Origin of the sequence: Acinetobacter sp. YH12236 (assembly GCF_013417645.1) — a bacterium.
In the GTDB taxonomy this organism is placed as follows: Bacteria; Pseudomonadota; Gammaproteobacteria; order Pseudomonadales; family Moraxellaceae; genus Acinetobacter.
On record NZ_VPDM01000004.1, the window covers coordinates 1 to 57,671 of the forward strand.

A 57,671-nucleotide genomic window follows, 5' to 3' on the forward strand; every position below is an offset into this window, starting at 1 on the left:
CAGGCAGGAAAAATTAGACGCTATATCACTTCATTAATAGATTCAAAGATATATCCACTGCTAGCCTTAGCAAAGCTTTATGCTCAGCGCTGGGAAATAGAAATGTGTTACCGAGAAATCAAAAGTGGTTTACAGGAAAGTAAGCATTTGAGGAGCAAGCAACCTGATTTAATTTATCAAGAATTATGGGGTGTCTTCATTGCTTATAATATTCTAAGAAGACAAATGAAATATATGGCTCAACGTGCAAAAGTCAGTCCTTTGAGAATCAGCTTTCATATTGCATCTATCGGCATCCTTAATATATTAAGATTCGACTCTTTAGACTCCGCAGGAAATTTACCCAAACATCTAGAAAGTTTACTGGAGAAATCTAGGAGGTATGTTTTGCCTGAGAGGAGGGTTAGAAGTTGCCCAAGAGTTGTGAAAGGTAAACCACTGAAATACCCAAGAAAATGCCAGTCAATTTCTTAACTGACTGGCATTACCTCTACGGAGGGATTTTTTATGTTCTGAATTTAGCGCTTAAAACTTGGATTCCCCTTTAATGATTTAAAAAAGCGATAGCCAGAATAAAAAAATACCTTTAAGTTTTAAATCTGAAAAATAGATAATATTTTATATATTAATTTATAATAGCGATTATTAAGTTTAGAGAATTCTCCCATGAAAAAATCACTGATGATGAGTCTGAGTACAGTCATTCTGATGTCAATGAGCGCAGCCACAATGGCCGATACTGAGTCCAAAAAAGTGACTCGTAGCGATCGTATTAGTTTTCAGGCACCCATGAAAAAAGAAGCGCCAAAAGTAAAACGAATGCAGCGTACCGACCGCGCGGTATGGAATATGCCACAGATGGAACAGCCTTCTTTGCAGCAAAAACGTATGATTCGTAGTGATCGAATTGCCTTTACAACGGTTGAGCACCGCCAATAAAAACTTATTGGATTCAGACATTAAAAAGCCCATATTTTATGGGCTTTTATAGTTTCGGATTTGTTCAAATTTAGAAAATGGCCTCAAGACGTACCATCGCACCCAGATAATGGCTTCGGTCCAGTCGGTCATCATTCAGATAGTTCAGGTCGCCTTGCACAAAGAACCATTCACGTAAGAAAGGCTGTCTCCAGGACACATAAGGTCCCCAGCGATTTAAGCGTAAATCTTTATCATCCAGATAGCCGCCCGTATAGATGCCATAGTTAAAGCGGTTGCCCTGGAAAAATTGATGCTGTCTGAAGGTATAGTTGTCCCAGGTCAAATCGTCTTCCTGCTCATCTGCATAGGTTAAACTTAACTGATTGGAAAAAAAGGCCTCATTGGGACGAGCATGGATCAGTTCCAGGTTGGTCCGCAAATAATTTTCACTCTGCAATCCATAGCGATAAATCTGTTCGGCATGAAAAGAGAAGTCATTCTGCATCGCCCAGTCTTTACTGATTTTGGCCCGTACATAGATATCATCCCCAGAACGTACCCCCAGATCCAGATCGCTATCGAAAGGTAGGCCATTTGAAAATTCTGACCAGCGTAGTGCAAACGAGCTGTTGTTTTCACGGGTACGGCGAATATCCAGATTTTTATCCCGGGCATTGCCAGGATTTTCATTGGTAATTGCGACATTGCTATCCAGTTCGTTATCCAGGCTGTCATCACCAAAGACCAGACTTAACTTTTGTTCCAAGGTTGGAAGCTTGATTTTTCCTCGAATCCTCGGCTTGATTTCATAGTTTTCATATTTGTCCCAGCTATTATCCAGGATGATTCGCAAAGTCGCAGTTGCTGGCTCATCCGGGTTGGTCTGGCCAAACCAGTTATCAATCTTATGTGCGGTGCGGTCTGCCCATTCACGGATTCTTTTCTGCTTTTTGTCAGCCCAAGATTTATCTTCTGTTTCTTCGGTGGTGGGCACCATCGCTTCGTCTGACTGTTCAGGTAAAATCGTAGGCGTGGCATCGATCAAGCGTGGAATCTGATCTAAAATACCTGTACCTGTACCTGTACCTGTACCTGTACCTGTACCTGTACCTGTACCTGTACCTGTACCTGTACCTGTAGGCTGTTCTGTTTCTGCAGGTTCTGTAGGAGATGCTTCTGCCCAAACTGGGCTACTACTTAATCCCACGCCAAGTGATAGCAATAAGATTCGAGTAATTTGGTTTATTCGCATGAGTTGATTCTTGCTCTTATCGTATTTTATTTACTGCGCTAGTTTTCTAAAAAATAAGGAAAAAAAGCAAGGATAAACTACATAACTACATCAATTATTTAATGATTTGTGCCTGAATTGCCATATAAAGATCTAAAACCCGTACCGGCTGTGACAATCCTAAAACAATTTGATGAATTTTTTGCCAATTCAAATCCTTATCACGTTTGAGCATTAAATAAGGATAAGCGATTTCCTGATTGGACAATGCCAGGCGACGTTCTCCATGAATCACCCGAATTTTCTGATGTTCCTGTAGCAATAAAATTGGAGTAGAAAAATCAGCGGGCGCTTCCTCAAAATTGATAAATTTCTTTTGATGAATACACCGAGCCGGAATATAGGCATAGCTTTCCTCAGGCATCCAGACCGTTTCGGCTTGTTGCAGATATATTTCACTGAAAAGATCTATCTGATCAAGACAGGTACCTAAAGCTGCCCATGATATGGATTTTATCTCTATACAACGCCGTCCACGTTGCGTGCCCCAGTGCTGGATACAGGAATTGGCCTGCAAGAGGCTCGGTGCGCCCAAGAGCATCAGATATTTCAGACCTTGCCCTTGCTGATCGGTCTGCATGGAGAGATAAACAGGACGTGCCTGCCAGTGGTCTTCCTCAGCATAATATAGCGCCATTTCAAGATCAGCCGGTTGAGAAGCAGTTGGCTGTAATTCTAGGGCACAGAGGCGCCGTATAGTTGCTCCTGCATGTTCTAAGGGATGCAGCAGGGCAGAGAATTCACCTAGCTGTATAGATTCAGGAAAATTAATATTTTCCTCTATTATCAAAATAGAGGGTGAACTATCCGTATTGTCTATTTCTACAGACAGTTCAGCTGTTTTAACTTCTATTTCGTTAGTCGCTCTGTCTAAATCAGGTTTAATTGTTTTAGACAATTGAGGTGCAGTGATCTTGGTCTGGATCTGCAAACTGCCCTGATGATAACGCGCGATTTCTAGGGTAAGCGTATTGAATTCGGCATCCTGAACAGATAAAGCCGGAATATCCAGTTGGGGATCGAGAGGAAAATATGCGTCTTGTTGCTGTTGCTGCAAAAGCCAGTGATGGCAATTTGCTAATTCATCCCATTCACTATGTAAAAAATCAGTTTGCTCTACAGGACCCAGCCAGATTTGCCAGCCTTGTTGTGGCTGATGCAAAAAGGCCCAGCCTGTTTCTGAATGTGCAGTGAGTGCCTGTTGCAGCTGGACAGGATTCTTAAAATAACCGCGATAACAGTGATGAAACTCGGTGCTCGCCGCAAACTGATGTGCTGCCAGCTCAGGCTGGACACGGGATTTAAAACTTAAAATCTGATTTTTAAAAACAGGTTCATCACAGAGATGAAAAATATCCTGGAGCCGTTTTTTGGTTCGGGCGGCTTCATATAAACTGAGGGATTTATGTTCTAGTTGCTGCCCCAATTCATTTAATTCTTTAATTAACTTTGCTTTTTCTAAAGCATTCATTTTAGCTCTCTAGATATATTTGAGTGCTTTATCCAGTGACTTGGCCATGATCATATTGACCGCAAGTTCTACCAGTTTATATTCGGTAGAGTTGGGATCTGGATAACGCTCAGCCATTTCAATCAAAAAATCCACAGAAATTGCCTGCGGAGAAATTTTTCCCTGTATTAATGCTTGAAGCTGGTTCATAACAAGAAAGTCTGAAATCCATAAAAGATCAGGTTTTGATTATAAGCATTTGATTGACAAAATACTTGATTATTTTGAGTATTTTTTAAGCGAATTTGGTAGTTGTTTTTGAATAAAAAGTGAACGAAATCAAAATAAAATAAAAAATAATGAGATTCTTAATACTCGCTAAACAGAAGAACAAGTTAGATTTTTGGAGCCCTGAAATAAAAACAGGCTGAATAATTCAGCCTGCTGGGAGATTTCGCTTAAAGACTTAAGCCGCTTTTTCAGTTTCTGCATTTGCAGTATCTGTTGCTACAGTTTCAACTGGTGCTTTGCTCACAGGGAAATCTGGAAGATAAACCACTTGAGCCATTTGTGCTGAAGCTTGTAGAGAAAAAGCCATCACAGTTGCTGCGCATAAAAATTTAACAGTTTTCATAACATGACCTTTTGATATCTGGGTGTTCAAGAGCTTGAACAAGGAAAAAATTAGTCTTAAATCACGTGAAAAATAATATCAAATGGCAATTAATAAAAAATGATCAAATCGGCAAGAAAAGCAACTAAATTTAGATAAAATACTCTATAAAACAATATATTAGAATATTTGCTCTAGATGGTTTTGGATTGTTTTTTATACATTTTTTAGATGTTTTAGAAGCTTTTAAGCAAACATTTATTTGTTGATTATTTAAAACTAGAGATCCAGATTTAAATTTTTTTTAAAGCAGTAAGGGCAGATCAGTATTTGTTCATTCCCTGTAAGTTTTTGCTATTACTTGTTTGCTAGGAGCTGTAGAGAAATTTAAATCGACTAAGATGAATGCTTCTATCTTCACAGAGTGAGTGTTGAATCATGGCAATTGCAAAAGTGGTAGAAGTCAATTCAAGCAGTAGTAAAAGCTTTGAGGATGCAATTCAAAGTGGCATCGCAAAAGTCACAGAGACGATCAAAAATGTTCAAGGTGCCTGGATCAATGAACAGAAAGTCGTGATTAATGACAATAAAATTACCGAATATCGTGTCAATCTAAAGATCAGTTTTCTGGTTGAATAATTCACATCATTCATAAAAAAATCCCCATCTTGAATGGGGATTTTTTGATTTAGTTTTTACTCAGGCTTTGCCGGAACATCACAAGCATCTGTAGAACACTGATCAGCTGCTGGCTGTTGTTGTGGTTCCTCTAAAGCTTTTTCAAGAACTTGCAAGAAAACTTCCTTCGGCTGAGCACCCGCCAAAGCAATGCGTTGATCAAATACAAAGAACGGAACACCGGTAACTTTGAGCTGGTCATGCGCTACTTCCTGGTCAAACTTAACAAAATCCGCAAATTCATCCGAGTCGAGTAAATCATCTACTTCAACCGGGTTCAGGCCAATACGCGCCGCGACATCTTCCAGCGTTTCACGTTCACCAATTGGCAGGCCTTGCGTCATATAGCTGTAGAAAAAAGCTTCCTGAGCTTCATTGCCCAAGCCTTTGCTTTGTGCCAGGTGAATGATGCGATGCGCATTCAAGGTATTGCCAGAGTTGGCACCTTCCCAGTTAAATTCAATGCCTTCCTGTTTGGCCATGGCTGCGATATTGCGCTGCATGTCTTCAACTTCTGCCACTGAACGGCCATATTTTTGTGCCAAACGCTCAGAGTTGGAAACTTCCTGACGGGCTGGCGCTTCAGGATCTAGCTGAAAACTATGCCAATGGACTTCAAGTTCAATTCCGCTTTCCTTTGCAGCAGCTTCCAGCCGTTTTTTACCAATATAGCAAAAAGGGCAGACCACATCTGACCAAATATCTACGCGCATGTCATGTCTCTAATCTTTGTCTTGTTAGAAGTATGAGGGTGAAGAACTGGAATTTAAAGCCCTGCATCCAGACTAAGTGCAGTTTTTTAATCATTCAAAATATTTAAGAAGTTAAGCTGATCAGATTCTTATGGATAGATTTGTCTTTGTTTATTTATTATTTTTCCCATAAAAAAACGCCCCGTGGGGCGTTTTCTGAAGCGGTCAATTAAGCAGTTTTGACTGCAGCTTCTACTGCAAGCATATGACCATTTTCTTCAAAGTTAGAGTGCCAAGATAATGCTTCACGAAGCAGGTGAGGTGTATGGCCACCTTTTGCACATGCACGGTCGAAGTAGTCATTCAATGCATCTCGGTACATTGGGTGTGCACAGTTGTCGATGATCGCACGAGCACGTTCACGTGGCGCCAAACCACGAAGATCTGCCAGACCTTGTTCAGTCACTAAGATATCTACATCATGTTCAGCATGGTCAACGTGAGACGCAAATGGTACTACTGAAGAGATGTCGCCACCTTTCGCGATTGATTTAGTCACGAAGATTGCAAGGTGCGCATTACGAGCGAAGTCACCTGAACCACCGATACCGTTCATCATTTTGGTACCACAAACGTGAGTTGAGTTCACGTTACCGTAGATATCGAATTCAAGCGCAGTGTTGATGCCGATAATACCTAAACGGCGTACCAGTTCAGGATGGTTTGAAATTTCCTGTGGACGTAATACCAGTTTGTCTTTGTAGTGCTCAAGGTTGTTAAATACTTTTTCGCCATATTTAGCAGAAAGTGTAATAGAAGAACCTGAAGCAAACTTCATTTTACCGGCATCGATCAATTCAAACGTACAGTCTTGTAGTACTTCTGAGTACATGATCAAGTCTTCGAAGTTTGAATCTTTCAGACCCGTCAATACGGCGTTTGCAATGGAACCGATCCCTGCTTGAAGAGGGCCAAGGTTTTTCGGTAAACGCTCTTCAGCTACTTCTTTTTCAAAGAAAGCGATCAAGTGGTTAGCAATTGATTGAGTCTCATCATCTGGTGCAGTTACAGTTGATGGAGAGTCATGCAATTCATTGTTGAATACGATACCCACGATTTTTGAAGGATCAATATTGATTGCATGTGTACCGATACGCTCATCCACTTGAGTCAATGGAATTGCTTGACGTGTTGGACGGTAAGTCGGGATGTAGATGTCGTGCAAGCCTTCAAATGCAGGACTTAAATTCGTGTTGATTTCAACAATCACTTTCTCAGCAAAAATTGCAAAACTTGCAGAGTTACCTACAGAAGTTGTTGGAATGATGCCGCCATCTTCAGTGATCGCAACCGCTTCAATTACCGCCACATCAGGTTTTTTCAACTGCTGGTTACGCATCTGTTCAACGGTTTCAGACAAATGCTGATCGATGAACATCACTTCACCTTTGTTGATCGCTTTACGTAAAGTGCTATCTACCTGGAATGGTAAACGACGTGCCAATACGCCTGCTTCAGTGAGTTGCTTGTCCAAATCGTTACCGAGTGATGCACCTGTGATCAACGTGATTTTCAGTGGATTTGCTTTTGCGCGTTGTACCAAAGCTAAAGGAACCGCCTTCGCTTCACCAGCGCGAGTAAAGCCACTCATACCCACAGTCATACCATCTTCGATGAATTCAGCAGCTTGTTCAGGGCTGATGACTTTGTTGTGTAGGGAGGCTAAACGGATACGATCTAAAGACATTTCAACTCTCATAAATTCTTAAATAATGATACGGATTGTACCGATCAAAAAATGTATTTTGCATAGGTGTTAGGCTAAGGTCTAATTTTTTAGCTAAATGTAGGTATAATGAAAAATGATGTTTTTTAAATGATTGAATTATTAAAAATTAAAATGAATTATATAGAAATACTAAAAAATCGTTTGTTGCTTTTATGATCACTTACTAGAAGTGATCAGTGAGCGTTTGACGAATTTTATCTAAGGTGGTTGGGGCAGCGGGTGCCTCGGAATCTGCTGTTTTCAGGGGTAAGGCGATAATGGCTTCCAGACCGCCTTCAGGCCGATTCTGGATATGCAGCTCACCTGAGTGAATATCAACAATACGCTTGACAATTGCCAGACCCAGACCACTGCCTTGTACGGTACGCGCAGAATTTCCACGAACAAAGGGTTGCATCAGCGCTTCAATTTGGTCTTCCGGAATCCCTTCACCATGATCGGCCACACTGATCATCAGTTTATGGTCCTGCACATAGGCAGCCAGCTCGATCGGTTCCGCACCATAGCGTTTTGAGTTGTTGATCAGGTTACCAATCAGGCGTTTCAGCGACATGCTGCGTACCTCAACCAGCGGTATCTCTTGAGGTGTAAAGCGAATATTAAGTGGCTTAAACTGCTTGACCAGTTCCTGCAGCAGCACATTGACATTGGTTTCTTGCAGCTCTTCATCGGAACCATCCCGCATATAGGAAATGAACTGGTTCAGAATGGCATCCATATCCTCGACGTCATAAATCAGGCCTTCCTTGAGAAAGTCTTCATCCGGCATCATTTCTGCGCTAAGACGGATACGGGTCAACGGTGTACGCAGGTCATGTGAAATCCCCGCGAGCATGATTCGACGATCACGCTCGGTTTGATCCAAGGTATAAATCATCTGGTTAAACGCATGATTCACCTGACGGATTTCCAGCGGACCATGATTGGTATCCAGATAAGGGGCGGAACCATTTTTACTATAGCTGTTTGCTGCATTCTGCAAGCGGCGTAAAGGACGGTTTAGCTGACGCACCAGGGTCAGGATAATAATGCCGGCAATGAGTGGCGTACCCAACAGCCAGCCTAGAATCAGTTCAGGACTATAGTTGGCATAGGTTTTAAGAGGTTCACGTACCCAGTTGCCGTTCATTTCAGGGGTTTGAATCCAGATGCGTGGACTTGGCTTGAACTGGAAATAAACGGTTGCCTGTTCGATTCTTAATTCTTTGGCCAGTTTGGTTTCAATCTGGTTAGTAAAGAATTCAGCAATAACCTTGTCTTTTACATTGGGGTATTCAGCCGGATTGGTGACATATTCGATTCCGATCCGGTTTTTGAGCCAGGTATCAATATCGACTTCCTGTTCTTTATGATAAAGACGCAGGTCCGGATTGTTGAGAATTTCTAGCTCCATGGCCAGATAACGCGCGTGTTGCTGAATTTCAGGTAAATAAAGTGTGCGCCAGAAAAACCAGATTGACATGAACAGGCTGAAACAGACCACAAAGACCACCAGTACAGTGGTTCGCATTGCTGCAGAGCGCGGTTTGATTTTGTCCAGAAAGCGTTCCCAAGGGGTACGTTTTTTTTCTGAGTAGCTGACAAAATCGGTAAATTTTTGTGGGTCGATGGGGTCGAGTTTCACTGAGCAATCCTGTGCTATGACTTCAGCAAATTATTATGAGTTGATTAAAAGGCCTTATCACACCGGAGTCAAACCATCTGTAATTTAGATATAGGTTAAAACCTTCGGTTCGACCTACTTTTGTTTCGGCAAAAATAGGCAAAACCATTTTCATTCGCAAAACTCGTCAAATTGTGGCAAGTAATCAATTTATCGCAGAAACATTAGAGATGAATACCTCCTGCCTCAAACAGTTGCGAATGAATTTGTCACGTAATTCAAAACTAGATTTATAGACGGACGAATATTTTACTTTCTTCTAATAAGAAAATTATTCAGCACCATCTGGAACAAACACATAACCGACACCCCAAACGGTTTGAATATAACGCGCACGGGCAGGGTTTTCTTCAATCAAACGACGTAAGCGTGATACCTGAACGTCAATTGAACGTTCCATCGCACCCCATTCACGGCCACGTGCCAGATTCATCAGCTTGTCACGAGTTAAAGGTTCACGTGGATGTTGTACCAACGCTTTTAATACTGCAAATTCACCAGTGGTCAGGGTCACTACCTGGCCCTCACGAGTCAGGGTACGAGTCGACAGATCCAGTGACCATGGGCCAAAGGATACCACTTCCATTTGCTGGCTAGGAGCGCCTGGAACTTCACGGACTTGACGACGCAAAACTGCACGGATACGTGCCAGCAATTCATTTGGATTAAATGGTTTAGGCAGGTAATCATCTGCACCGGCTTCCAGACCTGCAATACGATCTGAATCGCTGCCACGTGCGGTGAGCATAATGATTGGAATATCAATATTCGACTGGCGTAGGCGACGACAGATGCTGAGGCCGTCTTCTACAGGCAACATAAAATCGAGCACAATCAGAGAAAACAGTTCCCGCTGTAATAGTCGATCCATCTGGGTAGCATCGTGCGCAGTTTTAACGACGAAGCCTTTATCTTCAAGGAAACGTTGTAACAGGGTACGCAGACGCACATCATCATCGACAACCAGGATGCGCTCGACCCGGTCGGTTTCGGTATGTACAGCATCGGGTTTTTCAGCAGGTACCACTAAACTCATGAGGTGCTCCTTTATTCTTTATTGTCGTCATAAACAAAAAATGAAATATGCTTTGAGTATACGATTCATTACTATTAATTGACTATGCTCTAAAGCATCAAATATTGCAGTTAAAATCAAGACATAGATACCAAATATATACATCTATATGCGAAAAAAATCGTCCCGGAACAAGAATAAAATGCAAAGTTCATGCAAACTTTAGTGGAAAAACTGGAAAACGATCGTATACGGTTATCTGAAGCTTATATAAATTAATAAAAACAATGGTGGATTTTATAGACCTGGTCTTTATAATCATGCCATTTAGTACTTATCCTTGTGGGATCAAACACGATGACTGACTTAGTTCAGCAGTTGGCAAAAGAACTTGCCGTACGTCCAAATCAAGTAGAAGCTGCCATCAAACTGATTGATGAGGGTGCCAGCGTTCCTTTCATTGCACGTTACCGTAAAGAAGTAACGCAGGGCTTAGACGATACGCAACTACGCCAGCTCGATACACGTTTATCGTATTTGCGTGATTTGTATGAACGCCGTGAAAAGGTGATCGAATCACTAAAAGAACAAAATAAATTATCTGATGATTTATTGGCACGGGTGAATGCGGCAGAAACTAAAAATGCCCTAGAAGAAATTTACGCACCATACCGTCCAAAACGTACCAGCAAATCGTTTAAAGCCAAAGAAGCCGGTTTAGGTCCGATTGCAGAAAAAATCTTTACTGAAGCCGTGGATCCAGCAGAAGCTTTAGCGGGCTTTAGCCATGAAGATTATCCAGATCAGGAAAGCCAGCTCAATGCGATCCAGCATATCGTGATTGATGACTGGGCGCAGAATATTGCGTTGACCACTGAGCTTAAAGCAATGTTTGCTAAAACTGCCGTGCTGAAAAGTCTGGTCGCTAGCGAAGAGAAAAAAGAAGTTGGTAAAAAATTCCGTGATTACTTCGATTTCTCTGAAAATCTGAACAAGGTACCTTCTCATCGTTTATTGGCAATGCTACGTGGCCGTCAGGAAAATGTACTGGGCCTTAAAGTAGATGGTGAAGATGATGCACCATTGGCACGTATTGAAACTGAATACAACCTGGATACCATTCAGCCGCAATCTCGTCAGGATTTCTTAAAGCAAACTGCGAAACTGTTCTGGCTTGGTAAAGTTCGTCCAACGATCGAACATTCATTATTGACTGAAAAACGTCTGGCTGCTGAAGCTGAAGCAATGCAGGTCTTTGCTGAAAACCTGCGTCATCTACTGCTTTCTGCGCCTGCAGGCGCACGTACGACACTGGGCGTAGATCCTGGTATCCGTACTGGCGTAAAACTGGCAGTGGTGAATGAATCAGGTGATGTATTGGCACATAGCACCATTTACCCATTTGCACCGAAAGATGATAAAGAAGGTTCACTGACTGAATTGGCACGTCTTTGCCGCGAATTCAATGTTGACCTGATTGCAATCGGTAATGGTACAGCAAGCCGTGAAACTGAAGCGTTAATTGCCGAAATGATGGCTGCAAATAGCGACCTGAAATTGACTCGTGTTTCTGTTTCAGAAGCGGGTGCTTCTGTTTACTCAGCATCTGAACTGGCTTCTCAGGAATTGCCTGAACTGGATGTATCGATCCGTGGTGCAGTATCAATTGCACGCCGTCTGCAAGATCCATTGGCTGAACTGGTGAAAATTGATCCTAAATCAATCGGTGTAGGTCAGTACCAGCATGATGTAAACCAGACCGGTCTGGCAAAAACTCTTGAAGCAGTGGTTGAAGACTGTGTGAACTCGGTCGGTGTGGATGTAAATACTGCATCTGCTGCAATCCTGGGTTATATCGCAGGTCTGAACAAATCAATTGCACAGCAAATCGTGGACTTCCGTAAGGAAAATGGCCGTTTTGACAACCGTCAGGACCTGAAAAAAGTGCCACGTCTAGGCGAGCGTACTTTTGAACAGGCAGCGGGTTTCTTGCGTATCCAGCAAGGTTCAGAACCGCTAGATGCCTCTGCAGTTCACCCTGAATCTTATCCATTGGTATCTAAAATTGTTGAAGCGAAAGCAACGACTGTAAAAGATATTATTGGCAACACTGAAATCATTCGCCAGGTCAATGCTGAAGAGTTTGTCGATGATAAATTCGGGCTGCCAACCGTTCAGGACGTTTTGGCTGAACTGGAAAAACCTGGCCGTGACCCGCGTCCAGAATTCCGTACCGCAAAATTCCGTGATGATATTACTGAAGTGGCTCAATTGACTGAAGGCATGCAGCTGGAAGGCGTAGTCACCAATGTGACTAACTTCGGTGCTTTCGTGGATGTTGGTGTACATCAGGATGGTTTGGTACATATTTCTGAATTAGCCAATGAATTTGTGGCTGATCCGCATAAAGTGGTAAAACCAGGTCAAATCGTACAAGTTCGTGTACTGAACGTTGATGTGGAACGTAACCGTGTCAATCTGTCGATGCGTCCTGAAGGTTCGGAAGCGCCAGCGAAAGCACCACGTCAACCACGTCGTGACAATGAGCAACGCGGTGAGCGCAAGCCACAAGGCAAACGTCCACAGCATGCACGTCCACAAGGTGACCGCCCGCATGGCAAGAAACCTCAAGCGGCTAAACCACAAGAAAATAAAATTGGTGGTTTAGGAGCACTATTACTTCAAGCCGGAATTAAAGGTTCGAAATAATCTTTAGGCTCTAAACGAAAAACCTCCCAATCGGGAGGTTTTTTATTTTGGATTAACTATTAATAATCGGAACAATCCAGCTGGTAATAATCAATAAAATACCCAGATGTCCCAGTTTACGTGTCACATAAACCAGTTTAGACGGTGGTTGTTCCAGCTGTTTGGCATACTCTTCCATGGTGATGCCTTGTTTGCCTTTACTGGTATATAAGAACACACCCAAATCCAGACAGATCAGAATGGTGCCAATATCTGCCACCAGTTCCATCAGCTCAAATTGCTGGGTATACAGCGACATGCTAACGCTATAAATTAGATAAAGTCCAAAGGCTATACATGCATATTGCAGGATCACTAAAAATTTCTGCATAAATCTCAACAGTTCAAAAAATTAAGGCAATTATACAAACAATTCGGACAGGCTGTGCCCATTACAGGCTTTGCATCACATCGGCAAAATTCTGCTTCTCGACCAGTTCCAGAAATTCATCTCCCAGGCGCTGACTTTCAGCAATACATTGCTTCCAGAGCTGAATCCGCTGAGCTTGATCCAAACCTTTCAAAGTGAAGTCTTTACGATCCGGTAAACGACCCAAAGGCAAACTTTGCAAATATTCCTGAGAGGGTGAAATTAGCAAAGTTCGTGCCTGATTTTCCGGGCGTGCCGTGCGTTTAAACAGTTTATCGAACCAGCCGGGAGTAATGCTGTCAGTAAAATGCGGATACAGCACGATGCCTTTGCTCTGGAAAGGCAGGTCAATATGATAGTCAATCAGACCGCCATCACGATAATAACCTTGCGGTGCATCCGGAATATTATTGACTGCTGCCATCACGCCCGGAATAGAGGCAGAAGCCATCAGCCAGGACAAAACACTTTGCTCAGTCAAGGCGTGATAATGTGTAGTAAATCCATCATCGGCAATTTTAAACTGTTCACCCGTATTCGGCTGGCTAATCACACGTTGCATAAAATGGCGACTATGTTTACGCGCTACAGCGGTAGTTCCGACAATGCCGGCCACAGAGGCGAGTAGGGGGAGCGCCTTGTCACTCTGGAAAATGTGCTGGGCTTTAATCGATAATACCGTCAGATGATAATCTGGATGATTCACTAAATCGGTTTCTTTGCCTTGTACCAGATCCAGCAGCATGCCACGACAAACGTCACTGACCTCCTTACGGGTCATTTTCTTGTGAAAGTATAGATGGGTATACAAGTCGGCAAGACGTTCAGTACCTGCTTTGGCTCCCCATGCTGCGACACTGGCAAAACGCCAGCTGCCAATGGATGAACCGACTAGCGTTCTACGCTGAGGGGCACGGGGGAAAAACTCGCCAAAAATGGCCTGATCCAGTCCCTGAATACCAATACCTTTGGGTCCACCTGCAGCACCCGGCACAATATCGACCTGTTCGGGTTGTAAACCTTCTTTCAGAATCAGCTCACGAGCCTGATGCCCAGCGCGGATTTTCAGAGCAGGCGCATGTTTTTGTAAAATCTGCATAAAGGTTCAACCCATATTTGACCAATGAGGACATATTTTAAGCATCTGGTCACAAAGCCCAATGGCAAGATATACCCTAAGGTGACTTTGCAGTCATAGGGAAGGAGAAAAATAAAAAAACCTGAACAATGTCAGGTCTTTTAAGCAGGTTATTTCAGTTATTTTGCAATCCGCCAGACTGCGAGTACGCTTGCCAGTACGATCAAAATCACTGACACAAACCATGGTGAAATGATCGCAATTGAAAGCAGGATAGCCATGATGCTGCCAAAAATCCAGCTACGCTTTTGCTGATGTTCCATTTGCAGGCGCATGCTTTGCAATTCATTGAGCTGCTTGGCATGCCAGGCGGACTGGTTTTTCAGACCGTTCAGGCTGTCGATCATCAGGGTCGGTAAATCCTGCGCGCCCAAAAGCAGATCCGGGATTTTTTGTCCGAGTTCCTTGATATTCTTTTGCGGATTCATCTGGGCTTTGACCCAATCGGTGAGGATCGGTTTCGCCAGACTCCAGATATCCAGTTCAGGATACAAGTCTGTTCCCAGACCTTCTACATGAACCAGCGTTTTCAGTAACAACATCAGTTGTGGCGGGATTTCCAGATGGAAACGACGGGCGATGTCCATGACCTGAATCAGAATCCCGGCAAAATCCAGTTCATGCATCGGCTTGGAGACCATTGGACCCACGGTACGACGCATTTCGCGTGCTAGCGCGTCCTGATCGGTACCCGGTGGAATCCAGCCGGCCTGATGCACAATCTGAATCAGCTGCATGAAGTCGCTGTTCATAACCGCCAGCAGCATACGTGCCACCGTCATCTGGTCATGTTTGGACAGCTCGCCCATAATCGCGCAGTCCAGCGCAATAAAGCGCGGATTGGCCGGATTGATGGTTTCGACAAAGACATTGCCTGGATGCATGTCTGCATGGAAGAAATTGTCGCGGAACACTTGGGTAAAGAAAATAGTCAGACCTTTACGCGCCAGATCTGCACGGTCCATACCCAGTTCATCAAAGGTGGCAATATCCGAAATCGGAACACCGGTAATCCGTTCTGCTACCAGCACGTCCTTACTGTCCATATAGACTTCAGGCACATACATCATGCTGGAGCCAGTGAAGTAATGACGCATACGGCGGGTATTGTCCGCTTCCAGAGTCAGGTCCAGCTCATTCAGAATGATCTGGCGATAGTCCTGAATGATTTCTGACAAATGCAGGGCACGTGCTGCTTCCAGACGTTTTTCCAGAAAATCACCCAGCCAGCTTAGAATTTCAAAATCCTGCAAGATCTGCTGTCGAATATTCGGACGGGTCACTTTGACCACCACTTCACGGCCATCGTGCAGGGCTGCAGTATGCACCTGTGCAATCGAGGCGGCTGCCAGCGGCTGAACATCAAATCGGGCGAACAGGGTATTTACATCGGCTTTTAAGGATTCCTGAATACGCATCTTGGCGACATCATTATCAAAGGGCTTAACCTGATCCTGTAATAGAACCAGTTGTTGCAGCACTTCAGGCGGAATCAGGTCACGACGGGTCGAAAGTAACTGACCCAGCTTGATCGCCAGCGGCCCCATTTCTTCCAGTGCCAGTTTCAGCTTGAGCGGGTTTTTACGCTCACGGCTAGACCAGGCTGCCGGATGCATACGAATTAAAGATAAAATGTGCCGGGCTTTTTCAGGAAGTTCTTCCGCAGGAAACAACGTGTCGAGTCTATAGTGCGCGGCGATGCGCCAAAGTTCGAGTAAACGTGAAACATGCGGAATCATAAAGCGGTGTACCTAGTATTGAGAAGGAATATGAGGTGTAGCAGGAGTAAATGGCTGATCAGTAGAATCGTCAGATTCAATCTGTGCCTGAAGCTGACGGATTTTGGCTTCGACGCGATCCAAATTCTGGTTCAGGATACGGGTATCCTGATTCAGGTCATCCATTTGCCAGCGCGGGGCAAAAAGGCCACTATCTTCTTTCAGGGCATCTTTAGCGAAAAATAATTGGCTTTGCAAAGTGCGTTTTAAATGCTTCGGAGCCAGCTGCAACTTGCCAATTTCATGTGCCAGAGCAGGGCCAATACAAGGACTCAAATGCGCCGCCAGATCAGGTTCAGCCTGCTGCATAATACGCTGGATTTCTTGCAGAATTTTATAGTCACCTTGCAGCGGAATATTACCGACTTCATCAGCAAGCAGCAGTTTAAGCAGCTCTACGACATTATTCACCTGTAGCGTCGCCGTTGCTTCAGGAATTTGAGTACTATTGGCTTCATAAGGGCGCTGTTCAAAAATCGAAGATTCTTCAGTATGACCGGTTGGCGTTGGTTCCAGACGAACCTTGCCCTCATCAAAGAAGACATCGACGGACAGTTGCGGTGAGGCAATGACCACCCGCAGCATTTTGCCGGCTAAAGCATTGAGCTGAATGCGGGTAATCGCATCCAGATCAATCATATGATGAATCAGGCGTTCAACAGCACCGAGAGCGAGAAGTGACCACATATCGGGTACGACCCTTAAAGCTTGAAGCCACGGTGAACGGCAACGATACCGCCGGTCAGATTGTGATAATCACAGTTCTGGAAGCCAGCATTTTCCATCATGCCTTTTAAAGTACGCTGGTCTGGATGCATACGGATTGATTCAGCCAGGTATTTATAGCTTTCTGAATCATTTGCCACGATTTTGCCCATGATTGGTAAAGCAGTGAATGAATACAGGTCATACAGTTTTGAGAATGGCTCAAAGACTGGTTTAGAGAATTCCAGAATCAGTAAACGACCGCCTGGCTTAAGCACGCGATACATGGCTGCCAGTGCAGCATCTTTATCGGTGACGTTACGCAGACCAAAAGAAATCGTTACCAGATCAAAGCTGTTGTCGGCAAATGGCTCTAGAGTTTCTGCATTCGCCAGAACGAAATCAACATTGGTACAGCCGGCATCAATCAGACGGTCACGGCCAACATTCAGCATGGATTCGTTAATATCAGACAGTACTACATGACCGGTAGGGCCCACTTCACGGCTAAATACTTTGGCCAGGTCGCCTGTACCGCCAGCAATATCCAGCACATGCTGGCCACGGCGCACGCCTGACATATTAATCGCAAAACGTTTCCACAGACGGTGAATGCCGAATGACATCAGGTCATTCATGATATCGTATTTGCTGGCCACCGAATGGAATACTTCAGCCACTTTCTGGGCTTTTTCGTCACTGCTCACAGTCTTGTAGCCGAAGTGCGTGGTTGGACCGACGTTACCGGTATTGGCACCGCGTGGCAGGTTATATTTAGGGACAGTTCCAGTCACAGGCGTATCGGTCAGGCGTTGTTCTAGAGATTGTTGCTGACCTTGTGGAGCGCCTTGCGGAAGCAGAGTGGTTAAGAATGGGCTCACTTTGTCTGTCTGTTGTGCCGACTCGGGTGTAGGGGTAGGCGTTTGATTTTCATTCGACATTGGAGTCACTCCTAACATATCAATCGGGTTAATCTTGCATTGCCTGCATAATGACAGATTCTTGGATGTTATTCAGCAATCATGATGCAATTGTTATGAATAATATACAGAAAAATAGGAATATGGGCGGAAATCTTCACTGCCAGTGATCGAATAATTCATATGATTTATCACTGGCGATGGCCTGCCATAAAAACCTGAAAATATCAGGATCAGGCAGGACCGCAAGCCTTCCTCATCATGGATGGGACAGGAGTGTATTATTGGAATGGTGTTGGATCACCTGAATGCACCTTATCAATAATACCGCGTTCAATCGCAGTAAAGTCATGCACGAATTTTTCTGCCGATTTTAACGGTTTCATGGCCTGGAAACCGTCCTGCATAAACTCATACATCACCTGAAAATGATATTTATTGGCTGCGCCTTTACACATCTTGAAGGCGGTATAAACCACAAAGGAACGCATATATTTATCCAGACTGACACCCAGCTGATCCAGTAGTGCCAGCTGTTTCAAGCGTGCTTCCCCCTGATCCAGTTTCAGATAGGTCACGCGCATCATTTCATCAGTCAATGGTGCGTTGGCAGGATAATCCTCTAAAAGCTGGATTGCGACCTGTTCATCCAGTTGTACCGCCAGAATCGCCAGTTCTACGCCTGAGGTTCCGGTTTTTAGGGCATTTTCCGGAATCATTTTTTCTGCCTTGTGCGCATATTTCATCAGTCGGGCAATCTGTTCGGCCAGTGCGTCAAAGTCTGGGCCGCCATAGAGCCGATTCAGGAAATATTCGGCCATCAGCTGGTTATTTTTTTCAGAAAAATGCTGATGATGGCTACGCTGCATCCGTGCCTTTTGCCATGCCTGCACATCCTGTAAACGGCTTAAAATTTCAGGCTGAGTGTGATACTTCAGCTGATAATACTGTTCTAAGAGTTCATCTAATCGGGCAAGTTTGGACATGTATTTTCAAATATGATTTTTCGATCTCAGAATCTTAGAGGGTGTGGCGCAATCTCGCTATGACAAATTGATCAATGATTCCTTATTTGAATGTCAATTTGCTGTTTAAACAGACAATCTAATCGTGTGAAAAACGTTGCTAACGCTATTTTTGCCTTCAAACTCCTCGCTATACTGCCCACAAGAATAAAAGATGAGGGATCTGTATGCGTATAGAAGAACAAAGTTTCCAGTTAATGGATGAAGACGAGCTATCCCTTGCGCTGATCAATGCCCAGTATGACCTGAGGAAAACCCAAGGTCAGAAAAATGGCAAAAGCCTGATTGTTCTGGTCAATGGAATTGAACTGGCGGGTAAGGGCGAAGCGGTCAAACAGTTACGTGAATGGGTAGATCCTCGTTATTTGCAGGTGAAGGCCGATCAGCCGCAAGTATTAGGAGAAAAACAGACCTTCTGGCAACCCTATACACGGTTTATTCCTGCCCAAGGCCAGATCATGGTCTTGTTTGGTAACTGGTACAGCGATCTGCTCAGAACCACCATGCAGACTGGTGCCATTGATGATGCCCAGTTTGATGCCTATCTGGAAGATATGCGTGTCTTTGAGCAGGATCTAAAAAATAACTATGTTGATGTGGTCAAGGTCTGGTTCGACTTACCTTGGAAAACGCTACAAAAACGCCTGGATCAGATGGATCCGAGTGAAATGCAATGGCACAAACTGCATGGCCTGGACTGGCGCGACAAAAAAAAGTACGACACCGTGCAACGTTTGCGAGAGCGGTTTACTAAAGACGAAGACTGGCTGATCATTGACGGGGAAGATGAAAAACAGCGTGACCAGCAGTTTGCACAGTATATTTTGCAGGCGCTAAAACATTGTCCCAATCATCCGGTTCGGGCCAAAGGACGATGGAAACAGGCCAAAATTCCAGAATTATTGCAGCATCCTCCGCAAGAACTTGCCAAGACAGAGGACTATAAAGCGGAACTGAAAAAACTGTCTCCTCAGGTGGCTAAGGCGCTGCGCTCAGACCCACGTAATGTGATTTTGCTGTTTGAAGGGATGGATGCAGCGGGCAAGGGTGGAGCGATCAAGCGGATTGTGAAAAAGCTGGATCCCCGTGAATATGAAATCCAGACCATCGGTGCGCCCGAAAAATATGAACTGAATCGTCCTTATTTATGGCGTTTCTGGAACAAGCTGCAAACTGATGATGATATCTGTATTTTTGACCGCTCCTGGTATGGTCGGGTGCTGGTAGAACGGGTAGAAGGCTTTGCCAGCCCGGCAGAATGGCAGCGGGCCTATGATGAAATTAACCGATTTGAACAGAGCCTGATTAACCATCAAACCGTAATTATTAAATTCTGGCTGGCGATTTCCCAGGAAGAGCAGGCGGCCCGTTTCAAGGCGCGTGAAGATACCCCACATAAGCGCTTTAAAATCACCGATGAGGACTGGCGTAACCGGGAACGTTGGGATGATTATTTAAAAGCGGCCGCCGACATGTTTGAACGTACGTCGACAGAACAGGCACCATGGCACATTATCGCCACTGATGATAAAAACACCGCTCGGGTCGAAATTTTAAAAACAATTTTAAAGCAGCTTCAGGCAGATTAATCTGCCTGAGTTTTGAAAAGTTTGGGGATAAAAAATGGGGCGGGAAATTTATTTGCCTTGAGCAATCTGTTTTTGCTGGATATTTTTTGCTGTGCGATAACAATCTTCAACATGCGCTTCAGCAATTTTTTTCATGACAAAATAACCGAGGCTCGCGGCTACCAGTTGACCACCGAGTGGAATGAATTTTGTGACTTGCTTTGTGATCACTTTCGCTGCAACATTGTTCAAAGATTTTTTGACTGCTGTACGTGCTACCACCAGACCGGAAAACTCGATTCCGCGTTTACGCAGTTCATTCCAGTGCACCTGTTTGGTTGCAGGATCAAACACACTGATCTGTTCAGGGGCTAGACCAAAGCGGGCATTGATCTCCGGGATCAGTTGCGACAGAATGCCGACATCAATGACCACGTCCAGAAATGGCACCGGAATCACAGCTGCTCCGGCAGAATAATAGGCACGTTTTTTGGTTAGCTCTAAGCACTCGTTGCGAATTCTGTCTAAATCTAAACTTGGATCGATACGATCTGGAATTTTGTCTAATTTCATGGGCATTACCTAAAGCTAGATGTTGTTTTTTTCTGTTCAAACATCAATAAGATGCTTTTTTCAAAGAACTTTTTTGACTGAAGTATGAGTTTTAAAGTGACATAGACAGTTCGGTAAGTATAGTAAATAATCTTTATCATTTTGTAGTACTGCTCCATCTCATTTTTCAGGGGAAACGATGGCAATTCATGTTATTCAGAGTCAACGCATTGATGTGCTTTTGGATAGTATGCTGCGTATCGTTAATCAGAGCGCAAAAAATCCCTTGGCTGTGTTACAGCCGCGGCATTTTATTGTGCCATCTCCTGCAGTCGAGGCCTGGCTGACCCAAAAAATTGCCGAGAAAAAGGGCATCAGTGCCAATACCCAGTTTCATCATCGGATCCGTGCCTTTCAGTGGACTTCCTATCAGTGGGTGCTGAATAATCCCAAAGAAGTCGAACAGGTTCGTGAAGCCAATATTCCCCGAATTATTATTAAATGGCGGGTATTTCAGGCATTACGTAAATGCATTTTGCCTGAGCAGATTCCATTAGAGATCGATCATCCACTGTATTCGATTATCAAACGGATTTATGACAGCGCAGATCGTCTGGAACAGGGCATAGAGAAGCAGCTGAAAAAACAAAGCATGCTGTACTGGGTATCCGAACAGGTCTCGCGCCTGTTTAGCCATTATATGGATTACCGTGGTTATTGCGCGCGGAATTGCCCACCACAGGAATGTCGTTGTCCCACTAACTGGCTGGCGTCCTGGGGGCAGGATATTGCGCTCGATGTTGAGCATATGATCTATATTCCTAAAGATGAAAATGGCCATGAAATTCCGGTGGCAGACTTCGTCAAGATTCAGGCACGCGAACTGGAAGCCTGGCAGCGCTGGTTGTGGCAGCATGTCTTTCAGGATGATTATGCCAAGATTCTGGACATCGAACAGATGTACTGGGAACGTCTGGAAAATGAAGATACTCAGGTACAGGCTTTAAAACGTTTGCCAGAACAGGTCGTGGTCTTTACCTTGCTAGAATTGCCACCGAGTCAGCTGGATTTCTTGCGCCGTCTCGGTCAATACATCGATATTTATATTTTCCACTTTAACCCGTCACAGGAATACTGGGCCGATAGTGTCGATCCAGACTGGAAAGCACGTTATGACCTTGGCGTGCAGGAACGTTTCATCAAGAAATTTGAAAAATCTCAGGGACGTTTGCCGACTGATACCGAAATCCAGCATTTCTTTGCAGCCTTTCAGTTGAACTTTAATGCCGAAGACCGAGAATCGCGTCATCCCTTGCTGACCCGCTTTGGCAAGCAGGCACGTGATCATTTCTCGTTATTGTCCAAACTGTCTTCAGGTGAAGAAGGTCTCTGGGCCGATGCTTTCGTGGATGAATATCAGGATAAGTTACTGGCCAAAATCCAGTCGGATATTTTGTACCTGCTGGAACCGGAAAAACACCAGTATCCGCTCAAACCCGACGATGATTCGGTACAGATTCATGTCTGTCATTCCTCACTGCGCCAGCTGGAAGTCTTAAAAGAACAGATGATTCACTGGCTGGCCCAAGGCACGGAAGATGCCCCACGTCAGCCGAGCGATATTCTGGTGCTGGCCCCGAACCTGAAAGAGCTGGAGCCGGCGATCCGGAGTGTCTTTGCACCACCACCGCGAGAACGGGAAGGCCATAGCCAGCGTCTGCAAAAAGACAACCTATATCTGCCAATCCAGATTGCCGGGGTGTCCCGACTCGATGTCAGCAATGCCTGGCGCGCGGTACTGGGCCGGATTCAGCTGGTGCATCGACGTTTCAGTATCGAAGATTTTGCCGACTGGCTCAGCCTGAATGAGACCCAGCAACTATATGCGCTGGACTACGCGCAAGTTGAGCGCACGTTGCAGTTACTGGGCGAAGCGGGCTTTAAACGCGGTCTGGATCAGCAGCATTTACAGCAAAGCCTGACTGCCGGTGATGAAGACTACCGCTTCAGTTTTAAGTTTGCGCTGGATCGGCTGGCACTCGGGCTTGCAGTTCCGGAACATGCCCTGTTTCAGGATACCTTAAGCTATGCTCGGGTCTTGAGTAGTGATTTTCCTCTCATTTCGACTCTGATCCAGATTTATCAGGATCTGGTACAGCGCCGTGACTGGCTGATTTTGCATGAACAGGGCCAACGTACCCCGGTAAAAACTTGGCTGGAATATCTGCGTGAAGACTTGAATGAGTTCCGTGAAGCCGGCGTCGAGTCCTTAAAGACGGTTGCAGAGATTATCGATAAGCAGATGCGGATGCTGACGCTGGCCGATTATCACGATCAGGATGATCCGCAGGCCAGCCAGGAGCTGGTCGCCTTAAGCCTTCCTTTGCCTTATGTACTGGAAGAAATTCAGAATACACTGGAGATGCAGCTGGATCAGGCCGAGCCGACCGGACAGATTACCTTTAGTCAAATCGGCCAGATCCGTCCGTTGCCATATAAACTGGTGGTGATGCTGAATCTGGATACCGGTAAATTTCCGAGCCGGAATCAGCAGGTGCCATTTGACCTGATGAACAGTCTGAAGCCGCAACTAGGGGATCGTTCCCGTCTGGATGATGACCAGGGTGCTTTTCTGGATGCATTGCTATTGGCGCAGGACAATTTATGGCTGTTTTATAATGGCTTTGATGTTGATGATGGTGAAGCGCGTGATCCATCCACTTCATTGCAGGAACTGATCCAGCATATTGCCCTGATCTGCCAATCAGACCAGCCCGATGCTGAAGTCGATGAAACGGTTGAAATCAATGGTTTGAGTATTGCCAAGCATATCCGTCAACTCTATCATGTACATCCATTACAGCCGTTCGATCCAATTGGTTACGTTGAATCTCATACCCCACGTTATCAGACCCAGTGGTTTGCTGTAGCAGAATATATTCGCAGTGCAGAGGGCAAGCGCAGCAGCTGGATCAATGCCCATTATCCGGCCTTGATGCAGAAAGAAATCCGGGTGCTGAAAGGGGATGAGTGGATTCGTGACATGATTTTCCCGGCACGTCTATTCCTGAAAAGTATCGGTGTTTCCAGTGTGAGATATGCCGATCTGCCAAGTTCACGAGAACCCTTATTGCTGAATAAACTGGAACAGTATCAGGTCCGTGATTTCCTATTACAACAGGATCAAGAGATTGAGCCACAGCTGATGCTGGACCGCTTGCCGGTCGGAAAAACTCAGGAAGCGACCTGGCTCAGCAGTCAGCAGGAACAGCAATCGCTAAAAGAACGTTTATTGCAGCTGAATAAAGAGCTGACACCTGTAACGCAGCAAACTTGGCAATATAACCCTGAACTGCTGATTCATATTACCTTGCCGCAAGTGCCGCACAGCAGTTACTGGCTCAGCATGCAGTCATCTTCGGCCTCAGAAAAACGTCGGGCACAGGTCTGGCTGGAATATTTGCTCTGGCTGGCCTATCTGAACAATGATGAACTGTCTCCACAGCTGGAACGGATTGTCATTTTCAGTAATAAAACCCTGAAATTCTCCGGACTGCGTTCTAGTCAGGCACGTCATCATTTACAGGCTTGGTTGAAAGCTTGGGAAGTAGGACAGACCCAGCCGCTAGTTTTGCCAGCCGAATTGCTGATGAAAAAAGCCTGGGAATGGACCGAAAATGAACAGGGACAGATCACCATTGCCGAGATGCAGGAACTGCTAAAGGCCTGGAACAACAGCTATGAAAGTGCCAAGCCTTTGGCCAGCGATGAATCCAGCCAGCTACATCAGGACTGGCAGTTTATTTTGCAGGATCAGGACCCGGATCTGGCCTTGCAACGCTGTTGCCATGACTTTGCCCATGCGCTATATGCGCCGATTCATGAACATCTGGAATGGATAAAAGAACAATGACCATGTTACCGAACCAGAGCAGTAAAAAGATTTCAACCAATCCGATTCAGGACATGCGCTTTAGCGGCCTGCACTGGATTGAAGCTTCGGCGGGGACGGGTAAGACCTATACCTTATCCAGTTTGATGGTGCGGATTTTTCTGGATCAGTATTATCCGCATCAGGTGATTGCCACAACCTTTACCCGTAAGGCTACAGCTGAACTGAAAAACCGGGTACGTCTTAGGGTTGAAGAAACACTAGCCTTCATTCAGCGTCATCAGGAGCTGAATTCGGTCGAAATCACCGCCAAAATCCAGGCTGAATCGGATCCGCTGTTCCAGCAGGTGTTGAAAGATTATGGCTCACGCATGGACTATGCCCGGCGCCGTCTACGTCTGGTTCTGAACCAGCTGGATGAGCTGTTTGTCGGAACACTGGACAGCTTTAGCCAGAAATTATTGCGTGAATTTGCCTTTGAAAGCGGCAAGATTGAACGGGCCGAACTGACTGAAGATCAGGACCTATATATCCAGCAGCTGATTCATGATGTGCTACGAGAATGGATCCAGCAGCAGCCGCAGTATATGGTCAATCATCTATATCTGCAAAACCTGTTGAAACCAGTAGAACACTATACTGGACTAGTTCGTGATGCTCTAAATTTCCGTGTGCAATACTTTCAGAAGGTAGAAAACGTCGAATGGGATCTGGCTGAACTAGAGCACTGCATTCAGCGCCTGTTCGATGTACATGAACATGAAATTGAGATCATTCGGGAGTATTGCCAGAATTCTCCCAAGTATTTTCATAAGAGTTTTTTCACCAGATTAAGCGATGTCTGTGAAAACTTTATGACCTGGATGGCGGCACTGAAAACTAAAGGCGCGATGAGCTTTTTTGATCCAGAACTGCATGCGATCTTATTAAATCTGTGTTATTTGCGCCGCAAGAAAACCGATTTTCAACCGGTCTCAATGAAGCAAGTATTTAACAAAAGCTGTCCGGAAGCAGAGCAGCAGCAGATTCTGCAACATAGCCTGATTCAGGCCATTGATGGATTGTGCGAAGTCAAAGAGAAGATGGATGCACAGTTGAAGCAGCTGACCACCTATCTTGAATATCATATTATTCGCAGTGTGCAGAACCGTCTGCCGCAAACCTTGCAAAAACAGGGTGAAACCACATTTTCCCAACAGATTCGAACCTTGGCTGAAGCTTTACAGGGACAGCAAGGTCAACGCTTTGCCCAGTTTGTACAGGCACGCTATCCACTCATTCTGGTGGATGAATTTCAGGATACCAACCAGGATCAGGATGATCTGCTGGCTAAAATCTGGCGTGATCCGAATCGAGTCAAAGCCGGTTGTATGATCATGGTGGGTGATCCGAAACAGGCGATTTACGGTTTCCGTGGCGGTGACATGCTGACCTATAACAAGGCGCGTGCCGATGTGCTGCAAAAGCAGGGCCGTGAATATACTCTGATCCAGAACCATCGCTCGGTAAAGCCTTTAGTCGAGGTGGTGGACGCGTTGTTTCAACGCCAGATGGATTTTGGTGAACAGGTGCATTACACCCTGATTCAGGCGGGGAGCCGGCCACATCCGGATTTAATCGATAAAACGCTGAGTAATCCGCATCCACTACGCTGGATTCAGCTCGGTGAACAGGACGTTGAAGCCGATCAGGTGGTCTGGAAAATCCGCCAGTTATTGAATCAGTCTGAACAGCAGCAACTGTATTTCCAGCAGGGTGACAACGTTCAGCACTTAAAAGCGGATGATATTGCAGTTCTCAGTTTTGGCCATTATGCGCTGGAACAGGTCAAGCAGCGTCTGCAACGCATGGGGATTCCCTGTTATAAGGAATCTAAGCAGAGCGTCTTTGCCAGTCCGGTGGCTCAGGATGTTGCAGCTGTTCTGACCGCGATCATGGAGCCTTTTAACGAAGCCAAAGTCAAACGTGCCTTATTGACCCGTTTATTGGGCTTTAACCTGAAAAAGTTAATCGAACTGCAAGAGCAGAGCGAAGGTCTGAGCCGTTATATTGCAGACTTTGATGCTATCCGGGAAATGTGGTTTGAAAAAGGGTTTCTGACGGCCTGGAATTATGCTTTAAATCTGTTTCAGGTCTGGACCAATCTGGTTGCAAGCCAGAGTCTGGACAATGAACGGGTGGTGGTGAATTTACGTCACCTGACCGAGATTCTGTGCCAGCAAAGTGAATATTATCAGGGTGCTCAAAAGCTGTATCACTGGTATCTGCGTCAATTGCAATCACCTTCCGGCAAGGACAATGAAAAAGAGCGCAAACTCTCCGGCGATCATGGGGTGCAACTGCTGACCATCCATGCTTCCAAGGGACTGGAATTCAAAGTCGTGTTCCTGTTGGGTGCCGATGCGCCTTTTGATGTAAATAAGGGGAATCTGAACTTTTCCCTGTCAGCTGCGGAAAATGTACTGGAACAATCCCGGGTAATTGCAGTTAATCATAAGGACTTGCATGAGCAGGCGATTTTGCAAAATGCGGCCCGGAATGCCGCAGAAAATCACCGGCTTTGGTATGTGGCACTGACCCGGGCCAGTCACCGGGTTTATGCCATGCTGCAAGATCAGAGCGGACAAGCGGATTCAGGTCTGGCGTTCTGGCGTGGACAAGGTGAGGCGGCCTTTCAGCATGCCCTAAGTCTGCTTGAACCACCTCTGGCTTCTGAGCCGCCTAGAATTGTGGCACAACAGACAGAAGCACCGTTACAGATGCAGGCTCATCCTTTACCAGAGCGACAGTTCTATCCGCGGACCAAAACCAGTTTTACTGCACTGTCACAGCATCTCCCGCATCAGGCAATATTGCAGGATGATCTGGTCATCGCTTCTGAACGTCCGGACAGTGCCGCAGATGAAATGAATCTACTGGAACTGGAACAGCAGATAGCCAGTCAGCCACTGGACTGGATCAGGCTGAATTTTCCAAAAGGCACGGTAGCCGGAACCTTCCTGCACAGTATTTTTGAGCATATCGATTTTCAGGATCGCAGTTACTGGAATCTGGAAATCCGCCGCCGTTTTAAAAATACGGCGCCACAAATCTGGCAGGAACTGAAAGAGAAATTTCATCAGGCCTTTCATGTTCGTCCATTGTTACAGCAGGCATTTACTTCGGGCTATCAGACAGCCTGTGTGAATTTACAGACCCTGTTCAGTCAGGTGGCTCGTCAAGGTCAAATGCAGCTGGAGAAATTGCAGCAGAGTATGCAAAAAGTACTCTCCAGCCTGAATTATAAAATCCTGACCGGAATTCGCCTGCATGATCAGAGTGAAGCTTATCGTCAGGAATGGCAGCAGTTTTTCCGTTCCGCTCAAACATTCGATCACTCTGAATGGCTGAACTTCTTAGGGCAGTTTCAGCACTATTTTACAGAACTGGATGATGAACCTTTTATCCAGTTTTTCGAACAGGAAATGGCGCAGATGACGCCTGCTGAGGCAGCAGCACAACTGGATGTAGAAGCCGTTTTTCAGCAGGCATTCGATCATTTCATTGATGAGATGATTGAAGATCTTCTGCTCAATCGGGTTCATGACTGGCTCAAAGAAATTCTGGCTGCACCCCTACAGGCAGAGTTCAGCCTGGAGCAGTTGCAGCAAGGTACTTATTTGTCTGAATTCCCGTTTTACCTGTCTTTAACCGATGCGCCCTTACAGATTCGTCAGATCCAGCAACTGTTTGCCGAGCATGATATTCTCATGCCTGATTTTAATGAGGCAAAATCAGCACGCTATCTGACCGGTTCTATCGATTTGGTTTATTTTGATGGCCAGCGTTATCATATTGCCGATTATAAAAGCAATTTTCTCGGGCCGGATCAGCAGCATTACACGGCCGAGGCCATCCAGCAGAATATGACCCACTCCAGTTACTGGCTGCAAGCGGCCTTATATCTGGTGGCATTGCATCGTTATCTAAGCGTGAACATGCAGGGATATGACATGCAGCAGCATCTGGGTGGGGCGACTTATCTGTATTTGCGCGGTATGAATGGTCAGGCTGAACAAGGCGCTTATCACTGGCAGCCTGGTCTGGAATTTATTCTGAAACTGGATGAAATTCTGGGCTATTTTGAGCAGAAAAAATCAGCATAATTTTGATGATTTATAAAATTTTAAGAGTTTAAACAGAAGATTATCCTGTGGATAACTTTGAGGATAACTGTGTGGAAAATGAGCAAATTCACGTGTCTCAGCAATCAGCCCATTTAATGGCCTGGATTGACTATTTATGTCAGCCACCATTTAGTTCGGCGACCTTTGATGCTGCCGCAAAATTGCTGATTCAGCAGCTCCTTGAAGCGATGCAGGAGGGCAATAGTTGTATTCCGGCCAGTGCTGAGCAAAAAGCTCTATTGCATCATTTGGTATTGGATCGTAGCCAGCAGGCTCAAGGCATTGCACCCTTTATTTTTGAAAACCAGCAATTGTATTTATACCGCTACTGGCAGCTGGAACAAGCGGTCGCCACACAGATCGCCCGGATCAAGTCACAAGCCATCACGCCAGTAAATTTAAGTGAGCGTGATCGTAACCTCCTGACAGATCCACAGCAAAAGCAAGCGCTGGAAATGGTCGCCAAGCAGGGACTGAATATTATTACCGGTGGGCCAGGAACTGGTAAAACCTACACCTTGGCACATATGATTGCTGTACTACATGAAGCCTTGCCTAATATCCGGATTGCGATGGCCGCTCCGACGGGTAAAGCTGCGCAGCGAATGCAAGAAGCCTTGCAGAAAGCTTTACATAGTGAAAAGTTACAAGCTTTTGAACTGGAGGCTTTAAAGCAGGTTCAACCCGTTACTTTGCACCGCTTACTGGGCTTGGGGCGGTTGGGACGCCCACGGTTTCATGCCAAGCAGCCTTTACCCTATGATGTGATCGTGGTTGATGAAGCATCCATGTTGGACTTAAGCCTGTCGCAGATGCTCCTTGCTGCAGTGCCAGATTCAACCCGCTTAATTCTATTAGGCGATGCAGACCAGCTGGCCTCGGTGGATGTCGGTACTGTACTGGCAGATTTACAGCAGACTTCTGTTTTGGCGGATAACCGAGTGAATTTAATCACGACACGCCGTTTTGCTTCAGGCGCCCGGATTGGTGCGATGGCGCACTTTATCCAGCAGGAACATGTTCCAGCATCGGTTTTAAACCAGTTTGAACAGCAAGTGGTTGCTGCGAGTGAGCTGCAAGCAATTGCACTAGATCAGGTAGAGATTGACCAGTTGCAACTGCAATATCTGCCAGAAATAAACCCAACTACAGGTCTACAGTTAGACCCATATTATGATCAACTGATGTATGGCTATCAGGCTTATGCAGACGCGATCAAGCTGGCTCAGGATCAGGCTGATTTTGATCAATATGTGCAGCAGGCAATTCAGTACTTTGATGATTACCGGATTCTCACCGCAATTCGGCATGGTGATCTGGGTTTGAATAAAATCAATCAGCAGATTGAACAGCGTTTTCTGGCCAGTGTAGGCAAGTTAAAACAGGGCGACTGGTATACCGGTCGACCAGTGATGATGACTTATAACGATTATCAGCTGGGTCTGTCCAATGGTGATATTGGCATCTGTTTCTGGAGAGAACAAGAAGGACAGTCACAATTTGAAGTGTATTTCCCGAGCTTAGAAAAATGGGTGCTGGCGACCCGCTTACCGAAAAGTATCGAAACGGCATTTGCTTTGACGATTCATAAATCGCAAGGTTCAGAATTTACTCATACGGCTGTAGTACTCGATCAACAGGCCAAAAATTTGCTGAGTAAGGAACTGATTTATACAGCGATTACCCGGGCCAAAAAAGTTGTGAGCTTACTGGTAGATCGCGACGCGTTTACACAAGCGCTATGCGTCAGAACCACACGAAAGAGTGGCTTAAGCGAAAAAATACTTGAACAATGCAACAATCTATTGGCAAAAAATAAATAACTGTTGTAGGTAAATGCTTACATGGATTCAGGAAATTGGCGCATGGAGCTTTTACTCGGTTTTTGAGAAGATTGGTCACACAAAAGAACTCAACACGGAAAGTTGGGTATAAATCGCATAATAAGAACAAGAATGTCACCAGACAGCGAACTTACAGTGAAGTAAGTGAAAGAGGAAACTTACAGCCGCTAAGCCTTGTAGTTTTGGGAGAGACTACAAGGCTTTTTTATATCTGCCGTTAATGGAATTTTGCCGTAATCTTATAGTTCAATTAAGTTGGCAGAATAAGTAAATTTAAGTAAATAGTGTAATTAAAAGATATATAAGTGTAATATTTTGCAAATTTCGATGACAATTTTGTACGCAATGGCTTACAGCGAGTGAGGATAAATGCCTCTATGAGCATTTCGACAATATGGCAAAATCTACCACACAAGGAAGTTATTTTTAGTCAGGAAGATTTGAAAATAATAAAGCGTAAAACGCACTAAAAAAAACAATAAATAAAAAATGATAATAGAAGAAACTACAGCGCGAAAAAGCCCGAGTTTACTCGGGCTTTTTTTTATCATTTATTTCTAAGCGCGACCAGAAATATTTTAAATATAAAAAGATCAGTTAATTTCTGCAGTTATCTAAACAGCTATTCGTAAGCCAGATCAAGTCCAATTCCTGAAATTATGTGTAAATTGAACCATATGGGATTTCTTCATATCAGTAAATAAGCAAAGACATCTGGCAGCTAAAACTATCAAAATTCATGATCTATTTTTGCAATCTGACGCAATTTCCCTTAAAATATGCAACTTGCTGTAGTGATGCACGGCAGTCAATGTATTGAATTCTCATTACTTTGATTTTTATCAAGATATATAAGCATCTCGGAGAAATCGAATGGCTTTAACAAACGCAGATCGCGCAGAGATCATTGCTAAATTCGCTCGCGCTGAAAACGACACTGGTTCACCAGAAGTTCAAGTAGCTCTTTTAACTGCTCAAATCAATGACTTACAAGGTCACTTCAAAGAGCACAAACACGACCATCATAGCCGTCGCGGTCTGATCCGTATGGTTAACCAACGTCGTAAGCTTCTTGACTACCTAAATGGTAAAGACCACGGTCGTTATGTTGCATTGATCGGTGCTTTAGGTTTACGTCGTTAATTCGATTTAAACTTTATTTTCGGGTTTATCGCATGCCTTATGCTTTATTGCTGAAAACTAAAGTCGGTTTAGCCTTTGGCTAGATCAGGGGAAGGGGCGAATGTTCGCTCCTTCTTTGTGTTTAAAAATAGTGTTTATTTCTGGTGAGGTCGGCTTCTAAGCTTTGTCATTTACCCGTCCATTTGGATGTGAATGCCAAACCTTAGGGGTCTCCACTAGAATAAAATCAGGAAAAAATAAAACATGTCGATGTTTAATATTGTTCGTAAAGAATTCCAATTTGGCCAACATCAGGTTGTCCTAGAAACAGGTCGTGTTGCGCGTCAGGCCAATACCGTATTGATTACTATGGGCGGCGTAACTGTATTAGTTGCTGTTGTTGCTCAACCAACTGCTAAAGCAGGTCAAGACTTTTTCCCACTGACTGTTAACTATCAAGAAAAACAATACGCAGCTGGCCGTATTCCTGGTGGTTACGGTAAACGTGAAGGCCGTGCATCTGAAGCTGAAACGCTGATTTCACGTCTGATCGACCGTCCAATCCGTCCATTGTTCCCAGAAGGTTACTATAACGAAATCCAGGTGACTGCGACTGTTGTATCTTCTGACAAGACTATGGAAGCTGACATTGCAGCAATGCTGGGTACTTCTGCAGCACTTGCGATCGCAGGTACACCATTCCGTGGTCCAATCGGTGCGGCACGTGTGGGTCTGATCAACGGTGAATACGTTCTAAACCCAAGCTTTGAACAATTGAAAGAAAGTGATCTTGATCTTGTCGTTGCAGGTACGGAATCTGCAGTACTGATGGTTGAATCAGAAGCGAAAGAACTTTCAGAAGACCAAATGCTGGGTGCAGTATTGTTCGGTCATGATGAAATGCAAATCGCGATCCAAGCAATCAAAGAATTCGCGACCGCAGCTGGTGCGAAAGAATCAACTTGGGTTGCTCCTGAGAAAAACGAAGACCTTCGTGCAAAACTGAAAGAAGCATTCGAAGCGAAAATCTCTGAAGCATATACCATTGCGGTGAAACAAGACCGTTATGCAGCACTTGATGCACTTCAAGCAGAAGCGCTCGCTCAGTTCGTTCCAGAAGGTGACGAAACTGGTCTTGCTGATGACGTAAACGAATTATTTGAAGATCTTAAATACCGTACCGTACGTGACAACATCTTGTCTGGTAAACCGCGTATTGACGGTCGTGATACTAAAACTGTTCGTGCCCTTGATGTACAGGTTGGCGTATTAGACCGTGCTCACGGTTCTGCATTATTCACACGTGGTGAAACTCAGGCATTGGTCACTACTACTCTGGGTAATACTCGTGATGCGTTGATGGTAGATACCTTGGCTGGTACTAAAACTGACAACTTCATGCTTCACTACAACTTCCCTGCATATTCTGTAGGTGAAACAGGTCGCGAGTCTGGTCCTAAACGTCGTGAAATCGGTCATGGCCGTCTGGCTCGTCGTGGTGTTCAAGCCGTGCTTCCAGCAGCTGACCGCTTCCCGTACGTAATCCGTATCGTATCTGACATCACTGAATCTAATGGTTCATCTTCAATGGCATCTGTATGTGGTGCTTCTCTATCATTGATGGATGCCGGTGTTCCACTTAAAGCACCAGTTGCGGGTATTGCAATGGGTCTAGTGAAAGAGGGCGAACGTTTCGCAGTACTTTCTGACATCCTGGGTGATGAAGACCATCTTGGTGATATGGACTTTAAAGTAGCGGGTTCTGCTAACGGTATTACTGCGCTGCAAATGGACATCAAGATCGAAGGTATTACTGAAGAGATCATGGAAGTTGCATTGAACCAGGCTTATGCAGGTCGTATGCACATCCTGAACGCGATGAATCAAGTAATTTCACGTGCTCGTCCAGAAATTTCTATGCACGCGCCGACTTTCCAAGTGATCAACATCAACCCTGACAAGATCCGTGACGTGATTGGTAAAGGTGGTGCAACGATTCGTCAAATCACTGAAGAAACTAAAGCTGCGATTGACATCGAAGATAACGGTACAGTACGCGTATTTGGTGAAACTAAAGCTGCTGCACAGGCTGCGATTGCAAAAATCCAGGCACTGACTGCTGAAGTTGAGCCAGGCACAATCTACACAGGTAAAGTGATTCGTATCGTTGAATTCGGTGCATTCGTGAACATCCTGCCAGGTACTGACGGTCTGCTTCATATTTCTCAAATCTCTAACGAACGTATTGCCAACGTGGCTGACGTATTGAAAGAAGGTCAGGAAGTGAAAGTACAAGTTGCTGACGTTGACAACCGTGGTCGTATTAAATTGACCATGAAAGACATCGAACAAGCATAATTCGATTACTTTTAAGTCTGAAAAAGCCTGCATCATGCGGGCTTTTTTATTTGGACAGATTCTTTATTTAAGAACCGAAATCATTTAATAATCACATTGTAGATAAAACGGATGATTAAACCTTATATTGAAACATTCTTGGTTGAGAAAGCTGTTCTCATTTAGGTAAGCGGATCGGCTTCAGAGTTTTTCAGCATGCGATAAATCTCGTCTTTCAGTTTTAGTTTTTTGCGTTTAATCGCATCGATATCATCATTGATATGATTGACTGGATCGAGTTCAAGCTGACTAATCTGTTTGTCCAATTTACTATGTTCCTCAAACAGTCGGGCAAAGTACGGATTTTCCTCACGTAATTGCACAATTAAATCACGGTATTCTGGGAACATATATTTGATCTTTTTATTGCAGTCTTTGGTTTTCATAGGGATATTTATCACTCAAAAAATAAAAGAAAAAAGCAAAATATGCCCTAGTCCGCATTGATCTAACTCAAGCAGACCGGACATTAAAAGGCATTACTTGAAATGCAGATGTTTCACCTCACGACGTAATTCCTGCACTTCATCAATGAGATCCAGCATCATGGCAACGGCACTAAAGGAAGCATCAAAATCACGCTGCAAACGGTAAGCCCGTTGTGCTCGAGTAATATCTTCCCCGAGGAAGGTACCAGGATGCGTTTTAGAACGGTTCGGCAAAATTCCATGTTCAATGAGTTGCATCACCCATTCCGGACTTTGGCCACATGCTTCAGAAAAGTGGAACAAATCAAAGGTACGATCATCCATGATTTCAGAGGGGATATAACCGTTGGAAAAGTTTTCTCTATATTGAATTGTAGTCATAGCTCTACTCCTTAAACAGCCAGGCTTGAGACATTCAGAAAGGAAGGTCGTCCTGAAGTAGGGGAATGCCATAATATTTTATGGCCGCTGCGCTGTGCCCTAACGGTATGAGATGCTAGTTGAACCAGCATCCTGCCTAGAAGAGGAACTCCTATCCTGTGGAAATCCTGCTTGAACCTGAACAGCTCAGTCTGAGCAGGGAAACAAAGATCTAGGCGGGCATCTGTTTTTATAGTTTTATCTGTCATTTGCAAACCATCCGCTGTTTGCAACACACATTTACCCATGCCTATGAATTGAGGAATACATGTCGCATGAATACTCCGTTTCAGAGTCCTTAGCAGATTGAATTGCAGCTGAAGATAGATCATTGTGTGAATAAAAAATAACCGTCTTCAATTCATTATTATGAGTTTGCGCTAAGGGAAACAGTTTTTATTTGTACTTAATTGTTTCAAATCATAACCATTAAAAAAGCCCCTGAAACAGGGGCATGGAAAACTGACAAAAATTAGTATTTTACCCAGGTAACACTGCGTCCGATAACCGAAACGCCTACATAACCACGCAGGGTCAGGCGTTTGCCATTGGCGCTTAAACGTGCTTTACCTTTGTAAACTTTACCGCTGATTGGATCAAGTATCTTGCCATCATGGAATTCGCGAGGTTTTTTGGGGTCTGCCTTAAAATCCCAGATAAATGGCAAGCCAATAAATGGTTTATTCTTAAGCTGTCCTGGACATTTGCTACAGATTCCCAGTTTTTCTGCACCTGGCAGGCTACGGGTTTCTACGATAATTCCCTCATAGCTGCCATCTGGTTTTTTACGGATTTCGACATCAGCACGAGAATAACCGGATTGATCATCGATAGTCTTCCATTTCCCCAGTAGTGGATCTTCAGAAGCAAAGCTTAAACCTGCTGCTGTTGCCAATGTGATCCCCATCATTAAGCGACTTAAAATTTTCTTCATAACATGCCTGTTGATCAATGATTATTCATATTAGATTTATTACTCTAATTTATTCATAAAATGTAACAAAATCAATAGCATAAAATGTGATGAGATTGGCATAAAATTAATGAATTCATGTGAATTATCACATGACCTAAAATAAAAAAGCTCCTAAGGAGCTTTTCTTAATAATCTGAATTCGAAACTAGTTTTTAATCCAGGTCATATTGCGTCCGACCGGTGCACCTTCAGCACGACTATGAATGGCAAGATGCCTGCCATTATTTTTCAGGCGGGCACGGGCCTGATAAAGCTGACCAGAAACCGGGTCGAGCAGAGTGCCGTTAATAAATTCATTGCTATGCTCGGGATGACTACTCAGTCCCTTAAGCATCGTCAGTCCAATGAGCGGCTGATCCTTCAATGCGCCTTTGCATAGGGTGCAAGTCTGCTGTCGAGCTGCCCCTGGAATCTCACGAACATGCACAATTTTGGCAATATAGTGATTCTGAGCATCCTTACTAATCACCACATCTGCCAGGGAATAACCAGTACGGTCATCAATGGTTTTCCAGTGGCCAAGTAATGGGTCACTGTTGGCGAACGCGGATAGACTGATGGTACTTGCTGCTGTAAGAGTGATAGAACAAAGCAGTTTGAATCTCATTGCCACATTACCCCATGCTATTGAAAATATATTTAACTTCTTAAAGGCATAAAAAAATTATGGGATTAATATAGCGTGAAAAATACACTAAATACTAGTCAATCATCACATTAAATTAAGAAAAATGAATATGAGTTAAAAATTACGTTCATTCAGCATGATGAGAATGAGTAAGTATTTACGTGATAAGGAATGGGATAAAGATAATGATTTTAAGCTGTCCAAGCCTTTGATCTGGCCAGACAGCTTGCAGATGAGAATTTATAAAAAATGAGATTTATTCGACTTTCACCCAGGATACTGTTCGTCCGAGCATGGGTGTACCTACATAGCCACGAAGCGTCAGTACATTGCCTCGGGAATTCAGAGTTGCCTTGCTTTTATAGACATTACCGGTTAGTGGATCGAGAATTGCTCCATTAACGAATTCATTTTTCTTTTCTGGATTTGGTTTTAGACCTGATAAGACAGATAGACCCAGAATAGGCACGTCTTTCAGTGCGCCTTTACATTTAGAACAGTGGGTATGTGCAGGACGATTTGGAATGGCATGGATACGAACAACTTTACCCTGATAAGTACCATTATTGAGTTTACTGATTTCAACATCAGCACGTGCATAGCCCGTTTTGTCATCAATGGCTTTCCATGTCCCCGTGATTTCGGCTGCATAGCTGAAGCTCTGCGCAGCACATAACATCACACCCATTAAATATCGAAATTTCATTTAAAATCTTCCACTTATTTTTTTTGATTTTTTTACTTTGAAAATACCGTTGATCTTCTGATTCTATCGGTGTGCAAATTTTAATCATGAGGCAAGCTTGAAATTAAGTACATTTGTCTTTTTTTTATGAGGAATTTTGGTCAATATTTTATGAAAATATAAAATGAAAAAAGCACTCAATATTGAGTGCTTTTTTTGAGTCGAGCAGGGGCTGTTATTAACTGAGGTGTTCACCAAACAGGCTCAAAGCTTCTTCAGCCGTAAAAATATAACGGCTATTACAGAACTGACAGTCCATCTCAATTGGATTCTGGAATTCTAAAGTTTCACGAACCGATTCTACACCAATCTGCTGTAAGGCAATCGCACAACGTTCTTTAGAACAGGTACAGCCAAACTGCAAATGTTCTACTTCTGGTAAGCGCACTTCTTCTTCGTTATATAAACGATAGAGAATTTCATTGGCCTCCAGAGTGACCAGTTCTTCTGTTTTTAATGTTTCAGTCAGCATGGTCAGACGTGGCCATAAGTCTTCATCGACACGGCGTTGTTCTTCTTCACTGTTACGCGGTAGCAATTGAATCAGCAAACCACCTGCACGGTTGTTGTCACTGGCCAGCACGATACGTGTCGGAATCTGGGCAGACAGGTCATAATATTGCATCAGACAGCCAGCCAGATTTTCCTGATCAAGCGGAACAATACCCTGATAACGTTCACCAAATTCAGGCTCGATATTGATAAACAGCACTGGATTAGTCAGTGATTTTAAAACTGTGCTGCTATCTTCTGCTGCCTGAAAGTGTGGATCTTCTTCGTAATCCGCCAGTGCACGTACTTCACCGCGATGGTTACATTCAGCCATTGCCCATTTAAATGTGCCTGAAGCCTGAATTTGTAGGCTGATACGCCCTTTAATTTTCAGGGTGCTGGCCAATAGTGCAGTGGCGCTCAGCATTTCACCTAACAGGATTTTTACTGCAGGCGCATAGTCACGCTGGGCCAAAATTGTTTGTAAAGCTTCTTCAAGATGCACCACTTCACCACGAACAGGGCTATCTTCAATAAAAAAGCGTTGGCGTAAATCAGACATAAAATTCTCCATAACCCTGCTTTAATGGTGGCATTATTGTAAAACACAAGTTATGCCAGATCATCTCTTATGGCATCAATTCCTGAAGCGTTGTTGTCCTGTTGCGTGTCCGTATCCTGTTCTGGTGCTTTTTTTAGCTGATCCTGAGCAAGAAGATGCTCCAGTTCTGCCAGTGTATTCCTTGAGCCTGCGAAATTAAACGGACTCTCCGTATCCGGATGAAATTGACGATTGAGCAGTTTCTGATCATGAGTATGAAACTCATGGATCTTTTGTTGCGCCTGTTCTTCAGACAACCCACTCAGCTGACCTAGCAGACACTGACTTAGTTCTAGTGCAGAAGCATAGGTTTCTCGCCAGATTCGTTCCACGCCCAGCTCCTGAAGTAGATGGACATGATGCCGGTTACGTGCCCGTACCCATAAAGACATGTCAGGATAATTTAAGCGCAGATGTCGGACGGTCAGCAGTGAATCTTCAATATCATCAATGGCGACAATCACATGCTGAACCGTATCCAGATTTGCCTGAGCTAAAGCCTCTGGCTCAGTCGCATTGGCCTGATAGAAGGTAATACCGTAAGAGGTCAGCAATTCAGTTGCTTCGATATTGCTGTCCATTACACTGAATTTTTGCTGCTGTTGCAGCAAAATACGGGCAATGATCTGGCCAAAACGGCCAAAACCGATTAATAAAATTGGTGCGGTATTTGGTGGAAGGCTTTCAATGTCAAAGGTCGCTGCCAAATGATTTTGCCGATCCAGTCGTGGCAGAATCTGGTTATGCAATAACCAGTAAAATGCCGGTGTGAGTAGCATGGATAAACTTGCCATCCACATTAATGGAGAGAGCAGGGTTGGAGTAATGATCTGCTGCGAAAGTGCAATGATGAGTGCCAGAAAAGCGAATTCACCACTTTGTGCCACACTGGCAGCCAGTAGCGTACTGTTGCGCCAACTATGCTGATAATAACGTGCCAATCCTAAGGTAATCGCAAATTTAATCAGGATCAGCGAAAGTGTTCCGGCAATAATCAATACGGGTTGCGTCAGCACATCGGCAAACTGCAATGACATGCCCAGACTGATAAAAGCCAACCCAATCAATAAACCGCTAAAAGGCTGCAGACTCTTTTCAATCGAAATCCGGAAATCAGAATCTGCCAGTAACATACCTGAAAATAATGCTGCCAGGTACAGATTCAGTCCCAGCGTATCCATCAGGACTAGTAAGCCCAAGAAAATGACAATGGTAACAATGCTATGCAATTCATGACGACCACTTTTGGCAATCCAGCGATAGAGCGGCTGCATGAAATAGCGGTTACATAGAAATAAGCCAGTAAAGGTAGCCATCATGGCAGCAAAATAAGCTATGCCATGTTCTGTTGAACTGACCCCAGCAAAAAGCGGAATCGCTGCAATGATAGGAATTGCAATCAGTGCATGAATCAGGGTGTTGGCATAAGCGGATTGACCATAACTGGTCGCCAGTTGTTGCTGATTATTTAAAAACTGGGTCACCAACGTCATGGCAGAGAGGCTGCCGGCCAGTCCGATAACAATGCTGGAAACCAGATGCTGATCGAGAAAGAACCAGGCCAGCAGGCTCAAAATCAGGGTCGTGCTCAGTACCTGTAAAATGGCCATAAACCACAGGGGTTGCCCAAGCTGAAGAATTCGTTGTGGTCTGAGTTGCAGACCAATCCAGAACATTAGGGTCAACAGGCTGATTTGAATAAAAGTCTGCATCACCTCAGGAGCAGAGATCAGCGCTAAGGCACTCGACCCAATGATTAAACCTGTCAGTAAATAGCCCAGCACTGTTGGCAGTCTGAGTTTATGGCTCAGTGGCACCATGAACAGTGCAATCGCCAGAACCAGCGCTATTTGTAACAGTATCGACATTTTTCCGCCTTAAATTTTATTTTCATCCAGTCTTAAAGTTGAGCCTTTATCAAATGAAGATGGTCTCAATATTTTAGCTGAGTTCTTGTGGATCGATATCCAGTGTCAGCTTCATATTGGATGGCTTATCCTGTAACAGGTTTTGCCACCAGCTACGGACATAATAATGCAAACGGGCACGGTCTGCGGACAATAGCACCATATGGGATTGATAGCGTCCGGCTTTGCGTTCCATCGGGGCAGGAATGGGACCCCAGATGTCCAGCACCAGATCGGGATATTGCCTGAGCAGGGCAGCATGTTTCTGTAAGAATTCGGTATTTTGTGCCTGATCTTTGGATTCACAGCGAATCAGCACGGCATAACGAAAAGGAGGCATCTGGGCGATTTGCCGTTCGGTCAAAGTCTGCTTGGCAAAAGCGCGGTAATTTTCAGTGACTAAGGTATTCAGCAGCGCATGATCAGGTCTTAGGGTCTGTAAATATACATCCCCTTTATGTTCCCCACGTCCTGCACGACCTGCGACCTGTACGATCAATTGTGCTGTACGTTCTGTGGCCCGGAAATCAACGCTAAGAAGACCAGAATCGATATCCAAAATTGCAACCAGCGTGACATAAGGAAAATGATGGCCTTTGGCGAGCATCTGCGTGCCGAGCAGAATTGCAGGCTCGCTTTTTTGAATCTTGTCATAGATTTTCTGCCAGCTGCCAACCCGGCTGGTTGAGTCGCGATCGACCCGGATCACTTCAAAATCTGGAAAAAGCTCATTCAGATGTTCTTCAACTTTTCCAGTCCCCATGCCTAAAGTGGCCAACTCCTGATGCTGGCATTGCGGACACTGTTCAGGCATACGATGAATGGTGCCGCAATGATGACAATGCAGATGTTGATAAGGTTGCCGGTGCACAGTGAAATTGGCATCACAGTTCGGACACTGCGCCTGCCAGCCACAACTGCCACAAATCAGTACGGGCGCATAACCACGACGATTCAGAAAAATGAGCACCTGTTCTTTTTTAGCCAGGCGCTTTTTGATTTCTTCAATCAGATGCAGGCTGATGCCATGCTGCTTTGGTGCCACTTTTAAATCCAGAATATGGATTTTTGGCATTAGTGCTGTACCCGCGCGTTGATTCAGTTCCAGTACCTGCATTTTACCTTGCTGCACCAGTGCATAACTGTCAATGCTGGGGGTGGCCGAACCCAAGAGGACTGGACATTGCTGTAAATGTCCCCGGTACAATGCCACATCACGGGCATGATAGCGAAAGCCTTCCTGCTGTTTAAAAGACAGGTCATGCTCTTCATCCAGAATGATCAAACCCAGATTCGGCATCGGTGTATAGATCGCAGAACGGGTGCCAAGCACAATGGACGCTTTACCGGTTTCAGCGGCTTGCCAGGCTTGTAAGCGTTTACTGTCATTCAGGCCAGAGTGAAGCAGGGCAATATGACAATGGAAACGAGACTGAAAGCGGCTAATCGTTTGTGGCGTCAGTCCGATTTCAGGCACCAGTACCAGTACCTGCTTGCCCTGTTTAAGTACCTGTTCCATGATCTGAAGATAGACTTCAGTTTTGCCGCTGCCAGTCAGGCCATCGAGTAAAAAGGCCTGATATTGCTTGCGGTATTTCAGCACTTGCTGAATCGCATGCTTTTGTTCCGGATTGGCCGTTAATGGCATCTGGGCCAGTTGTACAGGTTGCGGGCTAAAATCCTGTGCTTCCAGGACACATTCGCAAATTCCTTTTTTTTCGAGCGCTTTTAAAGTCGCTGTTTCTATTCCGGCCAGATTTAAGAGATTCTCAGTTGTTCCCACCGGATGTAGTTTTAGAATCCGATAGGCTTCCTGTTGCCTCTCGGAACGGCGAACCTTGGCTTCAGCCTCATGATCCAGCAATTTCCAGTTTCGGGCCAGCAGGTTATAAGGTTTGCCCTGACGCAATAAGGTCGGCAAGGCAGTCTGGATCACTTCTCCAATGGGAAACTGGTAATACTGTGCTGACCAGGTCAATACACTTAAAACCTGGGAATTGATAATGGCACGGTCATCTAAAAGCTCGGTAATGGCTTTCAGTTTGAAACTGGGATCAATCGGAGCATCTAGCGGTAATTTTTCAGTAATCACGCCGACCAGATTTTGCCGGCCAAAAGAAACCGCGACTCGGGCCCCCACTTCTGCCTGCTGATATTGTTCCTGACTCAAGCTATAGTCAAAACAGTCAAACAGATGCACCGGCACTGCAACACGAACACGATAAACAGGGGCAGTAACGGGAACAGAATTTGGCATAGTAACAGAGTGGGTCCTGATGAAATTTCGTCGTGCTCAAAGTTCAGTTATGTTAGAGTGAGCAGATAATTTATATTGAAGAATATGAATGATTTTGATGGTCTGACGCAACAGCGTTAAGCAAAATTTTGGAAAATTAGAGCATTACAATGCCTGCATATCAGTTTACTGCGCTTGACGCTTCAGGGAAGCAGCAAAAAGGCGTGCTTGAGGGGGATTCAGCACGACAAATCCGGCAACAGCTTCGGGATCAGGCGCTGATTCCGGTCTCTGTAGATCCGGTTGAGAAAAAAGACCAGCACTACCGTCGCAAATGGTTTGAAAAAAGCATCACTGCCTATGATCTGGCCCTTATGACCCGGCAACTCTCGGTACTGGTCGCTGCCGCAATTCCGCTAGAAGAAGCCATTCGCGCCGTCGGCAAGCAGAGCGAAAAAGTTCATGTGCAAAATCTGCTGATGTCAGTACGCTCCAAGGTGCTGGAAGGGCATAGCTTGGCTCAGGCACTGCAACAGTCTGGACGTTTTCCGGAACTGTATATTGCCACCATTGCGGCCGGCGAACGTTCTGGTCACTTGGATTTGATTTTGGATCAGTTAGCCGACTATACCGAAAACCGCTTCGCCATGCAGAAAAAGATTCAAGGGGCGATGATCTATCCGATTATTTTGCTCTTGATGTCTTTTGCGATTGTGATGGGCCTGATGACCTATGTGGTACCGGATATCGTCAAGACCTTTGATCAAAGCAAAGATGCCTTGCCGTGGATTACAGTGACTTTAATGAAAGTCAGCGATTTTATCCGGATCGCCTGGCCATTTTTGTTGATAGGGAGTGCGGCAGGTATTTTTCTGCTGGTACGTTTTTTAAGAACGACCGCTGGGCATTATGCTTTTGATCGCCTGACTCTGAAACTACCTTTATTCGGAAAATTATCACGTGGCATTAATGCTGCCCGTTTTGCCAGTACTCTATCGATTCTGACTCAGTCTGGTGTGCCATTGGTGGATGCCTTACGCATCGGGGCAGCGGTAAGTAATAACTGGGTGATCCGGGATTCGGTTAATTTGGCTGCTGAAAAAGTCACTGAAGGCGGGAACCTGGCTACCCAGCTGGAACGTAGTGGTTATTTCCCCCCGATGATGGTACAAATGATCAAAAGTGGTGAAGCCTCGGGGGAGCTGGATCGTATGCTGGAACGGGCATCGACCATGCAGGATCGGGAAGTGACCACACTGATTTCGACATTACTTGCGCTTCTGGAGCCGCTGATGCTGGTACTCATGGCCAGTATTGTGCTGGTAATTGTGATCGCGGTGATGCTGCCAATCGTCAATATGAATAATATGATTTAAATAACATGTGTAACGTCTATGAAGAATTGAAAGTGCCTGAAACTTTCTAAAGATGAATGAGAGATATTGAATGAAAAGGAATCCAAATCAAGCCAAAGCCCCTTCAATTACAGCTGTTAAACCTACCGTACGTGTGAGCCAGTTACGTGCCCATCGTGCCTCAGGTTTTACCCTGATTGAAGTAATGGTGGTTATTGTTATTCTCGGTGTGCTTGCGGCCCTAATTGTTCCAAATGTAATGGGACGCGGTGAAAAGGCTAAAGTGGATACCACAGTCATCAAATTGCAAAGTATTGCGGGTTCACTGGATCAATATAAGCTGGACAATGGCAAATATCCAAGCATGCAGGAAGGTGGTCTGGATGCGCTGGTAAATCAGCCGGCAACAGCGAAGAACTGGCTCCCAGGCGGCTATGTGAAAGGTGGTTATCCAAAAGACAGCTGGGATAATGACCTGCAATACGTGATTCCGGGAACTAACGGCCGTGCCTTCGACTTGTATTCTTTTGGTGCTGATGGACAGGCGGGTGGCGAAGGAACTGATGCTGATATTTATTACCAACCTTAACTGATAATTATTATAAATTAGTAGGTTATTGAATATATCACTTCACTTGATTGATTGTTTCAATATTGGGTGAAGTGATAATAACTCTCAATCATAAAATATAATATAAATAACTGAATTTAATGCTATTACTATAATATTGATGATTTGATAGTTATAATAAGAATTATTCCCATATTTATCTATTACAATTATCGTAAAATGTGAATAAATATAGACTTTCTATTTACAAAAAATAGCTCATAATATTCTTAATGGCCCTTTTTTAGCCAAAGGAGAATGGTATGAAAGCATTAATATTGTCGGATGAAATAAACCAGTTTCATTGGTCGATGCTGAAATCTGTTCTTTTGGTTTTAAGCATTCTTCCAGCCAGCCAAGGAATTTTGCATTTATGGCAGACCACTGAAGGCAGCAGCCAGATTATGGTGGGTTTCTTTGCCATTAGCATGATGAGTACCTTATTCGTACTATGCTTCTGGTCAGCATTAAAAGCATCTGTCGTGCAGTTTAAACAAGAACAGGCTTCTGCATTTGAAAACGGTATTGTACAGATCTATCGTTATATTCCAATGTTGTCACTGGCGAGCATGTTGTCTTATCTGGTGATCCAGTTTTAATAACATTCTTAATAAATATATAGATAAAAAACGAGGCATGAACCTCGGTTTTTTATCGCCCCTCTCTTTTTAAAAGGGAGGTCGGGAGGGGTTTAGAAAATTAATCCCCCTTCTTGCACCATATAGGACTCACCTTTTGCAAAGGGGGCTTTTGAGAGAACTATCTTCTAGACTTAAAGCTGATATCCACTTTACGTGGGCGGAAGCGCCAACCTAGTAATAAGAGCAATACGGAGAAAATCAGCACTGGCCAGTCGCTGAGTTTCATGTAGAGCGTTTCACCCTGCATGGCGGGTAGCTCACCGCGGAGTATAGCTTCTTTATCCATAGGTGCACGTTTCACAATATGGCCATTGTGGTCGATGAACGCAGTTACCCCAGTATTGGTAGCACGAATAAACCAGCGACCATTTTCCTTGGCCCGCATTTGTACCATCTGTAAATGTTGCTGTGGACCGGCAGTGCCAGTAAACCAGGCATCATTAGATACGGTCACCAGAAAATCGCTTTGGCTGGCATTACGACGAGTCAGGTTTGGATAAGCCACTTCATAGCAAATTGCCGCACCTAGAGGATGGTTTTTCACATTTAATGGTTTCTGGATATCCGCACCACGCGAGAAACCACTCACCGAAGGGTCGTTTTGCAGAGCTGGCAGTACCCAGCTGAGTGCGCCAGAAAGTGGAATATATTCCCCAAAAGGCACCAGACGCTGCTTCTTATACAAACCACTCGACTCATTACCGGTCGCCATGATGCTATTGTAATATTTTGGCGTGCCTGCTTCCTGTGACTCAGCCAGATCCCAGAACGGAATACCTGTGACCCAAGCTGTTCCAGATTTTTCTGCCTGAACTTTCATGGCATCCAGGAAAGGTTCGATGTCGGTCTGGAACATCGGAATCGAAGATTCTGGCCAGACAATTAGGTCACGTCCCCATTCAGTCTTGCTCAGATTGGCATAGATCAGCAGAGTTTTTACCTGATATTCAGTTAACCATTTCAGGTCCTGAGGAATATTGCCCTGGATCAGAGAAACGGTGAGCGGCTTTTCATTTTTTTCTTGCACGAAAGTCAGTTGTGCAGCACCCCAGGCACCCAATAACAAGAGTGCAGAAGGCACGATCCAGAAGACCCGTTTACTTAAGATTTCAACCAGCGCACAGGCCAGAACAATCACTACAAAGGACACCCCAAATACACCAAATAAAGGCGCATAGGCATCCAGATAAAGCTCAGTAAAAGCGTAACCTGCAAATAACCATGGGAAACCGGTAAATACCCAGGTTTTGGCCCATTCAAAGATTACCCAAAGTGGTGCAAAGGTAAGAGGTGTTTCCGGGAAAAAGCGACGATAAATAAAAGTCTGAAGCGCAGTAAACAGTCCCATGACAATCGCCATGATCAGGATCATGATTACGCTCAGGAAAGCACTGGTATCGCCATACACATGAATAGAGGTATAGAGCCAGAATGCACCCACAAACCATAATCCAATCCCATAAGCCCAGCCAATGCCAAAGGCCTGTTTCGCACTACGACCACGGACGCAAGCATACAGTAAGGCAGGAGAGAGAATCGCCAGCCACCAGTAATGATAAGGTGCCAGTGCCAGGCTAAAAATGGCTCCTGCAAATAAGGCAATCAATACAGGATAAATTAAGGCTAGCTGCTTTTGCTGCTGGGCTGGATTTAATAGCTTATCGAAATATGCTCTCATTGGCGCACAGCTCGAATTAAACGAATAGAGCGTGAATCTGCCTCAAGAATGGTAAATTGCCAGTTTTCCAGTTCAATCGTCTGACCTTCCAAATCATTTACCAGACCAATTTCTTGTAATAACAAACCGCCCATGGTTTCAACTTCATCATCGGAGAAATTGGCATCTAGCATATTGTTAAAATGCTCGATTGGCGTCAGCGCTTGTACTACCCAGGTATTGGCTGTCTTCGGGTCTTGATCCGGAACAATATATTGTGCTTCTTCATCCGCAATATCATGTTCGTCTTCAATTTCACCCACAATTTCTTCGAGAATATCTTCTAGGGTCACCAGACCTGAAGTTGTACCGTACTCATCAATCACTACCGCAATATGAGTCTGGGTATTTTTCAGCATACGTAGAACCTGATCCGAACGTGCACTTTCCGGCACAAACAGCGGCTGACGCATCAAGGCACGAATATCGACTTTGGAAGAAGGCTCGGTCAGGAAAGGAAGCAGATCTTTGGCCAGCAAAATACCAACCACATTATCCGGTTGATCCGATGAGAACACAGGGAATCGCGAATGCGCAGATTCAACTAAAACATGCAGAATTTCCAGAAGTTGGTCATCTTCCTGCAAGCTAATCATGGACGTTCTTGGCGTCATGACTTCACGAATTTTGGTGGCTGGCAGATCCAATACGCCTTCCAGCATTGCAACAGTATCGGGTTCTAAAAATCGACGTGAATCTTGTACTAATTTTAGCAGTTCGTCGCGAGTTTCGGGTGCAGTTCCCAGCCATTTACGTAAGCCGCGCATACCCCACGACGGGCCTGATTCCTCGTGCATGATCTTTCCTAAAGACTCTTAATATCTAAAAAAACGTGATTTTATCATACCGCAGAAAATACGCTTGTCTATTGTAATTATGCTGCGCAGACTTGATCGCGCGGGTCAGTATGGTTTTGTGAATTGGTTCAAAGCGCGGGCTGCAATGCGATAGCCGCTTTATGCTAAAATAAGGCTGATCTTGAATTCCTGAGTCTGTCGATGTCTGAAGCCGAAATTACGCCAAGCCTGCAATTGAATACCCGTGGATTACGCTGCCCTGAGCCAGTGATGATGTTGCATCAAGCCATCCGTAAGTCTAAAGCTGGTGATGTAGTTGAAGTTTTTGCTACGGATAATTCAACTTCTTGGGATATTCCAAAATTCTGTATGCACCTTGGCCATGAACTGCTGCTTCAAGAAGAACGTCTGGATGAAAATGGCAATAAAGAGTTCCATTATCTGGTGAAAAAAGGCGGTTAAGAGATTTTTTGGGTAGATGAGTGATTCATTTGCCCATATTTTTGAAAGATTAAAATGAAAAGAAAGCTATTTTTTTTTGAATACTTGATCTGCTTGAAGTTCCTGACTTTCAGAAAATAAAAATTTGATATTCAAGCCTCTTCCAGAATTACAGTGATGAATCGGAACCATGGCCAGACCAATGAATCTAGGCTGGATATAAATAATTCACTATAATGCCGCAAAAATATTTATAACAATTAAAAATGATAAAAAATCATATCGCTCAAGTATTAGAGCAATTGGGTCTTAGCGCACAGAAGCGTGCTTTGCTTGTTCAGTTTTCCCATCAAAAACTTAATTCTGAAGTTTTTCTGCAACGTATTGATGGCCAACATGTCCTGAATCAGGGACTAAAAATTGAGCTGATTTGTGTGTCGACTAATGCCTTGATTCCCCTTAAAGAATTTATTGGAATTCAAGTAGCGATAGATCAGGTCACGGATCAAGGACAGTTATTTCGCAGTTCCGGAATTATTACTGCAGCAACTCAGGGACAGAGTGATGGTGCATTAGTGCTTTATAAACTCACCCTGGAAGATGCAACGTCGCTATGGCATAAACGCCGTAATAGTCGTGTGTTCATGGACAAGAGTGTCCGAGAGATTACTGAAATCTTATTCAAAGAATGGCAGGGTAAGAGTCCATTATTTGCGGCTGCACTTAAGCTGGATTTATCCGGTTTGCAGCAAACTTATGATGTACGTCCTTTTACTATGCAGTTGAATGAAAGCGACTATGACTTTTTAACCCGTTTATGGCGTAGTGAAGGGATTAACTGGCTGATTGATGAGTCTGAGCTTATAATTGTGCATTCATCTGCACCGATTGCAGCACAAAAGCTTAGATTAATTGATGACAATAGCTACTACCAAGCTTTAAGCCGCAGAGCGATCCGTTTCCATCGTTCCAGTGCGACTGAACAAGAAGATAGCATGACCAGTTTTATTGCAGAACGGCAGTTGCAGCCGACCGCTGTATATATCCAGCGCTGGCATGCCGATCGCTTGAATCAGGAAGAAGGTGTAGGTTCAGTACAAAGCAAGCACCAGCAGAGTCAGGTTCAGGATAATGCCAGTCTGGCATTGGAACAGGCCTGGAACATCAGTCCGGCATGGGTGACTGATCTCAGGCATGCAGATCAGGCAACTCTAGCCTCGGATGCACAAATCGAGAAAATAAACCAAAATTTGCAGCATTTCTATGCTGCACAGGCCAAACAATTTTTAGCAACATCCACAGTACGTGATGCCCAAGTGGGTTACTGGTTCCGGCTGGATCAGCATCCTGAAATTGATCAGCATCCAGTAGTAGAAAAAGAATTTTTAATCATCTCCAAGAAATTTTATAACCAGAATAATTTGCCTAAAGACTTAAATGAACAGGTTCATGCTTTAATTCAGCAAAGCTGCTGGCAAATGACAGAATTCAAGGACGCAGGTGAGCGTCAGGCCAACCAGCTATTCTTGCAACGTCGCCATATTCACTTGGTTCCTGAGTATCAACCTTTATTGCAGCGGCCACAGGCCTATCCGCAACGCGCCAAAGTAGTTGGGCCAGAAGATGAAGATATTTATGTGGATGAATGGGGGCGGATCAAAATCCGTTTTCTGTTCACTCGTCCGGATGACCATGCTCACGATGGTGGCGCAGGCAGCAATGACAGTGATACAGATTCAGCCTGGGTAGATGTTCTGACCCCGTGGGCAGGTATAGGTTATGGGGTCCGTTTCTTACCACGCATTGGTGAAATGGTGGTCGTCGACTTTTTCGATGGCAATATTGATCGACCTTTTGTGATAGGTCGGATTCATGAAGGCCCGCGTTCTCCGACGAAGTTTGATCAAAAAGGACAACTACCAGGTGCCAAAAAAATCAGTGGTATTCGCTCGCAAGAAGTACAGGGGCAAGGCTTTAACCAGCTACGTATTGATGATACGACTGGCCAGATCAGTATACAGTTACATAGTAGTCAAGCTGCCAGTCAGCTCAATCTGGGTAACTTGAGTTATCCGAAGGAACAGGCTGAAAGTGAAGGACGGGGTGAAGGTTTTGAACTTAGAACTGACCAATGGGGTGCAGTCCGTACAGGTGAAGGGTTATTGATTTCGGCTCATAAACAGCAAGCCGCAGACGGTTCACATATGGATGCTGAACCAGCGAAAAGCCAGCTTGAATCAGGCTTGCAGATGAGCCAGGCGCTAAGTGATGTTGCTAAAAACCAGCAAACTGATCCGCTTGAAATCTTTGAAAATTTAAAAAGCTTTATTGAGAAAATTGAACAGCAAGATCAAGACAAAGCAGCTGCCTTTAAACAGGCAATTATGATTCTGACAGCACCAAAATCCATTGCGCTGAGTACTCAGCAGGATATTCATTTGTCTGCGGAGGGTCAAATTAGCCACCAGTCAGCGGACAGTATTAATTTAAGTTCGCAGAAAAATATTATTGGGCATGCCTCTTCTAAAGTCAGTCTGTTTGCAGCCCAACAAGGCTTAAGAGCTTATGCCGCAAAAGGCAAAGTTGAACTACAGGCGCAAAATGATGGGATGGATATTATTGCACGCAAAGGTATCAAAACTATCTCCACTGAAGATCAGATCGAAATTACAGCAGCGAAGGAAATTGTTTTAACTGCGGGCGGTTCTCAAGTTGAGATCAGTAGTGCCGGAATTTTGCCGATGACGGGTGGTCAGTTTGAGATGAAGGCAGGGCAGCATCAATTTTTATCAGGAGAAAAGGTAATGCATGATATTCCCTATCTTCCTGCCTCACATAATAGTTCCTATATTTTAGAGTTCGATGTGCGACATAAAATAAACAATAAATTATTAGAAAGCTCTCCAAATTTTAGTCTTATTGATTCTCAGAGGAATGTACGAACAGGAGAGGTTCCCAAAGATGGAATTATTAGAATTACCTCAAAAAATAAGGAAGAAAAATATACGGTTATGGTGCATAAATATGATGCAGAGATATCGGAGTTAGAAGAATGACTTATACGGCTCGTTTAAAAGTATCCTGTGATAATAAAGACCTTTTATCAAAATTAAGCTATACCTTACTAAATACGACAACTCAAAAAAGTTATGGAGGAAAAATTGATCCGAATGGTTGTACCAAAATCTATAGTTGCAATAAATTAGATTTAATCTTTGTAGAGTTAATTTTAAATAATTCAAAAATTGCCAGAGTGCGTGTTCCCGCACTAGAAAATGGCGAATTTAATAAATCGATATATAAATTAAAATCAACTACAGGTACAACAAAACAAGCAGAATCAAATAAAGTACCTGTTAAAGTTAAAAATGAATTAGAAATAGCACTTGAAGCCTTACATGGTACAGCACTTTACTTTAGTAATAACTTTTTAGATCATGATAGCTCCTTAAGAATTGCTTATATGAAAGCAATTAAAAAAATGAGTCATGATTACTTAAAGGATGTTGAAAATGGAAGAATGACTGTAAAAGATGCTTCGAAAGAGGCTCATACATTAAGAAATGATATCTTAGAACAGACCAGGAAAAAGAATTCTCCAATCGCGTTAGCAGGATCACAAAAAGAAAAAATAGCGGCTAAAAGCTTAGATCAATTCTTAGAATATTATGCATTGAAATTAAAAGATCCTGATAAATGGAAAAGACTGAAAGATCAGTCAAGACAAACCTTAGATCATTATGTAAAAGCATCAACAGGTACAAGAAATTCATATTTTCAGGCGCTTTCAACAGTAGATAAAAATAAAGTTTTTTATAGTGTAGTTAAAGGATCAGGGGCATCCCATGGAACTTTTGATAAAGCAGCAAAGTATATGAAACCACTAGGCAGAGTAATTGTCGTTATTTCAATTTCCTATGCTTGGTATGAGATTTTTTCAGCTGAGAATAAAGAAAAGGAATTTTATAAAGAAGCCGCAACCATAGGCTCAGGAGTGGCAGCTGGCGCTGTGGGTGGTGCTATTGCAGGAGGAATTTGTGGCCCCGGGTCTCCCATATGTTCAACAGTAGGTGTAATAATTGGCGGTCTAGCGGGAGGGTATGGAGCATATAAATTAGTTGAAGCTTATGATGAAGAGTTGGAAGCTTTTACAGAATGGACTTTATTTTAATTCCAGTAGGTAGCCTGTATGTTTAAGTTTTTAAAAAGGTTAGTAAGAAAAGAAGCTAATAAAAATTTAGATACGAGTAATTATAAAACTAAAATTAAAAATTTTAGCTTAGAGCATGATCAGATTGTGGGCGTAAATATAGATGATGTAATAATAAAAATACCTTATATAGACATAGTAAGGATATCTATTATGGTTTATGGGGAAGATTTACTCCCTCAACCAATCTGGACTGTGCAAACAATAAAAGACATTATTGATATACCGAATGAATTAAATAATACTGATAAATTATTTTTTGAGGTTCTTAATAAAAAATTAGATGGTTACAACTCAATTCAAACCCAAGAAGAAATATTAAAAGCTATGAATTGTACCCATAACAGCCTATTCCATATTTGGCAGCGCCATGATGCAGATAAAATATTTAAATCTATTAAATACTAATTTTTTCTTGTACAAAAAAATTAAATGATGCGTATTTCATAATCTTATAAATATAAAAAAGCCTCTAAAATAATTAATTATTTTAGAGGCTTATGCAAGCTAATTAAGCATTACATATTAGGGTAGTTCGGACCACCGCCACCTTCCGGTGTTACCCAGGTGATATTCTGAGATGGATCTTTGATGTCACAGGTCTTGCAGTGTACACAGTTCGCTGCATTGATCTGGAAGCGTTTTGAACCGTCATCATTTTCCATGATTTCGTAAACACCCGCCGGGCAGTAGCGCTGTGCAGGCTCATCCCATTTCGGCAAGTTGACATCTACCGGAATCGAAGCATCGGTCAGTTTTAAATGCGCTGGCTGGTTTTCTTCATGTACCGTGTTCGATACAAACACAGAAGACAGACGGTCAAAGGTTAGCTTGCCATCCGGTTTTGGATAGTTCGGCTTGAAGTTCACTGCATCGACTGTTTTCAGAGTTTTAAAGTCTGGCACTAAATCATGGAGCGTGAACGGCACTTTAAACACGTTCTGGTCGATGAAGTTGAATGCACCACCCATCCATTGACCGAACTTGTGCATTGCTGGGCCAAAGTTACGCGCGCTGTACAGCTCTTCTTTCAACCAGCTGTTGTTGAACTTGTCTGTATAAGTAGTCAGTTCTTTAACAAAGAAGTCTTCGCCTTCAGTCACACGGGCAATAGCCAGATCACCGCCTTTTTCTACACCGGCAGCAATCGCTTCAAATACCGCTTCACCGCAGAGCATGCCGGATTTCATGGCAGTGTGTGAGCCTTTGATCTTGGCAAAGTTCAGGAAGCCCGCATCATCACCAATTAAAGATCCACCCGGGAAGGTGAATTTCGGCAGAGAGTTAAAACCACCTTTGGTTACGGCACGCGCACCATAAGAAATACGTTTACCGCCTTCTAGATACTGTTTGATCAGTGGATGGGTTTTCCAGCGCTGCATTTCCATGAATGGATACATGTGCGGATTTTCATAAGACAGATCCACGATCATGCCCAGAGTCACCTGGTTGTTTTCAGCATGGTATAACCACCAGCCACCTGACGAACCGGTTTCAGATAAAGGCCAGCCGGCACCGTGCATTACCAGACCTGGTTTGTGTTTCGCTGGATCGATTTCCCAGAGTTCTTTAATGCCGATCCCGTAGTGCTGCGGATCAGCATCTTTATCCAGATTGAATTTTTGGATCAGGCGTTTACCTAAATGACCGCGGCAGCCTTCAGCAAAGATGGTGTATTTGGCATGCAGCTCATAACCCGGCGCAAAGTTATGCGTCGGTTCGCCATCTTTACCAATACCCATGTCACCGGTTTGGATACCTTTCACCGTACCATCTTCATGATACAGAATTTCAGAAGCAGCAAAGCCCGGGAAGATCGATACTTCCAGCTCTTCGGCTTTCTGGCCTAACCAGCGCACCACGTTACCCAGTGAGATCACGTAGTTACCATCGTTATGCATAGTTTTAGGCACCATCCAGTGCGGTGCTTCTTGTGATTTTTCATCTGAAAGAAGGAAGAAAGTTTTGTCTTCTGTCACTGGCACATTTAAAGGTGCACCTTCTTCTTTCCAGTTCGGGAATAGTTCGTTCATGGCACGTGGTTCAAGCACAGCACCCGAAAGAATATGTGCACCGACTTCGGAGCCTTTTTCTACGACACAAACGGACAGATCATTTAAATTGTTTTCAATTGCAAGTTGACGGATCTTGATTGCAGCAGACAGGCCGGCAGGACCCGCACCTACGATCACAACGTCAAACTCCATCGATTCACGTTCGATGTGTTCCATGTAGGACTCCTCATATTTCTATTCGGTGGCAACCATAATCGGATGATTGGGTGCTGCCATGAGTGTTCTGAATTCCTAGACACAAAAATAGTAGTGTCTTTAAGCATCTGGGCTAGTATAGTTTTAAACCCAGGTTAAGCCAATTGGCTGAAACATATTATTTTTCCGTCATTAAGGTCTTCTTTATATGAATAAGTCAGCACCCGATAAAAATCCGACGAAAAAAGTAGCTTCTAGCGATGATAAAAATTTAATGGATATCGCACAATACTTAAAAGATGCACAGGGCAGTCACAAAAGGTCAATCCCGCCTTTGGATCAATGGCAGCCAAAGTATTGTGGCGCAATGGATCTCAAGGTTTTGGCCAATGGAGAATGGTGGCACGAAGGTCAATTGATCAAGCGTCAGCCGATGATAGACCTGTTTTCCACGGTACTCTGGAAAGAAGAAGGAAAATTCTATCTAAAGACGCCGGTTGAAATGATTGAAATCGAGGTCGAAGATGAACCTCTGTTTGTAAATCAGGTCGATCAGGTCAAGATTGAAGGCAGGACTTACCTGCAACTGACCACCACGACTCAGGACATCATTATTGTCGATAGCGAACATCCTATCTTTATGCGTCAGTATCAGGATGAATTGCGCCCTTATGTGCATGTGCGTTTTGGAATCAATGCGCTTATTCAGCGGGCTGCTTTTTTACATCTGGTGGAGATGGGCGAGCTTGGTGAAAATGCTGCTGGAGAGACGGTTTTAAGCTTGAAAAGTGGTGATTTAGACTTGCATTTAAGCACCTGAGGTTTAAGCTTTGTCGCAAGGTCATTTGAAACAAGCAACTAGCAACGTTATGAGCGCTATCCAACCGATTTATCCCTTAGTAGATCCCATGCCTAAAGCCAGTGCTGATGCACCTATCGGGATTTTTGATTCTGGTGTGGGAGGGTTGTCGGTTGCTTTGGAAATTGCCCGGTATTTGCCCAATGAACGCTTTGTTTATTATGCCGACACGGCTTACGTACCTTATGGACCGCGTAAAGATCAGGAAATCCGTGACCTAACTGCGCGAGCGATTGAATGGCTGTATCGTGAAGGCTGTAAAGTTGCAGTCGTTGCCTGTAATACCGCTTCTGCATTTAGCCTGGATTATTTACGTGAGCATTATGGTGAAAACTTTCCGATCATTGGACTGGTGCCAGCGCTCAAACCTGCAGTCCTCAATACCCAATCCAAAACGGTGGCCGTTCTGGCCACACCTGCAACCTTTCGTGGCCAGCTGATTAAGGATGTCATGACCCGTTTTGCCGAGCCGGCACAGGTCAAAGTAATTCCGGTGACCTGTCTGGATCTGGTGCCTTTTGTAGAAGCCGGTCAGCAGATGAGTCCTGAGTGTCTGGCGACATTAACTCAGATTTTACAACCGGTTGTTGATCAGGGTGCTGATTATTTAGTGCTAGGATGTACACATTACCCCTTCCTAAAATCGTCAATTCAGTATATTTTTGGTCAAAAGCTGACATTAATTGACTCAGGATTCGCGGTTGCGAGACAAACGGCCCGAATTTTGATCAAAAATGGGTTATTATTTGAACATGAGTGCAAGGACAGTCTAAAAATCCGACTTGTGGTTAGTGGTCAAAATGCTGAACAGCTCCAGCCGATTTTAGGGCATCTGATTCCAGCCGATATTAAATGGCAGGTCAGCAATATGGAGACAGAAGTCAGCTAGGCGACCGTCACTCATCTTATAATTTTGAAAGATATATTTTTATACTGGGGTCGTCATATTGTGTCAGGGCAGGGTTTAGCCGGCCAGATCAATGTGCAGTAAAAGAGGATAACCAATGCTCGATAAACGTTATCAGGTGTTTATCTCCACCTCTGGTGCAGAAATGCAGCCAGAGCGGATCATCTTGTCACAAACTTTGGTCGGCATGGGTTTCTTTTCCTGGGGGCTGGAACAACGCACTCCTTTAAATACTGCATTTGCACGTCGCCAGATTGATGATTGTGATTATGTGGTGATTCTGCTGGGTAGCCAGTATGGCGAGCAGTCGGTTTCCGGTGTAGGTTATATGCATCTGGAATACATTTACGCTGTGACCAAGCAGAAACCGATTATTGTGTTTATGCATGAAGATCCGGCTTCACGTGATCCTTCCTTGCACGATACTAAACCTGAATTACAAGAAAAATTTAAAGAATTTCGTCAGTTATTGCAGCAGGAAGCTGATCAGGTCTTTTGCTATCGTACCTTGCGCGATCTGGAAATGGCGGTACGTTTGAACATGCCGCAAATGCTGGAACGTTATCCAGTAAGTGGCTGGGTACGTCCGCAGAATACTCAAGCCTTGCATGACGAGATTGACCAGCTCAAAGCCAAAGTGGCCCAACTGGAACGAGATGGCGGTACGCGTGAAGTAGACCCTTTCCTGAGCCTGCCGAAAGTGTCTATGCATGAAGTTTTCTCCTTCGAATACCGTATGCATGCTTATCAGGATGGTAACTTTAAAGAATTAAAAGTTCAGAAAAGACTGACCTGGGCACAATTGCTGGCTATTCTCGGCTCTACCTTCATTAATCCAACGCCAGAGGAATTTTTCTCCAAGCGTATGAATGAGTATTTGAATGAAACCGGTCTGGAAGATGCACGAGCGGAAATGCCGCGTGCACATGCTGTAGCCCGGGCCCAGATTAATATTCGTGCCCTGCATAGCCTGAAATTGCAGATGCGCCAGAATGACTGGATTGTGCCGTCAGGCCGTGATGACCGTCAGCGTCTGCTTTGGCAGATTACGCCTAAGGCACAAAAACTGCTGGATAGTAACTTGCTGGATAAAGATCGTACTTTTCAATATAAGTCAGTGTATTAATCCATATAGAGAATAAGTAAAAAGCTGT

At 44.3% G+C, this 57,671-nt stretch carries 46 protein-coding genes; 20 read left to right on the plus strand and 26 right to left on the minus strand.

Annotated features, from left to right (window positions below; genetic code table 11):
* Both FTV14_RS03030 and FTV14_RS03035 read left to right on the plus strand, forming a co-directional pair.
* Positions 1–474: transposase (locus FTV14_RS03030; RefSeq protein WP_180053313.1), on the plus strand; the 474-nt coding region annotated here is incomplete at its 5' end.
* Between the two features lie 192 nt (positions 475–666).
* Complete coding sequence (locus FTV14_RS03035; RefSeq protein ID WP_159123438.1) at positions 667–939, plus strand: hypothetical protein; 273 nt, start codon at positions 667–669, stop codon at positions 937–939.
* 70 nt (positions 940–1,009) lie between these two features.
* On the opposite strand, the gene FTV14_RS03040 is transcribed toward FTV14_RS03035, so the two are convergent.
* From FTV14_RS03040 to FTV14_RS03055, 4 genes are all read right to left on the minus strand, one after another.
* Positions 1,010–2,173 carry a hypothetical protein gene (locus FTV14_RS03040; protein ID WP_005232512.1) on the minus strand — a complete coding sequence of 388 codons (1,164 nt, stop codon included), beginning with the start codon at positions 2,171–2,173 and terminating at the stop codon, positions 1,010–1,012.
* 94 nt (positions 2,174–2,267) lie between these two features.
* Entirely contained in the window at positions 2,268–3,683 is a 1,416-nt protein-coding gene (locus FTV14_RS03045; RefSeq protein WP_180047582.1) for a hypothetical protein, read from the minus strand.
* 9 nt (positions 3,684–3,692) lie between these two features.
* Positions 3,693–3,872: a hypothetical protein gene (locus FTV14_RS03050; protein ID WP_004781696.1), complete on the minus strand. Its 180-nt coding sequence runs from the start codon at positions 3,870–3,872 to the stop codon at positions 3,693–3,695.
* Between the two features lie 256 nt (positions 3,873–4,128).
* The gene (locus tag FTV14_RS03055; protein WP_171069961.1) at positions 4,129–4,296 is read right to left on the minus strand and encodes a hypothetical protein; all 168 of its coding nucleotides are present in this window, start codon (positions 4,294–4,296) and stop codon (positions 4,129–4,131) included.
* A gap of 417 nt (positions 4,297–4,713) precedes the next feature.
* Between FTV14_RS03055 and FTV14_RS03060 the strand changes: the two genes are divergently transcribed.
* Positions 4,714–4,914, plus strand: coding sequence for a dodecin family protein (locus tag FTV14_RS03060; protein ID WP_179991974.1), 201 nt, complete (start codon positions 4,714–4,716; stop codon positions 4,912–4,914).
* A gap of 56 nt (positions 4,915–4,970) precedes the next feature.
* On the opposite strand, the gene FTV14_RS03065 is transcribed toward FTV14_RS03060, so the two are convergent.
* From FTV14_RS03065 to ompR, 4 genes are all read right to left on the minus strand, one after another.
* Positions 4,971–5,666 (minus strand): DsbA family oxidoreductase, encoded by a 696-nt coding sequence (locus FTV14_RS03065; RefSeq protein ID WP_180047584.1) that lies wholly within the window; start codon positions 5,664–5,666, stop codon positions 4,971–4,973.
* Between the two features lie 208 nt (positions 5,667–5,874).
* The gene (locus FTV14_RS03070; protein WP_180013282.1) at positions 5,875–7,392 is read right to left on the minus strand and encodes an acetyl-CoA hydrolase/transferase family protein; all 1,518 of its coding nucleotides are present in this window, start codon (positions 7,390–7,392) and stop codon (positions 5,875–5,877) included.
* 205 nt (positions 7,393–7,597) lie between these two features.
* Positions 7,598–9,058: an ATP-binding protein gene (locus FTV14_RS03075; RefSeq protein ID WP_180053314.1), complete on the minus strand. Its 1,461-nt coding sequence runs from the start codon at positions 9,056–9,058 to the stop codon at positions 7,598–7,600.
* A 310-nt stretch (positions 9,059–9,368) separates the two neighbouring features.
* Positions 9,369–10,133, minus strand: coding sequence for a two-component system response regulator OmpR (gene ompR, locus FTV14_RS03080; protein ID WP_004781707.1), 765 nt, complete (start codon positions 10,131–10,133; stop codon positions 9,369–9,371).
* 336 nt (positions 10,134–10,469) lie between these two features.
* Between ompR and FTV14_RS03085 the strand changes: the two genes are divergently transcribed.
* Positions 10,470–12,821: a Tex family protein gene (locus tag FTV14_RS03085; RefSeq protein WP_180053315.1), complete on the plus strand. Its 2,352-nt coding sequence runs from the start codon at positions 10,470–10,472 to the stop codon at positions 12,819–12,821.
* A 52-nt stretch (positions 12,822–12,873) separates the two neighbouring features.
* Here the strand turns inward: FTV14_RS03085 and FTV14_RS03090 are convergent, their stop codons facing one another.
* The 6 genes from FTV14_RS03090 to FTV14_RS03115 all read right to left on the minus strand — a co-directional run bounded on the left by FTV14_RS03090 (position 12,874) and on the right by FTV14_RS03115 (position 18,757).
* Complete coding sequence (locus tag FTV14_RS03090; protein ID WP_004781714.1) at positions 12,874–13,191, minus strand: hypothetical protein; 318 nt, start codon at positions 13,189–13,191, stop codon at positions 12,874–12,876.
* 61 nt (positions 13,192–13,252) lie between these two features.
* The gene (locus FTV14_RS03095; protein WP_166134788.1) at positions 13,253–14,329 is read right to left on the minus strand and encodes a patatin-like phospholipase family protein; all 1,077 of its coding nucleotides are present in this window, start codon (positions 14,327–14,329) and stop codon (positions 13,253–13,255) included.
* 158 nt (positions 14,330–14,487) lie between these two features.
* Complete coding sequence (locus tag FTV14_RS03100; RefSeq protein WP_159123429.1) at positions 14,488–16,107, minus strand: AarF/ABC1/UbiB kinase family protein; 1,620 nt, start codon at positions 16,105–16,107, stop codon at positions 14,488–14,490.
* 12 nt (positions 16,108–16,119) lie between these two features.
* Positions 16,120–16,833, minus strand: a complete 714-nt coding sequence (locus FTV14_RS03105) for an SCP2 domain-containing protein (RefSeq protein WP_180053316.1) — start codon at positions 16,831–16,833, stop codon at positions 16,120–16,122.
* Between the two features lie 14 nt (positions 16,834–16,847).
* A complete protein-coding gene (gene ubiE / locus FTV14_RS03110) occupies positions 16,848–17,792 on the minus strand; it encodes a bifunctional demethylmenaquinone methyltransferase/2-methoxy-6-polyprenyl-1,4-benzoquinol methylase UbiE (RefSeq protein WP_180053317.1) in 945 nt (314 codons plus the stop codon).
* A gap of 260 nt (positions 17,793–18,052) precedes the next feature.
* The gene (locus FTV14_RS03115) at positions 18,053–18,757 is read right to left on the minus strand and encodes a hypothetical protein (RefSeq protein WP_104426682.1); all 705 of its coding nucleotides are present in this window, start codon (positions 18,755–18,757) and stop codon (positions 18,053–18,055) included.
* Positions 18,758–18,963: 206 nt separating this feature from the next.
* Between FTV14_RS03115 and FTV14_RS03120 the strand changes: the two genes are divergently transcribed.
* Positions 18,964–20,385 carry a phosphate--AMP phosphotransferase gene (locus FTV14_RS03120; RefSeq protein WP_180053318.1) on the plus strand — a complete coding sequence of 474 codons (1,422 nt, stop codon included), beginning with the start codon at positions 18,964–18,966 and terminating at the stop codon, positions 20,383–20,385.
* Between the two features lie 48 nt (positions 20,386–20,433).
* On the opposite strand, the gene FTV14_RS03125 is transcribed toward FTV14_RS03120, so the two are convergent.
* A complete protein-coding gene (locus FTV14_RS03125; protein WP_159123426.1) occupies positions 20,434–20,937 on the minus strand; it encodes a hypothetical protein in 504 nt (167 codons plus the stop codon).
* 178 nt (positions 20,938–21,115) lie between these two features.
* Here FTV14_RS03125 and FTV14_RS03130 point away from each other — a divergent pair, with 178 nt between their 5' ends.
* The 5 genes from FTV14_RS03130 (at position 21,116) to pnp (ending at position 34,298) form a co-directional block, all read left to right on the plus strand.
* Positions 21,116–24,829: an exodeoxyribonuclease V subunit gamma gene (locus FTV14_RS03130; protein WP_180053319.1), complete on the plus strand. Its 3,714-nt coding sequence runs from the start codon at positions 21,116–21,118 to the stop codon at positions 24,827–24,829.
* A complete protein-coding gene (locus tag FTV14_RS03135; protein WP_180053377.1) occupies positions 24,826–28,953 on the plus strand; it encodes a UvrD-helicase domain-containing protein in 4,128 nt (1,375 codons plus the stop codon). Before FTV14_RS03130 ends, FTV14_RS03135 begins: the two co-directional genes overlap by 4 nt.
* A 71-nt stretch (positions 28,954–29,024) precedes the next feature.
* Positions 29,025–30,797 carry an exodeoxyribonuclease V subunit alpha gene (recD, locus tag FTV14_RS03140; protein WP_373688473.1) on the plus strand — a complete coding sequence of 591 codons (1,773 nt, stop codon included), beginning with the start codon at positions 29,025–29,027 and terminating at the stop codon, positions 30,795–30,797.
* Between the two features lie 894 nt (positions 30,798–31,691).
* On the plus strand, positions 31,692–31,961 hold the full coding sequence (rpsO, locus tag FTV14_RS03145) for a 30S ribosomal protein S15 (RefSeq protein WP_004637724.1): 270 nt from the start codon (positions 31,692–31,694) through the stop codon (positions 31,959–31,961).
* A gap of 249 nt (positions 31,962–32,210) precedes the next feature.
* Positions 32,211–34,298 carry a polyribonucleotide nucleotidyltransferase gene (pnp, locus tag FTV14_RS03150; protein ID WP_171505581.1) on the plus strand — a complete coding sequence of 696 codons (2,088 nt, stop codon included), beginning with the start codon at positions 32,211–32,213 and terminating at the stop codon, positions 34,296–34,298.
* A gap of 161 nt (positions 34,299–34,459) precedes the next feature.
* Here the strand turns inward: pnp and FTV14_RS03155 are convergent, their stop codons facing one another.
* The 8 genes from FTV14_RS03155 to FTV14_RS03190 form a co-directional block, all read right to left on the minus strand.
* On the minus strand, positions 34,460–34,723 hold the full coding sequence (locus tag FTV14_RS03155) for a YdcH family protein (RefSeq protein ID WP_180025239.1): 264 nt from the start codon (positions 34,721–34,723) through the stop codon (positions 34,460–34,462).
* A 93-nt stretch (positions 34,724–34,816) separates the two neighbouring features.
* On the minus strand, positions 34,817–35,146 hold the full coding sequence (locus tag FTV14_RS03160; protein ID WP_004781729.1) for a chaperone modulator CbpM: 330 nt from the start codon (positions 35,144–35,146) through the stop codon (positions 34,817–34,819).
* Between the two features lie 511 nt (positions 35,147–35,657).
* On the minus strand, positions 35,658–36,119 hold the full coding sequence (locus FTV14_RS03165) for a DUF2147 domain-containing protein (protein ID WP_159123422.1): 462 nt from the start codon (positions 36,117–36,119) through the stop codon (positions 35,658–35,660).
* A 187-nt stretch (positions 36,120–36,306) separates the two neighbouring features.
* Positions 36,307–36,768: a DUF2147 domain-containing protein gene (locus FTV14_RS03170; protein WP_180053320.1), complete on the minus strand. Its 462-nt coding sequence runs from the start codon at positions 36,766–36,768 to the stop codon at positions 36,307–36,309.
* 277 nt (positions 36,769–37,045) lie between these two features.
* Positions 37,046–37,495, minus strand: coding sequence for a DUF2147 domain-containing protein (locus tag FTV14_RS03175; protein WP_179991985.1), 450 nt, complete (start codon positions 37,493–37,495; stop codon positions 37,046–37,048).
* A gap of 217 nt (positions 37,496–37,712) precedes the next feature.
* The gene (hslO, locus tag FTV14_RS03180; RefSeq protein ID WP_004781734.1) at positions 37,713–38,588 is read right to left on the minus strand and encodes an Hsp33 family molecular chaperone HslO; all 876 of its coding nucleotides are present in this window, start codon (positions 38,586–38,588) and stop codon (positions 37,713–37,715) included.
* Positions 38,589–38,638: 50 nt separating this feature from the next.
* Complete coding sequence (locus FTV14_RS03185) at positions 38,639–40,495, minus strand: cation:proton antiporter (RefSeq protein WP_180053321.1); 1,857 nt, start codon at positions 40,493–40,495, stop codon at positions 38,639–38,641.
* A 73-nt stretch (positions 40,496–40,568) separates the two neighbouring features.
* Positions 40,569–42,791 carry a primosomal protein N' gene (locus FTV14_RS03190; RefSeq protein ID WP_180011868.1) on the minus strand — a complete coding sequence of 741 codons (2,223 nt, stop codon included), beginning with the start codon at positions 42,789–42,791 and terminating at the stop codon, positions 40,569–40,571.
* Positions 42,792–42,940: 149 nt separating this feature from the next.
* On the opposite strand from FTV14_RS03190, the gene gspF reads away from it, so the two are divergent.
* The 3 genes from gspF (at position 42,941) to FTV14_RS03205 (ending at position 45,334) form a co-directional block, all read left to right on the plus strand.
* Entirely contained in the window at positions 42,941–44,146 is a 1,206-nt protein-coding gene (gene gspF / locus FTV14_RS03195; protein ID WP_180053322.1) for a type II secretion system inner membrane protein GspF, read from the plus strand.
* 70 nt (positions 44,147–44,216) lie between these two features.
* Complete coding sequence (gene gspG / locus FTV14_RS03200; protein WP_218946463.1) at positions 44,217–44,714, plus strand: type II secretion system major pseudopilin GspG; 498 nt, start codon at positions 44,217–44,219, stop codon at positions 44,712–44,714.
* Between the two features lie 284 nt (positions 44,715–44,998).
* Entirely contained in the window at positions 44,999–45,334 is a 336-nt protein-coding gene (locus FTV14_RS03205; RefSeq protein ID WP_034705833.1) for a hypothetical protein, read from the plus strand.
* A 160-nt stretch (positions 45,335–45,494) separates the two neighbouring features.
* Here the strand turns inward: FTV14_RS03205 and lnt are convergent, their stop codons facing one another.
* Together lnt and FTV14_RS03215 are read right to left on the minus strand one after the other, a co-directional pair.
* Positions 45,495–47,054, minus strand: a complete 1,560-nt coding sequence (gene lnt, locus FTV14_RS03210; protein WP_166134823.1) for an apolipoprotein N-acyltransferase — start codon at positions 47,052–47,054, stop codon at positions 45,495–45,497.
* On the minus strand, positions 47,051–47,890 hold the full coding sequence (locus FTV14_RS03215; RefSeq protein WP_004781742.1) for an HlyC/CorC family transporter: 840 nt from the start codon (positions 47,888–47,890) through the stop codon (positions 47,051–47,053). Before FTV14_RS03215 ends, lnt begins: the two co-directional genes overlap by 4 nt.
* Before the next feature lie 201 nt (positions 47,891–48,091).
* Between FTV14_RS03215 and tusA the strand changes: the two genes are divergently transcribed.
* The 4 genes from tusA to FTV14_RS03235 all read left to right on the plus strand — a co-directional run bounded on the left by tusA (position 48,092) and on the right by FTV14_RS03235 (position 52,949).
* Positions 48,092–48,352 carry a sulfurtransferase TusA gene (gene tusA, locus FTV14_RS03220; protein WP_004781744.1) on the plus strand — a complete coding sequence of 87 codons (261 nt, stop codon included), beginning with the start codon at positions 48,092–48,094 and terminating at the stop codon, positions 48,350–48,352.
* Positions 48,353–48,597: 245 nt separating this feature from the next.
* Positions 48,598–51,387, plus strand: a complete 2,790-nt coding sequence (locus FTV14_RS03225; RefSeq protein ID WP_180053323.1) for a type VI secretion system Vgr family protein — start codon at positions 48,598–48,600, stop codon at positions 51,385–51,387.
* Positions 51,384–52,502 (plus strand): hypothetical protein, encoded by a 1,119-nt coding sequence (locus FTV14_RS03230; RefSeq protein ID WP_180053324.1) that lies wholly within the window; start codon positions 51,384–51,386, stop codon positions 52,500–52,502. The genes FTV14_RS03225 and FTV14_RS03230 overlap by 4 nt, the downstream gene beginning before the upstream one ends.
* An 18-nt stretch (positions 52,503–52,520) precedes the next feature.
* Complete coding sequence (locus FTV14_RS03235) at positions 52,521–52,949, plus strand: hypothetical protein (RefSeq protein ID WP_166134832.1); 429 nt, start codon at positions 52,521–52,523, stop codon at positions 52,947–52,949.
* Between the two features lie 110 nt (positions 52,950–53,059).
* Here FTV14_RS03235 and FTV14_RS03240 read toward each other — a convergent pair whose 3' ends face one another.
* Positions 53,060–54,772 (minus strand): electron transfer flavoprotein-ubiquinone oxidoreductase, encoded by a 1,713-nt coding sequence (locus FTV14_RS03240; RefSeq protein WP_180053325.1) that lies wholly within the window; start codon positions 54,770–54,772, stop codon positions 53,060–53,062.
* Between the two features lie 187 nt (positions 54,773–54,959).
* Here FTV14_RS03240 and FTV14_RS03245 point away from each other — a divergent pair, with 187 nt between their 5' ends.
* The 3 genes from FTV14_RS03245 to FTV14_RS03255 all read left to right on the plus strand — a co-directional run bounded on the left by FTV14_RS03245 (position 54,960) and on the right by FTV14_RS03255 (position 57,643).
* Positions 54,960–55,571 carry a DUF1285 domain-containing protein gene (locus FTV14_RS03245; RefSeq protein WP_180053326.1) on the plus strand — a complete coding sequence of 204 codons (612 nt, stop codon included), beginning with the start codon at positions 54,960–54,962 and terminating at the stop codon, positions 55,569–55,571.
* 49 nt (positions 55,572–55,620) lie between these two features.
* Entirely contained in the window at positions 55,621–56,499 is an 879-nt protein-coding gene (murI, locus tag FTV14_RS03250) for a glutamate racemase (RefSeq protein WP_166138033.1), read from the plus strand.
* A 115-nt stretch (positions 56,500–56,614) separates the two neighbouring features.
* A complete protein-coding gene (locus tag FTV14_RS03255) occupies positions 56,615–57,643 on the plus strand; it encodes a DUF4062 domain-containing protein (protein ID WP_034704817.1) in 1,029 nt (342 codons plus the stop codon).
* The last annotated feature ends 28 nt before the right edge of the window (positions 57,644–57,671 follow it).

Excerpts from the sequence above, each read along its gene's own strand:
- FTV14_RS03035 (WP_159123438.1), top strand. The coding sequence starts at position 667 with ATGAAAAAATCACTGATGATGAGTCTGAGTACAGTCATTCTGATGTCA.
- FTV14_RS03225 (WP_180053323.1), top strand. The coding sequence starts at position 48,598 with ATGATAAAAAATCATATCGCTCAAGTATTAGAGCAATTGGGTCTTAGC.
- FTV14_RS03160 (WP_004781729.1), bottom strand. The coding sequence starts at position 35,146 with ATGACTACAATTCAATATAGAGAAAACTTTTCCAACGGTTATATCCCC.
- FTV14_RS03130 (WP_180053319.1), top strand. The coding sequence starts at position 21,116 with ATGGCAATTCATGTTATTCAGAGTCAACGCATTGATGTGCTTTTGGAT.
- pnp (WP_171505581.1), top strand. The coding sequence starts at position 32,211 with ATGTTTAATATTGTTCGTAAAGAATTCCAATTTGGCCAACATCAGGTT.
- FTV14_RS03245 (WP_180053326.1), top strand. The coding sequence starts at position 54,960 with ATGAATAAGTCAGCACCCGATAAAAATCCGACGAAAAAAGTAGCTTCT.
- FTV14_RS03235 (WP_166134832.1), top strand. The coding sequence starts at position 52,521 with ATGTTTAAGTTTTTAAAAAGGTTAGTAAGAAAAGAAGCTAATAAAAAT.
- FTV14_RS03165 (WP_159123422.1), bottom strand. The coding sequence starts at position 36,119 with ATGAAGAAAATTTTAAGTCGCTTAATGATGGGGATCACATTGGCAACA.
- FTV14_RS03170 (WP_180053320.1), bottom strand. The coding sequence starts at position 36,768 with ATGAGATTCAAACTGCTTTGTTCTATCACTCTTACAGCAGCAAGTACC.
- FTV14_RS03155 (WP_180025239.1), bottom strand. The coding sequence starts at position 34,723 with ATGAAAACCAAAGACTGCAATAAAAAGATCAAATATATGTTCCCAGAA.
- hslO (WP_004781734.1), bottom strand. The coding sequence starts at position 38,588 with ATGTCTGATTTACGCCAACGCTTTTTTATTGAAGATAGCCCTGTTCGT.
- FTV14_RS03240 (WP_180053325.1), bottom strand. The coding sequence starts at position 54,772 with ATGGAACACATCGAACGTGAATCGATGGAGTTTGACGTTGTGATCGTA.
- FTV14_RS03185 (WP_180053321.1), bottom strand. The coding sequence starts at position 40,495 with ATGTCGATACTGTTACAAATAGCGCTGGTTCTGGCGATTGCACTGTTC.
- FTV14_RS03215 (WP_004781742.1), bottom strand. The coding sequence starts at position 47,890 with ATGCACGAGGAATCAGGCCCGTCGTGGGGTATGCGCGGCTTACGTAAA.
- FTV14_RS03095 (WP_166134788.1), bottom strand. The coding sequence starts at position 14,329 with ATGCAGATTTTACAAAAACATGCGCCTGCTCTGAAAATCCGCGCTGGG.
- FTV14_RS03115 (WP_104426682.1), bottom strand. The coding sequence starts at position 18,757 with ATGTCCAAACTTGCCCGATTAGATGAACTCTTAGAACAGTATTATCAG.
- rpsO (WP_004637724.1), top strand. The coding sequence starts at position 31,692 with ATGGCTTTAACAAACGCAGATCGCGCAGAGATCATTGCTAAATTCGCT.
- FTV14_RS03055 (WP_171069961.1), bottom strand. The coding sequence starts at position 4,296 with ATGAAAACTGTTAAATTTTTATGCGCAGCAACTGTGATGGCTTTTTCT.
- ubiE (WP_180053317.1), bottom strand. The coding sequence starts at position 17,792 with ATGTCGAATGAAAATCAAACGCCTACCCCTACACCCGAGTCGGCACAA.
- FTV14_RS03085 (WP_180053315.1), top strand. The coding sequence starts at position 10,470 with ATGACTGACTTAGTTCAGCAGTTGGCAAAAGAACTTGCCGTACGTCCA.
- murI (WP_166138033.1), top strand. The coding sequence starts at position 55,621 with ATGAGCGCTATCCAACCGATTTATCCCTTAGTAGATCCCATGCCTAAA.
- FTV14_RS03065 (WP_180047584.1), bottom strand. The coding sequence starts at position 5,666 with ATGCGCGTAGATATTTGGTCAGATGTGGTCTGCCCTTTTTGCTATATT.
- FTV14_RS03205 (WP_034705833.1), top strand. The coding sequence starts at position 44,999 with ATGAAAGCATTAATATTGTCGGATGAAATAAACCAGTTTCATTGGTCG.
- ompR (WP_004781707.1), bottom strand. The coding sequence starts at position 10,133 with ATGAGTTTAGTGGTACCTGCTGAAAAACCCGATGCTGTACATACCGAA.
- FTV14_RS03070 (WP_180013282.1), bottom strand. The coding sequence starts at position 7,392 with ATGTCTTTAGATCGTATCCGTTTAGCCTCCCTACACAACAAAGTCATC.
- gspG (WP_218946463.1), top strand. The coding sequence starts at position 44,217 with ATGAAAAGGAATCCAAATCAAGCCAAAGCCCCTTCAATTACAGCTGTT.
- FTV14_RS03190 (WP_180011868.1), bottom strand. The coding sequence starts at position 42,791 with ATGCCAAATTCTGTTCCCGTTACTGCCCCTGTTTATCGTGTTCGTGTT.
- FTV14_RS03230 (WP_180053324.1), top strand. The coding sequence starts at position 51,384 with ATGACTTATACGGCTCGTTTAAAAGTATCCTGTGATAATAAAGACCTT.
- lnt (WP_166134823.1), bottom strand. The coding sequence starts at position 47,054 with ATGAGAGCATATTTCGATAAGCTATTAAATCCAGCCCAGCAGCAAAAG.
- gspF (WP_180053322.1), top strand. The coding sequence starts at position 42,941 with ATGCCTGCATATCAGTTTACTGCGCTTGACGCTTCAGGGAAGCAGCAA.
- FTV14_RS03050 (WP_004781696.1), bottom strand. The coding sequence starts at position 3,872 with ATGAACCAGCTTCAAGCATTAATACAGGGAAAAATTTCTCCGCAGGCA.
- FTV14_RS03040 (WP_005232512.1), bottom strand. The coding sequence starts at position 2,173 with ATGCGAATAAACCAAATTACTCGAATCTTATTGCTATCACTTGGCGTG.
- FTV14_RS03090 (WP_004781714.1), bottom strand. The coding sequence starts at position 13,191 with ATGCAGAAATTTTTAGTGATCCTGCAATATGCATGTATAGCCTTTGGA.
- FTV14_RS03105 (WP_180053316.1), bottom strand. The coding sequence starts at position 16,833 with ATGTGGTCACTTCTCGCTCTCGGTGCTGTTGAACGCCTGATTCATCAT.
- FTV14_RS03175 (WP_179991985.1), bottom strand. The coding sequence starts at position 37,495 with ATGAAATTTCGATATTTAATGGGTGTGATGTTATGTGCTGCGCAGAGC.
- FTV14_RS03100 (WP_159123429.1), bottom strand. The coding sequence starts at position 16,107 with ATGATTCCGCATGTTTCACGTTTACTCGAACTTTGGCGCATCGCCGCG.
- FTV14_RS03125 (WP_159123426.1), bottom strand. The coding sequence starts at position 20,937 with ATGAAATTAGACAAAATTCCAGATCGTATCGATCCAAGTTTAGATTTA.
- FTV14_RS03060 (WP_179991974.1), top strand. The coding sequence starts at position 4,714 with ATGGCAATTGCAAAAGTGGTAGAAGTCAATTCAAGCAGTAGTAAAAGC.
- FTV14_RS03255 (WP_034704817.1), top strand. The coding sequence starts at position 56,615 with ATGCTCGATAAACGTTATCAGGTGTTTATCTCCACCTCTGGTGCAGAA.
- FTV14_RS03045 (WP_180047582.1), bottom strand. The coding sequence starts at position 3,683 with ATGAATGCTTTAGAAAAAGCAAAGTTAATTAAAGAATTAAATGAATTG.
- tusA (WP_004781744.1), top strand. The coding sequence starts at position 48,092 with ATGTCTGAAGCCGAAATTACGCCAAGCCTGCAATTGAATACCCGTGGA.
- FTV14_RS03120 (WP_180053318.1), top strand. The coding sequence starts at position 18,964 with ATGCGTATAGAAGAACAAAGTTTCCAGTTAATGGATGAAGACGAGCTA.
- FTV14_RS03135 (WP_180053377.1), top strand. The coding sequence starts at position 24,826 with ATGACCATGTTACCGAACCAGAGCAGTAAAAAGATTTCAACCAATCCG.